The 57,671-nt window shown below is 60.3% G+C and carries 45 protein-coding genes and 1 pseudogene (2 of these 46 running past the window's edge); 12 read left to right on the top strand and 34 right to left on the bottom strand.

What is annotated here, in order from left to right; genetic code table 11:
* Positions 1-537 carry the 3' portion of an anti-sigma factor gene (locus GSQ77_RS18230; RefSeq protein WP_158904182.1) on the top strand. The gene continues 261 nt to the left of window position 1, outside the view, so 537 of the gene's 798 nt are visible here — the last part of the coding sequence; the start codon falls outside the window, past its left edge; the stop codon is at positions 535-537.
* A gap of 74 nt (positions 538-611) precedes the next feature.
* Here GSQ77_RS18230 and GSQ77_RS18225 read toward each other — a convergent pair whose 3' ends face one another.
* The gene (locus GSQ77_RS18225) at positions 612-1,904 is read right to left on the bottom strand and encodes a cytochrome P450 (protein WP_158904181.1); all 1,293 of its coding nucleotides are present in this window, start codon (positions 1,902-1,904) and stop codon (positions 612-614) included.
* Positions 1,905-2,121: 217 nt separating this feature from the next.
* Between GSQ77_RS18225 and GSQ77_RS18220 the strand changes: the two genes are divergently transcribed.
* The 3 genes from GSQ77_RS18220 (at position 2,122) to serB (ending at position 4,847) form a co-directional block, all read left to right on the top strand.
* A complete protein-coding gene (locus tag GSQ77_RS18220; protein WP_158904180.1) occupies positions 2,122-2,691 on the top strand; it encodes an isochorismatase family protein in 570 nt (189 codons plus the stop codon).
* Positions 2,692-2,708: 17 nt separating this feature from the next.
* Positions 2,709-3,791, top strand: a complete 1,083-nt coding sequence (locus GSQ77_RS18215) for a GlxA family transcriptional regulator (protein ID WP_158904179.1) — start codon at positions 2,709-2,711, stop codon at positions 3,789-3,791.
* A gap of 216 nt (positions 3,792-4,007) precedes the next feature.
* Entirely contained in the window at positions 4,008-4,847 is an 840-nt protein-coding gene (gene serB, locus GSQ77_RS18210) for a phosphoserine phosphatase SerB (protein WP_158904178.1), read from the top strand.
* A 62-nt stretch (positions 4,848-4,909) separates the two neighbouring features.
* Here serB and GSQ77_RS18205 read toward each other — a convergent pair whose 3' ends face one another.
* The 3 genes from GSQ77_RS18205 to bktB are packed head-to-tail and all read right to left on the bottom strand — an operon-like array spanning position 4,910 to position 7,782.
* Positions 4,910-6,121: a cystathionine beta-lyase gene (locus GSQ77_RS18205; RefSeq protein ID WP_158904177.1), complete on the bottom strand. Its 1,212-nt coding sequence runs from the start codon at positions 6,119-6,121 to the stop codon at positions 4,910-4,912.
* An 18-nt stretch (positions 6,122-6,139) separates the two neighbouring features.
* Positions 6,140-6,598: a hypothetical protein gene (locus GSQ77_RS18200; protein ID WP_158904176.1), complete on the bottom strand. Its 459-nt coding sequence runs from the start codon at positions 6,596-6,598 to the stop codon at positions 6,140-6,142.
* A 2-nt stretch (positions 6,599-6,600) separates the two neighbouring features.
* Entirely contained in the window at positions 6,601-7,782 is a 1,182-nt protein-coding gene (gene bktB / locus GSQ77_RS18195; protein ID WP_158904175.1) for a beta-ketothiolase BktB, read from the bottom strand.
* A 102-nt stretch (positions 7,783-7,884) separates the two neighbouring features.
* Here bktB and GSQ77_RS18190 point away from each other — a divergent pair, with 102 nt between their 5' ends.
* Positions 7,885-8,424, top strand: coding sequence for a hypothetical protein (locus GSQ77_RS18190; RefSeq protein WP_158904174.1), 540 nt, complete (start codon positions 7,885-7,887; stop codon positions 8,422-8,424).
* A gap of 21 nt (positions 8,425-8,445) precedes the next feature.
* Here GSQ77_RS18190 and rimO read toward each other — a convergent pair whose 3' ends face one another.
* The 7 genes from rimO to GSQ77_RS18155 form a co-directional block, all read right to left on the bottom strand.
* Positions 8,446-9,831, bottom strand: coding sequence for a 30S ribosomal protein S12 methylthiotransferase RimO (rimO, locus tag GSQ77_RS18185; protein WP_158904173.1), 1,386 nt, complete (start codon positions 9,829-9,831; stop codon positions 8,446-8,448).
* A gap of 108 nt (positions 9,832-9,939) precedes the next feature.
* Positions 9,940-10,509 carry a polyhydroxyalkanoate synthesis repressor PhaR gene (phaR, locus tag GSQ77_RS18180; protein WP_158904172.1) on the bottom strand — a complete coding sequence of 190 codons (570 nt, stop codon included), beginning with the start codon at positions 10,507-10,509 and terminating at the stop codon, positions 9,940-9,942.
* 168 nt (positions 10,510-10,677) lie between these two features.
* Complete coding sequence (locus GSQ77_RS18175; protein WP_158904171.1) at positions 10,678-11,418, bottom strand: 3-ketoacyl-ACP reductase; 741 nt, start codon at positions 11,416-11,418, stop codon at positions 10,678-10,680.
* 110 nt (positions 11,419-11,528) lie between these two features.
* Complete coding sequence (locus GSQ77_RS18170; protein WP_158904170.1) at positions 11,529-12,710, bottom strand: acetyl-CoA C-acetyltransferase; 1,182 nt, start codon at positions 12,708-12,710, stop codon at positions 11,529-11,531.
* A 42-nt stretch (positions 12,711-12,752) separates the two neighbouring features.
* On the bottom strand, positions 12,753-14,603 hold the full coding sequence (phaC, locus tag GSQ77_RS18165; protein WP_254067688.1) for a class I poly(R)-hydroxyalkanoic acid synthase: 1,851 nt from the start codon (positions 14,601-14,603) through the stop codon (positions 12,753-12,755).
* 439 nt (positions 14,604-15,042) lie between these two features.
* Positions 15,043-15,882, bottom strand: coding sequence for a peptidoglycan editing factor PgeF (pgeF, locus tag GSQ77_RS18160; protein ID WP_158904242.1), 840 nt, complete (start codon positions 15,880-15,882; stop codon positions 15,043-15,045).
* 130 nt (positions 15,883-16,012) lie between these two features.
* A complete protein-coding gene (locus tag GSQ77_RS18155; protein WP_254067694.1) occupies positions 16,013-17,065 on the bottom strand; it encodes an RluA family pseudouridine synthase in 1,053 nt (350 codons plus the stop codon).
* A gap of 368 nt (positions 17,066-17,433) precedes the next feature.
* Between GSQ77_RS18155 and GSQ77_RS18150 the strand changes: the two genes are divergently transcribed.
* Entirely contained in the window at positions 17,434-18,261 is an 828-nt protein-coding gene (locus GSQ77_RS18150) for an outer membrane protein assembly factor BamD (protein WP_158904168.1), read from the top strand.
* A gap of 197 nt (positions 18,262-18,458) precedes the next feature.
* On the opposite strand, the gene GSQ77_RS18145 is transcribed toward GSQ77_RS18150, so the two are convergent.
* From GSQ77_RS18145 to GSQ77_RS18135, 3 genes are all read right to left on the bottom strand, one after another.
* Entirely contained in the window at positions 18,459-20,804 is a 2,346-nt protein-coding gene (locus GSQ77_RS18145) for an ATP-dependent DNA helicase (protein WP_254067687.1), read from the bottom strand.
* A gap of 106 nt (positions 20,805-20,910) precedes the next feature.
* Positions 20,911-21,096 carry a DUF465 domain-containing protein gene (locus GSQ77_RS18140; RefSeq protein WP_254067693.1) on the bottom strand — a complete coding sequence of 62 codons (186 nt, stop codon included), beginning with the start codon at positions 21,094-21,096 and terminating at the stop codon, positions 20,911-20,913.
* A gap of 205 nt (positions 21,097-21,301) precedes the next feature.
* The gene (locus GSQ77_RS18135; RefSeq protein ID WP_254067686.1) at positions 21,302-22,207 is read right to left on the bottom strand and encodes a hypothetical protein; all 906 of its coding nucleotides are present in this window, start codon (positions 22,205-22,207) and stop codon (positions 21,302-21,304) included.
* Between the two features lie 120 nt (positions 22,208-22,327).
* Here GSQ77_RS18135 and GSQ77_RS18130 point away from each other — a divergent pair, with 120 nt between their 5' ends.
* Positions 22,328-24,694: a Tex family protein gene (locus GSQ77_RS18130; RefSeq protein WP_158904167.1), complete on the top strand. Its 2,367-nt coding sequence runs from the start codon at positions 22,328-22,330 to the stop codon at positions 24,692-24,694.
* Between the two features lie 142 nt (positions 24,695-24,836).
* Here GSQ77_RS18130 and GSQ77_RS18125 read toward each other — a convergent pair whose 3' ends face one another.
* The 17 genes from GSQ77_RS18125 to ndk all read right to left on the bottom strand — a co-directional run bounded on the left by GSQ77_RS18125 (position 24,837) and on the right by ndk (position 43,853).
* Positions 24,837-26,744 carry a potassium transporter Kup gene (locus tag GSQ77_RS18125; RefSeq protein ID WP_158904166.1) on the bottom strand — a complete coding sequence of 636 codons (1,908 nt, stop codon included), beginning with the start codon at positions 26,742-26,744 and terminating at the stop codon, positions 24,837-24,839.
* A 106-nt stretch (positions 26,745-26,850) separates the two neighbouring features.
* On the bottom strand, positions 26,851-27,396 hold the full coding sequence (locus tag GSQ77_RS18120; protein ID WP_158904165.1) for a phosphoribosyltransferase: 546 nt from the start codon (positions 27,394-27,396) through the stop codon (positions 26,851-26,853).
* Positions 27,397-27,411: 15 nt separating this feature from the next.
* Complete coding sequence (locus tag GSQ77_RS18115) at positions 27,412-28,776, bottom strand: adenylosuccinate synthase (RefSeq protein ID WP_158904164.1); 1,365 nt, start codon at positions 28,774-28,776, stop codon at positions 27,412-27,414.
* A gap of 112 nt (positions 28,777-28,888) precedes the next feature.
* Positions 28,889-30,043, bottom strand: coding sequence for an ATP phosphoribosyltransferase regulatory subunit (locus GSQ77_RS18110; protein WP_158904163.1), 1,155 nt, complete (start codon positions 30,041-30,043; stop codon positions 28,889-28,891).
* 18 nt (positions 30,044-30,061) lie between these two features.
* Positions 30,062-30,259: a DUF2065 domain-containing protein gene (locus tag GSQ77_RS18105; protein ID WP_158904238.1), complete on the bottom strand. Its 198-nt coding sequence runs from the start codon at positions 30,257-30,259 to the stop codon at positions 30,062-30,064.
* 27 nt (positions 30,260-30,286) lie between these two features.
* Positions 30,287-31,201 (bottom strand): protease modulator HflC, encoded by a 915-nt coding sequence (hflC, locus tag GSQ77_RS18100; protein WP_158904162.1) that lies wholly within the window; start codon positions 31,199-31,201, stop codon positions 30,287-30,289.
* A gap of 12 nt (positions 31,202-31,213) precedes the next feature.
* Positions 31,214-32,572 (bottom strand): FtsH protease activity modulator HflK, encoded by a 1,359-nt coding sequence (gene hflK, locus GSQ77_RS18095; RefSeq protein ID WP_254067692.1) that lies wholly within the window; start codon positions 32,570-32,572, stop codon positions 31,214-31,216.
* Positions 32,573-32,781: 209 nt separating this feature from the next.
* Positions 32,782-33,948 carry a GTPase HflX gene (hflX, locus tag GSQ77_RS18090; RefSeq protein WP_158904160.1) on the bottom strand — a complete coding sequence of 389 codons (1,167 nt, stop codon included), beginning with the start codon at positions 33,946-33,948 and terminating at the stop codon, positions 32,782-32,784.
* 112 nt (positions 33,949-34,060) lie between these two features.
* Positions 34,061-34,309 (bottom strand): RNA chaperone Hfq, encoded by a 249-nt coding sequence (gene hfq / locus GSQ77_RS18085; RefSeq protein ID WP_158904159.1) that lies wholly within the window; start codon positions 34,307-34,309, stop codon positions 34,061-34,063.
* A 128-nt stretch (positions 34,310-34,437) separates the two neighbouring features.
* Positions 34,438-35,775 carry a ribosome biogenesis GTPase Der gene (gene der / locus GSQ77_RS18080; RefSeq protein ID WP_158904158.1) on the bottom strand — a complete coding sequence of 446 codons (1,338 nt, stop codon included), beginning with the start codon at positions 35,773-35,775 and terminating at the stop codon, positions 34,438-34,440.
* Between the two features lie 74 nt (positions 35,776-35,849).
* Entirely contained in the window at positions 35,850-36,992 is a 1,143-nt protein-coding gene (gene bamB / locus GSQ77_RS18075; RefSeq protein ID WP_158904157.1) for an outer membrane protein assembly factor BamB, read from the bottom strand.
* Positions 36,993-37,208: 216 nt separating this feature from the next.
* Positions 37,209-37,838 carry a tetratricopeptide repeat protein gene (locus tag GSQ77_RS18070; protein ID WP_158904156.1) on the bottom strand — a complete coding sequence of 210 codons (630 nt, stop codon included), beginning with the start codon at positions 37,836-37,838 and terminating at the stop codon, positions 37,209-37,211.
* Positions 37,839-38,072: 234 nt separating this feature from the next.
* Positions 38,073-39,437 (bottom strand): histidine--tRNA ligase, encoded by a 1,365-nt coding sequence (hisS, locus tag GSQ77_RS18065; protein WP_158904155.1) that lies wholly within the window; start codon positions 39,435-39,437, stop codon positions 38,073-38,075.
* 30 nt (positions 39,438-39,467) lie between these two features.
* A complete protein-coding gene (gene ispG / locus GSQ77_RS18060; protein ID WP_158904154.1) occupies positions 39,468-40,730 on the bottom strand; it encodes a flavodoxin-dependent (E)-4-hydroxy-3-methylbut-2-enyl-diphosphate synthase in 1,263 nt (420 codons plus the stop codon).
* A gap of 80 nt (positions 40,731-40,810) precedes the next feature.
* Entirely contained in the window at positions 40,811-41,944 is a 1,134-nt protein-coding gene (locus GSQ77_RS18055) for a helix-turn-helix domain-containing protein (protein WP_158904153.1), read from the bottom strand.
* A 121-nt stretch (positions 41,945-42,065) separates the two neighbouring features.
* On the bottom strand, positions 42,066-43,187 hold the full coding sequence (rlmN, locus tag GSQ77_RS18050; protein ID WP_158904152.1) for a 23S rRNA (adenine(2503)-C(2))-methyltransferase RlmN: 1,122 nt from the start codon (positions 43,185-43,187) through the stop codon (positions 42,066-42,068).
* Positions 43,188-43,427: 240 nt separating this feature from the next.
* Positions 43,428-43,853, bottom strand: a complete 426-nt coding sequence (gene ndk / locus GSQ77_RS18045) for a nucleoside-diphosphate kinase (protein ID WP_158904151.1) — start codon at positions 43,851-43,853, stop codon at positions 43,428-43,430.
* A 257-nt stretch (positions 43,854-44,110) separates the two neighbouring features.
* Here ndk and GSQ77_RS18040 point away from each other — a divergent pair, with 257 nt between their 5' ends.
* On the top strand, positions 44,111-44,812 hold the full coding sequence (locus GSQ77_RS18040; RefSeq protein WP_158904150.1) for a Bax inhibitor-1/YccA family protein: 702 nt from the start codon (positions 44,111-44,113) through the stop codon (positions 44,810-44,812).
* Between the two features lie 161 nt (positions 44,813-44,973).
* On the opposite strand, the gene lpdA is transcribed toward GSQ77_RS18040, so the two are convergent.
* From lpdA to aceE, 3 genes are all read right to left on the bottom strand, one after another.
* Positions 44,974-46,788, bottom strand: coding sequence for a dihydrolipoyl dehydrogenase (gene lpdA, locus GSQ77_RS18035; protein WP_158904149.1), 1,815 nt, complete (start codon positions 46,786-46,788; stop codon positions 44,974-44,976).
* 107 nt (positions 46,789-46,895) lie between these two features.
* Positions 46,896-48,587: a dihydrolipoyllysine-residue acetyltransferase gene (aceF, locus tag GSQ77_RS18030; RefSeq protein ID WP_158904148.1), complete on the bottom strand. Its 1,692-nt coding sequence runs from the start codon at positions 48,585-48,587 to the stop codon at positions 46,896-46,898.
* Between the two features lie 71 nt (positions 48,588-48,658).
* Positions 48,659-51,349 (bottom strand): pyruvate dehydrogenase (acetyl-transferring), homodimeric type, encoded by a 2,691-nt coding sequence (gene aceE, locus GSQ77_RS18025; RefSeq protein ID WP_158904147.1) that lies wholly within the window; start codon positions 51,347-51,349, stop codon positions 48,659-48,661.
* 273 nt (positions 51,350-51,622) lie between these two features.
* Here aceE and GSQ77_RS18020 point away from each other — a divergent pair.
* The 4 genes and pseudogenes from GSQ77_RS18020 to GSQ77_RS18005 form a co-directional block, all read left to right on the top strand.
* Positions 51,623-54,076, top strand: a pseudogene (locus GSQ77_RS18020) (PAS domain S-box protein); the annotation flags it as partial.
* 146 nt (positions 54,077-54,222) lie between these two features.
* Complete coding sequence (fixJ, locus tag GSQ77_RS18015) at positions 54,223-54,855, top strand: oxygen response regulator transcription factor FixJ (RefSeq protein ID WP_158904145.1); 633 nt, start codon at positions 54,223-54,225, stop codon at positions 54,853-54,855.
* Positions 54,856-55,242: 387 nt separating this feature from the next.
* Entirely contained in the window at positions 55,243-56,103 is an 861-nt protein-coding gene (gene folD / locus GSQ77_RS18010; protein ID WP_158904144.1) for a bifunctional methylenetetrahydrofolate dehydrogenase/methenyltetrahydrofolate cyclohydrolase FolD, read from the top strand.
* Between the two features lie 237 nt (positions 56,104-56,340).
* Positions 56,341-57,671: the 5' portion of a M3 family metallopeptidase gene (locus tag GSQ77_RS18005; protein ID WP_158904143.1), read on the top strand. The gene runs 790 nt beyond the window's last position; the window shows 1,331 of its 2,121 coding nt (coding positions 1-1,331); the start codon lies at positions 56,341-56,343; its stop codon lies beyond the right edge, outside the window.

Below are 57,671 nucleotides of genomic sequence, written 5' to 3'. Positions count from 1 at the left end.
ACGGAACGTCCGCCAGCGCGCCGCGCGCAGCCGGTTTCACGGTGGTTCGATAACCTGTCGTTTTGGCGTGGCTGGTCGATCGCGGCAACGGCGATCGCGGTGCTGGCGCTCGCGGTCGCAATCGGGCATTTCGCGCCGTTTGCTTCCGCACCGCAGCAGCAGGTTGCCCAGCAGGGGGCGCAGCAACAGCCGCAGGTCGACTCGCAGGTCGACTATGTAGCAACGCTCGCCGACAAGGATGCGCACGCCTTGGTGCTGGTCACTTGGAACAAGCAGACCTCGGAGATGACCGTGCGCCGCTTGAGCGGCGCATCCGACCCGTCTGATAAATCCGTGCAACTGTGGGGCTTGCCCAAGCAGGGGCATCCGGTTTCGCTCGGTGTGCTGCCGCGCGGTGCGACGGCGCGCATGAAGGTGGCATCGGTGAATGACTTCCCCGTATTGGCGGCCTCGATTGAACCGATAGGTGGCTCGCCCAACCCGAACGCGCCGAGTGGCCCGGTCATCTATACCGGCAAGGTGATTCCGACGGCTTGACCCCACGAGGAACTTACATCTGATGCAGTTGGGCTCCTCGCATCGCGCGAGCCCCTCGATGTCCGATCAAGCGGTCAAGCAATCACCCCCGCTTTGCAAGGCACGCTGACGAAGCCGCGAAAGCGCGCTCGCTGCGAACGCGCCGGTTCGCCCTCCAGCACATAGTTAGGAAAGCGCTGCAAAAATCGGCTGATCGCAATGCGCCCTTCGAGGCGTGCCAGCGTCATACCCGCACATTGATGAATACCGAAGCCGAAAGCGAGGTGGCGCCCGCCCTGCCCGCTGTGCTCGCGCGTGATATCGAGCCGGTCCGGATCGGCAAATTGCTCGGGATCGCGGTTGGCCGCGCCGATGCATAACGTTAGCCCTGTGCCGGCCGCGATCGGCACGCCCCCGACCACCGTATCGACGGCAGCCATGCGATTGCCCAACTGGTTAGAGCTCTCGTAACGTAAAAATTCTTCAATGGCCGAATGAGCCAGCTCCGGCTGCGCTATCAACAAGTCACGCTGCGCGGGCCATTGTGCCAAGCACACCAGCGCGTTGCCGATCAGGTTGGTCGTGGTTTCGTGGCCAGCATTCAAAATGAAAATGCAGTTGTGCAGCAGCTCGGTTTCGGACAACCGCTCGAGCCCCGCGTCGGGTCCGGCCGCGCCGACTTGCCCCGGCTCCGCCTCGATCAAGCGCGTCAGGATATCGGTCTGCGGATCGCCGGGGCGCAGCCGGCGATCCGCGATCAGCACCTTGAGATAGGCCAGGAACTCGCTGACGGCGGTGTTGCCGGCCTCGAACTGCTGCGGTGTCAGCGAAGGCTCAAGCGCGCCCAGAATAGCGAGCGACCAGCCCCTGAGCGGTTCGCGTTCATGGTGCGGCACATCCAGCAGGTTGCCGATGATCTCGACGGGGATCGCGCTGGCGAAGTCTTCGATCAGATCGACCGTCTCGCTGCGCTGGGCTCGTGCTTCAATGCGCGCGAGCAGGCTATCGACCAATCGGATCAGCCCTGGCTCCATCGCCGCGATCGCGCGCACGGTCAGCGCCCCAGATAGGATCTTGCGCACCCGCGTATGGCGCGGAGGATCGTTGAAGACCAGGCTGGTGGTGTGGTGTTCGTACAGCGGTGTGTCGCCGTACTTGGGCGCGAATTCGGCTGTCTTGTCGGAACGAAAGGTCGCGGCGTCCCGGTACACCGCCTGGATGTCTCGATAGCGCGTCAGGAAATACGAGCCGTCCGGCATGCGTTTAACCGGTTCGTGTTCGCGCAGCGCGTGGTAGTACGGGAACGGATCGGCATAGAAGGCGGCATCGAGCTTGCGCAAATCGAAATCACGGACCAGCTCGGCGGCGCGTTCGGGGGGGAATTTCATCGTGTCTCCAGCTATTTTTTTCGTCCCTTATTGTAGAGCGAGCGTGCGGCATTCGCTTCGATAGATGGCGGGCACCGTGTCGCAGAGTCGTTCCACGCTCATTTTAACGATGTCCGAATATGACCTATTTACGTCTTTCTCATGTCTCGTTTCATGGAGATAAGCCGAATAATATGGTGGTGTGGTACTTTTCCTTAACTTGATGCCGAGACACAAAATGACCGATACCGCCCTGCTCGTAATCGATGTACAAGAATCTTTTCCTAACCGGCATTACTGGTCGACCGCCGACGTGCCGCTCTATCTGGAAAAACAGCAGCAATTGATCGATGGCTGTGCGGCGCGCGGCGTACCGGTGGTGCAGATTTTCCACGTCGAGCCGCAAGGGCCGTTTTCGCTGGCGTCCGGTTTTGTCAAAACGCTGAACGGCATCAAGATTCAACCTTCGGTCACGATACAGAAAACCGTCCACAGCGCGATGAACGGCACCGCCCTGCCTCAATGGCTGATCACCCATGGCATACGCCGCCTGATCGTCAGCGGTATCCGCACTGAGCAATGTTGCGAAACGACGACCCGCCAAGCATCCGACGACGGCTATCAAGTCGACTACATCACCGAGGCCACGCTGACATTCCCGATGACCCATGCGGGCTCGGGCGTGACCTATAGCGCGCAGGAAATCAAGGCGCGTACCGAACTGGTGCTGGCTGACCGCTTCGCGCGCATCATGACCGTCGATGCGGTACTGGCAAGCTTGCCGGCTGCCGCTTCCAAGGCGGCATAAACCACCGAGTACCCCGTATGCGTACGCTTGCGATTTATTTTGTAGTGCTGCCGGATACCTTGTTGCTCGATCTGACTGGACCGGCCGAGGTATTCGCCATGGCGAATCGCTGCCAGCCGAGCACGCGCGACGGGGTGCCGCTGCGCTTTGAATTGAAGTACGTCGGCCCCTGCCCCCAGGTGTCGACATCGATAGGTCTCGCGCTCAGTGGTTTGGCCCCGCTGCCCGAGGCGATCGAACCCGATGCGTTGATCTTCGTTACCGGCACGGTCGATTCCACCCAGCCGCTTCGGGCCTCGGCGGCGCCGTGGCCCACGCCGGTTCCGGCACCAGCCCCAGCGTCATCGCGCACTCCGGCGGCCTCGCCAGCCCCCTCGCACGAGGCACTGGCTAGCGCCGTGGCATGGCTCAAACACCAAGCCTCGCCGACAAGACGCATCGCGTGCATCTGCACCGGCGCGTTGATTGCCGCTCGCGCGGGTCTGCTCGATAACCGCGACTGCACCACGCATCACACCGATTGCGCCGCGCTAAGAGCGTTGGCGCCGCGCGCACGGGTGCTCGACAATCGCCTGTTCGTGTCCGACGGTCCGATCAGCACCAGTGCCGGCGTAACCGCAGGCATCGATCTGAGTCTGCAGATGGTGGCGGATCTCGTCGGCGCGCCGGTTGCGGCCACCGTGGCGCGCAATCTGGTGGTCTATTCCCGGCGCAGCGGTCATGATCCCCAGCTCTCGCCCTGGTTGAACGGACGCAATCACATGAATCCTGCCTTGCACCGGGTGCAGGATGCGATTTCGGCAGAGCCGGCGCGACATTGGACACTCGCCGAGTTGGCCGCGATCGCATGCAGCAGCGAACGCCATCTGGCGCGCTTGTTTCGCGATCACGCCGGCACGCAAGCGGTCGATTATTTGCACAGCCTACGCATCGCTCTCGCGCGCGAATTGTTGACTCAATCCGACCTGGATCTGGAACGCGTCGCACAACGTGCGGGTTTTGGCTCGGCGCGCCAGATGCGGCGCGTTTGGCAGAAATTCGAACCACTGCCGCCGACTCATTGGCGTGCACAGCATCGAGAACCCGCGGCGCACGCATGAAGCGTCGGGGAGTTTGAAGTTGGATGGTTGAAGGTGGATGGTTGAAGGTGGACGTCCGACGTTGCACATTGGAAGCAGAACATTGCCGGCAGTTGCTTATTTTCCGACAAGGAACCCGCAGTCGTTACAATAGGGCCTTGTGCCCGCAATCCACGTGCATAGCGTTATCGCTGCATGGGGTGCGTGCGGCTTGTCCGAACTGCCGACCCTGAAACTATGAATCTGGTAATCCAGAGCGCCAGCGCGCTCGACCCTGCGCACGCCCGCCCCTTGACCGCACTCGCGCGCGGCACCCGAGCCGAAACCATCGCCGCCGAGGCGTTCCGCATCATTGACGCGGATCCCCAGCAACGCGTCGACATCGACATTTACTGCGACACGCATCGGCTCGATGCCGCGTGGATAGAACCGCAAGCGCTGAGCGACTATGGCCTGCTCGCGATGGATATGGACTCGACGCTGATCACGATCGAATGCATAGACGAAATTGCCGATTATTGTGGCGTCAAACCGCAAGTGGCGGCGATCACCGAGGCTGCGATGCGCGGTGAGATCACCGACTTCGACGAAAGCTTGCGACGCCGCGTCGCCTTGCTCGCCGGGCTGGATGCTAGCGTGCTCGAGCGCGTGTACGAAGAGCGCCTGAAACTTTCTCCTGGCGCCGAAAGCATGTTGGCGCAGGCTCGTGCCGCAGGACTCAAAACCCTGCTCGTGTCGGGCGGCTTTACCTTCTTTACGCAGCGCTTGCAAGAACGGTTAGGCCTCGATTACACCCGTGCGAACGAGCTTGAGATTGTCGACGGAAAACTGACCGGTGCGGTGCTGGGAGAGATCGTCGATGCGCAAGTGAAAGCCGATACGCTGATTTCGATCTGCGCAAACCTGGGGATCGCGCCGCAACGCTCGATCGCGATGGGCGATGGATCGAACGATCTGAAAATGATGGCCGTCGCAGGTTTGTCGGTCGCATTTCGCGCCAAGCCTGTGGTGCGCAAGGCGGCCGACGTGGCATTCAACCATGTCGGCCTGGACGCGTTACCGCGGCTTTTTATGTAAGCGTTGGCGCTGACGTTGGCCTTGGCGCTGGCGTTTGGCGCTAAGTCAGCGTTTCCGTACCGCTATTTCGTTAGCTGCATCGCCAGGCTTTGCTCGATATCGGCACGCAAATCCTGCACCCCTTCAAGACCCACGAAGAAACGCACCAGCGTGCCTTTGTGCGGCCAGCGGGAGGCCGTGCGCATACTGGCGACGTCGTAAGGCATCGCCAGACTATGCGCGCCGCCCCAACTCCAGCCCAGCTTGAAAAGCGCCAGCCCTTCGACAAACGCGTCGACCTGCGCGGGGCTATATTGAGCGTCGAAGACGACCGAGAACAAACCACCCGCGCCGGTGAAATCCCGCTTGTAATTCTCGTGCCCCGGGCAGTCGGGCAGCGCCGGATGCAATACGGCTGCGATCTCCGGACGGGTTTTGAGCCACTGCGCCAGTGCCAGCGCCGACCGGTCGTGCGCATCGAAGCGCAACTGCATGGTGGCCAAACCGCGCAGCACCAGCGAGCAGTCATCGGACGACACGCCGATGCCCATGCGCATGCGCGCTCGCTTGAGCCGCGCGTGGATGTCGGCATCGACAGTAATGGTCGCGCCCATCAGGATATCGCTCGCCCCCGATTGATACTTGGTGAGCGCCTGCACTGAAATATCGACGCCATGGTCGAACGGTTTGAAGGCCAGACCGGCCGAATAGGTATTGTCGATCGCCGTGACGACGCCGCGCGCGCGCGCAACGGCGGTGATCGCGTCGATATCGGGCACCTCCATCGTCACCGAACCGGGCGATTCGAGCCAGATCAAGCGCGTTTGCGGCCGGATCAGGTCCGCGATGCCGGCGCCTATCATCGGATCGTAATAGTCGACCTGCACGCCGAAATCGTTGCTGAGCCAATCGCCAAGCTCGCGGTTGGGCCCGTACGCATTGTCAGGAATCAGCACGGCTTCACCGTGTTTGACGATGCCGAAATAGACGTTGACGATCGACGACAGTCCCGACGGCTGCAACAAGGCGTGCGATCCACCTTCCAGTAGCGCGAGACGATTAGTGAGCATGGTCGAGGTCGGCGTCGCGTGCAGGCCGTAACGCCACTGGCTATCGTCGCGCCATTGCAGCGCGCGCACCGCGGCCAGATTCGGGAAAACTACCGTCGACGCACGCGTGACCGGCGGAACAAATGACGTCCACCCCGGAGTCAGGTGATCGTCGTGATGCAAGAGTGCCGTTTGCAATTCGGCTTGCAAGCCACGTTTTGCGGGATCGTGCGATTCGTTTGACATGCCGAGTCCTAAAGTCAGTTAATTCGTAGCCGAGCGCGGTTCCAGATGCAAGGTCAGCGGCTGCGGGTCCGATCCATCGGTGGGTGTCCGATCGCCCGTCAAACCGCCGATGCTGCTGAATTGCGCAACCCATTGGCCGGTGATACGGGTACCGTCGTCCGACTCTTCGAGCTCCAGCGTGTTGCCGTCGCGATCGCCGGCCACCAGGATGACCTCGCCCGTGTCGAGCAGATGGTATTCGCCATGCACGCCCTCGGGTTCATCGGTTTTCGGGCCGAGCAGCAGTTCGACTTTGCGCGAGCCGATCAAGCCGGTGTAACGCGGGAATTGCGCGAACTCGGGATCGGGCGCGAGCGTTCCCGGTTTGACTTCCTGCGCTACGGCCGCCCCGGAAAACCCGCCCAGCAGGCACAGAGCACATAACGCGCCACACACGACAGCGCGGCGCTTCCTCCACATCGTCAACGATACTGCCATGGTCACACGCGCTCGAAAATTGCAGCGATACCTTGGCCACCGCCGATGCACATCGTCACGAGTGCGTACCGGCCAGCCGTGCGTTGCAGTTCATAGAGCGCCTTGACGGTAATCAACGCACCGGTGGCGCCGATCGGGTGCCCCAGCGAGATACCGGAGCCATTCGGGTTGACCCGTTTCGGATCGAGACCGAGGTCTTGTGTGACCGCGCACGCTTGCGCGGCAAATGCCTCATTGGCTTCGATCACGTCGAGATCGCCGACGCTGAGCTTGGCGCGCTCCAGCGCAGCGCGCGTAGCCGGTATCGGCCCCAGGCCCATGAATTTCGGATCGACGCCCGCATGGCCATAGGAAACCAGCCGCGCCAGCGGCTTCAAACCGCGTGCTTCGGCAACTTGCCGCTCCATCAACACCAGTGCCGCTGCTGCGTCGTTCAAGCCCGACGCATTGCCGGCCGTCACGCTGCCGTCTTTCTTGAACGCCGGCCTAAGCTTGCTTAGATCGGCAATCGTAGTCGCACCGCGCACATGCTCGTCGGTATCGAACAGCGTTTCGCCTTTTTTGGATTTGAGCGTGATCGGCAGGATCTGTTCTTTGAAATAACCGCTCTCGATCGCATGCGCCGCGCGCCGATGCGATTCGAGCGCGAGCGCATCCTGAACATCGCGCGAAATGCTGTAACGCTCGGCGATATTCTCGGCGGTCACCCCCATATGGATGGCATCGAACGGGTCATGCAGCGCACCCAACATCATGTCGATCATGCGGGACTCGCCCATACGCGCGCCAAAGCGTGCGTCGGGCATGATGTAAGGGGCGCGGCTCATGCTTTCGGCACCACCCGCAATCGCGATATCGGCATCGCCGAGTAAAATCGCCTGCGCCGCGCTGATGACAGCCTGCAGGCCGGAGCCGCACAGTCGGTTGAGCGTGAGCGCCGGAACATGCTGACCGACGCCGCCATTCAGCGCCGCTACGCGTGCCAGGTACATGTCCTTCGGTTCGGTGTTGATGACGTGGCCGAATACGACGTGTCCGACGTCATCGCCAGACACTTGGGCTCGGGCCAAGGCTTCGCGCACCACGCGCGCGCCCAGATCCGTCGGCGATAAATCTTTGAGGCTGCCGCCAAAGTCTCCGACCGCGGTGCGTACGCCGCTGACTACCACCACTTCGCGCTGCATAGTGTTCTCCTTGAGGGCCTGTGCTGTTAGGCCGAGTATACCGGCCCGTATGCTCTAGTGCAGCATTACGAACGCCGCAGCGTATGCCCGAGCCGACGCGGTATGATGACGGCTCGCGCAGCCGTGCCCAAGGCGCATTTGCTGCCGCATTTGCTGCTTAAACCGTTCTCTGTTTGGAAGGTGCCGAATTTGTTTGATTTTATCGATGCAGAAAAATCGTTTGCGCCGCGCGCGCGACATATGGCGGTCGTTGCCGCGGGTTCGATGCTGATGGCGCTAAGCGGATGCAGCTGGTTGCATATGCCCAGCATGAGCATGCCCCATATCCCCTACGTCAATCCGGCCCCGCCCGATATGACACCGGCGCGCGATTCGGCCGACAACCTGGTACGTATCGACGCCGCACTGCGCAGCGGTTGCGAGTCGGTGCTCAACATCGAGAAACCGCCCGCGACGCCGGGCGCGGCCGCCAGCACGGCGCCGCAGCGCTGGGTCGCACACACCTGCCGCGGCGATCTGTCGTATGACATCGTCACGGAAAAATCGCCGCAGGGCCCTGTGGTCAAGGTGTTACCAGTGAATTCGCCGATCAACAAACCGATGAACCCGAACACGATCCCCGCCATGCCCCTCGATGAGTGACATGGGCCGGTAGATGAGGGCTTAAAGCTCGCCCCACAGATCGTGGCCGTCGGCGCCGGTGATTTTGACGTTGACGAATTCGCCGACCTTATAACGCTTCGAGGCCTTGCGCGACGGCTCGATATACACCACGCCGTCGATTTCCGGCGCGTCCGCGTATGAACGCGCGACGCCGCCTTCGGCGGTCACTTCGTCGACCAGCACCTTGAGCGTCGAGCCGATCTTGCGCTGCATGCGCTTGGCCGAGACCGCTTCCGCCACTTCCATGAAACGGGCGCGGCGTTCGTCGCGCAAGGCATCAGGCAATGCGCCCGGCAACTCGTTAGCTGCCGCACCGTCGACCGGCGAATAAGCGAAGCAGCCGACCCGGTCGAGCTCCGCATGACGGATGAATTCGAGCAGCGTTTCGAATTCCGCTTCAGTCTCTCCCGGAAATCCGGCAATGAACGTGCTGCGGATCGCGAGATCCGGACATATTTCGCGCCATTGCTGAACGCGCTCTAGCGTCTTTTCCGCGTTGGCCGGACGCTTCATCCGCTTCAGGACGTCGGGGTGGGCATGCTGGAATGGCACGTCCAGATAGGGCAGGATCAGGCCCTGCGCCATCAACGGGATGATTTCGTCGACGTGCGGATACGGATACACATAATGCAATCGTATCCAGGCGCCATATTGCGCCGCGAGTTCGCCCAACGCGGTGACCAGTTCCGTCATGCGCGTGCGTACCGGACGCCCGTTCCAGAAGCCCATGCGGAATTTGACGTCGACGCCGTAGGCACTGGTGTCCTGCGAAATCACCAGCAATTCCTTCACGCCCGCTTTGAACAGATTTTCCGCTTCGAGCATGATGTCCGCGACCGGCCGCGAGACGAGGTCGCCACGCATCGACGGGATGATGCAAAACGTGCAGCGATGATTGCAGCCTTCGGAAATTTTCAGATAGGCGTAGTGACGCGGCGTGAGCTTGATGCCGGCGGCCGGCACCAGATCGATAAACGGGTCATGCGGCTTGGGCAGATGCTGGTGGACCGCCTGCATCACCTCACCGAGCGCGTGCGGACCGGTGACTGCCAAGACCTTGGGATGCACTTCCGAGATCAGGTTGTTGCCGCTCGTGCCCGTCTTGGCGCCCAGGCAACCCGTAACGATCACGCGGCCGTTTTCGTGCAGCGCCTCGCCTATCGCGTCGAGACTTTCCTGCACAGCCTCGTCGATAAATCCGCAGGTGTTGACGACGACGATGTCTGCCCCGTCATAAGAGCCGGAAATCTGGTAACCCTCGGCACGCAGCTGGGTGATGATCTGTTCGGAATCGACCAGTGCTTTCGGGCAGCCGAGCGAGACAAAGCCGACCTTGGGTGCGGCGTTCGCGGCAGCCGGCGGCGTGGCGGTGGGGGTTTGCGACATGATAGCGACAGCCTGAAGAAATGCGGAGAAGCCGCATTGTATCGCGCCTTCAACCCCTCATGCCCGGCAAGCTGTCGCCGGCCGCGCTTTCCGGCCGCACGCCGACGCTTATTTAGGCGTCTTGTCGTCCGTTCCGGGCGGAACCGGGAACGGGAACGTCGTAAACATGTTTTTCGCCTGGCTCTGCATTTTTTCCTGCATCTCCACGAACATGTTCTTCGACTGCTCGATATAGCTGGTCATCACGCCCTGCATCATCGGCGCCTGCATGTTCATGAATTGCGCCCACATGTCCGAATTCAGGGGGCCGCCGTCGTACAGCCCTTGCGATTGCTCACCCAATTTGCTCTGGATGTCGATAAAGGCCTGGATATTCTTCTCGAGGTACGTGCCCATCATGCCTTGCATGGCGTGACCGTAAAACCGGATGATCTGCGAGAGCATCGGGCTGGAAAACATCGGCAAGCCGCCGCTTTCTTCCTCGAGAATAATCTGTAACAAAATGCTGCGGGTCAGATCCTCGTTGGTCTTCGCATCGAGTACTTTGAATTCCTCGGTTTCGAGCACAAGCTGTTTCACATCGCTCAGGGTGATGTAGGTGCTGGTTTGTGTGTCGTACAGTCGGCGATTCGGATATTTTTTAATTAGACGTTCGGCTGTTTTTTTTGTCGTGCTCATGGTTCCCTTTCAGCATAGCAATCAGCGCCTGGAGTCGACTCCTCGGCGCTGTCCGGCATCCCCCCAACAAGCGCTGTCCCCTCATGTGCAACCAGTGAACAGGATGGACAGCCGCGCGAGCGGCCATCGTCCCGCACACAAGCCCGCATAAAGCTGCAGGCGCGACCCTCAACCCATGTGCAAACCGCCGTTCAGCGAGAAATCCGCCCCCGTCGCAAAACCCGATTCATCCGACGCCAACCACGCGCAGATCGAACCGATTTCTTCCGGTTGTCCCAGGCGTCGCACCGGAATCGTGGCAATGATTTTTTCGAGTACATCGGGACGAATCGAACGCACCATGTCCGTACCGATATAGCCCGGCGACACCGTATTCACCGTTACGCCCTTGGTCGCCACTTCCTGCGCCAGCGACATGGTGAAACCATGGATGCCGGCCTTGGCGGTCGCGTAATTGGTCTGGCCAAACTGGCCTTTCTGACCGTTGACGGACGAGATGTTGATAATGCGTCCCCAACCACGCTCGACCATCCCCTCGATCACCTGCTTGGTGACGTTGAAGAGGCTGGTCAGGTTGGTGTCGATTACCGCAGTCCAGTCTTCGCGGCTCATCTTGCGAAACACGATATCGCGGGTGATGCCGGCGTTGTTGATCAACACATCGATCTCTCCGACTTCAGCCTTGACCTTATCGAAGGCCTGCTTGGTCGAATCCCAATCGCCCACATTGCCTTCCGAGGCGACGAAATCGTAACCCAGCGCTTTTTGCTCGCCTATCCACTTTGTGCAACGCGGCGAGTTGGGTCCGCAGCCGGCGACAACGCGAAACCCCTGCTTGTGCAAACGCTGGCAAATGCTGGTACCGATCCCACCCATGCCGCCCGTGACGTACGCTACTCGTTGTGACATAAAGAACTCCGTGGTCTATCTTTCAAACCCCTAGGGGCCATTCTCGGCGCCGCACCCATGTTGCTGTCAAGCGGCGTACTCGCTTTGCTCCTCTTGGATTCAAATTCCTGTCAAACTCGCTCGACGGCGAGTGCCACACCCATGCCACCGCCGATACACAGCGAGGCGAGGCCGCGTTTGGCATCGCGCTTGGCCATTTCATGCAGCAGCGTCACCAGGATCCGGCAGCCGGATGCCCCGATCGGGTGGCCAATCGCAATCGCACCGCCATTGACGTTGACCTTCGATGTATCCCAGCCCATCTGCTTGTGCACGGCCAGCGCTTGAGCCGCGAACGCTTCATTGATTTCCATCAAGTCGAGGTCGCCGGTACTCCAACCGGCGCGCTCGAGGCAACGGCGCGAAGCCGGTACCGGGCCCATGCCCATGACTTTGGGGTCCACGCCGGCATTGGCATAAGCCTTGATGCGAGCCAGCGGCTTGAGGCCCAGCGCCTCGGCTTTTTTGGCCGACATCACGATCACACCCGCGGCGCCATCGTTCAAGCCCGACGCATTGGCCGCCGTAACCGACCCGGCCTTGTCGAACGCCGGTTTGAGGCCGGCCAACGATTCGGCGGTCACGCCGTGGCGCACGAACTCGTCGGTCGCGAAACGCACCGGCTCGCCTTTGCGCTGCGGAATTTCCACCGGCACGATCTCGTCATCGAAACGCCCGCTCTTTTGCGCCGCTTCTGCTTTGTTTTGCGAAGCCGCCGCGAATGCGTCCTGTGCCTCGCGCGTGATGCCGTATTCCTTCGCGACGTTTTCTGCCGTGGTGCCCATGTGATAATGGTTGAAGGCATCCCACAGCCCGTCGACGATCATGGAGTCGATCAGCTTGGCGTCGCCCATGCGGAAACCGTCGCGCGAACCCGGCAGCACGTGGGGTGCCGCACTCATGTTTTCCTGACCGCCCGCCAATACGATTTCGGCGTCGCCGGCGATGATGGCGTTAGCCGCCAGCATCACGGCCTTGAGGCCCGAACCGCACACTTTATTGATGGTCATGCCCGGCACCGAATTCGGCAGGCCTGCACGGATGAGCGCCTGGCGCGCCGGATTCTGGCCGGAGCCTGCGGCAAGCACCTGGCCCAGAATGACCTCGCTGATCTGCTCAGGCTTCAGGCCCGAGCGCTCGAGCAAAGCGCGTATGACGGTGGCGCCCAAGTCCTGGGCCGGGATCTTGGCTAGCGAGCCACCAAATTTACCCACTGCGGTGCGGGCTGCTGCAACAATCACGACATCAGTCATTTTGGCTTCCTCTAGATGGAAATGAACTAAGAGCCAAGCGGATCAGGCCGCTTGCATTACGTAACTTCCCGGCGCGGCTTCTAGCACCGGATATTTAGCAGACCCTAGCTTGGCGCGCGGCTTGATGCGTTTGCCGCCTTGCAGGGCCAGCCAGTCGGACCATACCGTCCACCAGCTGCCCGGATTCTCGGTGGCGGCTTCGAACCACGCATCGGCAGACTCGTGCACCTGCTCGCTGCTCCAGTAACTGCGCTTGTTCTTGGCCGGCGGGTTGATGACGCCCGCAATATGTCCCGAGGCACCGAGCACGAACTGCAAAGGACCTTTCAACAATTTGGTCGATTCGTAGGCGGTTTTCCACGGCACGATGTGATCTTCGCGCGAGCCGTAAATGAACGTAGGCATGTCGATCAAACTCAGATCGACGGGTGTGCCGCACACGCTCAGCGCGTTCGCTTTGCGCAAGGTGTTTTCAAGATAAGTATGCCGCAGATACCAGACCATCATCGGCCCAGGCAGGTTGGTGCTGTCGCTGTTCCAGAACAGCAAGTCGAAGGCGGCTGGCGTGCGGCCTTTCAAGTAATTGTCGACAACGTAATTCCAGACCAGATCGTTGGGCCGCAAGAACGCGAACGTGCTGGCGAATTCGCTGCCCCGCATCAGCGCCGGGGGCTTGCCGCCCATGCCGCCGATAGCCTGCTCGCGTTTCTGCACTTGGTCTTCGTCGATAAATACGTCCAGCACCCCGGTGTCGCCAAAATCGAGCATCGACGTGAGCAATGTCAGCGAAGCCGCGCTCGATTCGTCACGCGCCGCGAGCACCGCCAGCGCGGTAGCCAGCAATGTGCCACCGACACAGAACCCCAAGGTGTTGATTTTGCTGCGGCCGCAAATGGTTTTGACCACCTCGATTGACTGCAGCACGCCGTCCTCGATGTAATCGTCCCAGGTTTTGTCGGCCAGCGACGCATCGGGGTTGCGCCATGAAATCACGAATACCTGATGCCCTTGCTCGACCGCGTAGCGCACCAGAGAATTTTCCGGATTCAAATCGAGAATGTAGTACTTGTTGATGCACGGCGGCACGATCAGCAGCGGCGTTTCAAATACGGTGCTGGTCTGCGGTTTGTATTGAATCAGTTGGATCAGCTCGTTTTGATACACCACCGAGCCTTCGGTGTTGGCAATATTCTGACCCACTGCAAAACCCGTTTCGTCTGTTTGCGTGATGCGGCCACGGCTCATGTCGTTGAGCAGGTTCTGAATGCCTAGTCGCATGCTTTCACCCTGCGACTCGATTAACGTTTTCTGCGCTTCGGGGTTCAGTGCCAGGAAATTGCTCGGCGCGGCAGCCGCCGTCCATTGTTCGAGCGCAAAGCGGATCCGCTCGCGGGTCTTGCCATCGACATCGACAGCTTCGGCCAGTTGCTTCATGAACCGGCTATTGAGCAAATACCAGGCAGCGGCAAATGCGCTGACCGGCGTCGAGCGCCAAGCCTCAGAAGAAAAACGCCGATCCGACAAGTCGAGCCCGGAAACGTCGGGTGAACTTAATTTTTGGAGAAGCGCCGTGCATTCGCGGGCATAGTCGCTTTGCAATTGCTGAATTTTCTCGGGTGCAATCTTTAACTCAGGCATGCTCGTGGGCGCCGTGAATTTTCCCATGAACCCGAAGCTGGACATATCGGGCATCGCAGCACCGGCAAACCCGGGCATTGCAAATGCGGCAAACGGCGACGGCATGTGGGATCCCGCCGCGCCGCCCTGCTCGGTTGATGCACTCATCGCATTATTCGGTGCAGTCGTCACGTTGGACCCAGCCGCCGCGCTCAATTGCGCCCAGAGCGCCGGATTCATGGCGCGGTTCAAGTTCTCCAGCCACGCGTTAAGCATGCCTTGGAATTGCTCCGTAGAGGCCGTTGGACTACTTGCCGTGGATTGTTTAGAGTCAGCCATACCCTAGATTGTCACCGGTGCGTGTTGCAGGGAGTGGAAATGACGACATAGCGAAACAGTCTGCTAGTGCCAAGGGTTACGGCATTCTTGCTCGCCGTTGATTACGGTGTCAATCGTTCAGCTAGATTTTGACGCGCTGCGAGATTTTTTTCATTATCGTTTTCCCGCGGTTTGCCGTTTGTCTAGCTATAGACACAGGTTGGACCCCGTTCAGGCGTTCCGGTTCATCGCTTTGCAGCGCCGCATAGTCGCTCGAATATCGGGACAAACAAGGGCTTTCCCGAACGAGCTAAGGTCACTGCCGAGGTAACTGCCGGGGTAACTGCCGGGGTTACTACCAGGGGCACTGTCGGGGTCACTGTATCTCGGACCGGCATCACGCCTCGGACGCAATCCAGATCATTGCCGCGAAACGCCCTGTGACGCGATCACGCCGAAACGAATAGAAATGCTCGGGTTCGGAAAAAGTGCAATGCTCGCCGCCCGTTACCGATTTGATGCCGAGTCGAGCCAGCCGCAGGCGGGCCAACGCGTATAAATTACCAAAGTACTTTCCCTCTGTGCTCGGATGTCGCACGAACGCGGCTTCGGTTGCCGCTCGCTCATCGGCCTGCGCGGCATCGAGAAACGCCGCACGCACTTCTGCGCCGACCTCGAACGCCTGCGGCCCGATTGCTGGGCCGAGGAAGGCATGCAAATCGGCGCTGCCACCGCAGCGTCGTGTCACTTCTTGCGCCGTATGTTCGATTACCCCACCGACCAGCCCTCGCCAGCCTGCATGGGCCGCGCCCACGGCACGTCCAGCCGCGTCGGCAAGCAGCACCGGCATGCAATCGGCGACCATGACGATACAGCCAACTCCCGCAGCATCGGTGACACTTGCGTCCGCCTTAAGCGGCGATTGTCCGCGCTCGAGAGCGAGCAGTGCCTGCTGCGCGTCCACCACGCTACTGCCGTGGATCTGTTCGAGCCAGGCAGGCTGCGCACCGCACATCGCGATCAAACGGTTGCGATTCTGTATGACAGCATCGGCTTCGTCGCCCGTATGCAAACCGAGATTCAAGCCGCCGGACTGGGCGTCCAACACGCCCGAGCCATACGGCTCAACGCTGACACCGCCTGCGCGCGAAGTGACGAGCGCACGCACTCGTGAGGCGACCGGCCACTCAGGCAACAGGCAGTCGGAGAACGTCAGCGGTTGTGATGTCATGGTCATCGGTTTCATGGCTATCGTCGGGTCCAAACGCAATCGACACGCAATCAACTTTCGCGCAGTCGATGCTCGCGCAGTCAACTCTCACGCAGCGCATGCTTGTGCGGTTTTGTGCGTCTAATTGCGCGCGCAGTTAATCCTCGGTGCCGGAGTCGTCATCCGCGTCGTCGTACTCTGCATCTTCATCGTCCATTCGGTACGCTTTGTACGTGCCGGCATCAGCGCCGTCGGCACCGATATTTGCGCCCAGATGCGCCAGTGCGCCCGCCACGCCGAGTTCGTCGGCCAGCATCGCCAGATCCTCGGGCACCGGTACGTGCCAAGCCAGAAACTCGCCGGAATCCGGATGCACGAGGCCGAGCCGCCAGGCATGCAATGCTTGACGCGCGAAACCGCCCGGCAGCACCAGGCCGGAGCGCGCACTGCGCGCCCGCCCATACACCGGGTCTCCCAGCAACGGGTTGCCCAGGTGCGCGAGATGCACACGAATCTGATGGGTGCGGCCGGTTTCGAGATCACATTGAACCACCGAAACCGGCTGCTCGCCGAGCAGACCGGTCGCGACCGTCTCGAAGTGCGTGCGCGCCGGCTTGCCGGTCGCGCCGTGAACGATAGCCATGCGTAGGCGGTCGCGCGGGTCGCGGCCGATCGGTGCATCGATGAGACCCGCGGCCGGCGGCGTTCCCCACACCAGCGCGATATAGCGGCGCTTGACGGTGCGAGCCTGCAACTGGCGCACCAGATCGGTCTGCGACGTGAGGCTGCGAGCCACTACCATCAAGCCTGAGGTGTCCTTGTCCAGCCGGTGTACGATCCCGGCCCTGGGCAGGCCCGCGGCATCGCGGTAACGGTGCAGCAGCCCGTTGAGCAGCGTGCCACTCCAGTTGCCCGCGGCCGGGTGCACCACCATGCCGGCCGGCTTATTGACGACGACCAAGGTCGCGTCTTCGTAAATGATGTCGAGTTCGATCGGCTCCGGCGTGAATGCGAGCTGCTCCGGCAGCAGATCCGGCGTCACGACGACCACCGCGTCGCGCGGCACCTTGGCGCGAACGCGCGCCGGTTCGCCATCCACAGTGACGCGCCCCGTTTCGATCCAGCTTTGCAAACGGCTACGGGAAAATTCTGGAAATAGTTGAGCGATCGCTTTGTCCAGCCGCTCGCCTGCGAGCGACTGCGGAATCACGGCCGTGAGCGGCGCAGGCGCAGCCGCAGCCGCGACCTCATACTCGTCGGCTTCGGTCTCGATTTCGGGGTCGGCTTGGAGGTCGGCTTGAGAATCGCCTTGCTGAGGACCGGCTTGAGACTCGGCTTGAGACCCGGCCAGCGCCCCGGGTTGGAGCGCGCTTTGGACCTCGGGTTCGAGCTTGCTTTGGCCCCCGGATTTCAGCGTGGATGTGAGCTCAGGCGGTACGCCAGTGAGTGAAGTATCAGTGTTGGGCAATGCATTACCTAAAGTTTCAGCGCCAATCGCGTCGGCACCGGCTGCGCTTCAGCTATAATCGCCGGTGAATCTCGGTCATCAGACTTGACGCTAGGATATAAAGCCAGGACATGCGAGCCTTAACTACCAGCACCCGTACATGCAAATTCGCGGTATTCGCCGCCGTAGCCGTGATTATCGCAGGCTGCAGCGCTTTGCCCGAAAAAACTGACGAAACGGCAACATGGTCTAATCAGAAATTATACTCGGAGGCGCAAGACGCGCTCACCGGCAAGGACTATGGAAAGTGCTCAAAGTACTTCGAAATCCTCGAAGGGCGTGATCCGTTCGGGCTTTTCGCGCAGCAGGGCCAGCTCAACATTCCCTACTGCTACTGGAAAGAAAACGAGCAGGCTTCAGCGCTCACGGCCGTCAATCGTTTCATCCAGCTGCACCCGGATCATCCGAACATCGATTACGCGTATTACCTGAAGGGCCTGATCAGTTTCAACGACGATCTCGGGCTGTTCGGTCGCTACGCGGGTCAGGACATGAGCGAGCGCGATCCGCTTGCGCTGCGTGACTCCTACGACGCCTTCAAGGTGGTTGTCGACAAGTATCCGGAAAGCAAATATGCACCCGATGCAGCGCAGCGCATGCGTTACATCGTCAATGCGTTGGCCTCGCATGAGGTGCATACGGCGCAGTACTATTACAACCGCGGTGCTTATATTGCAGCGGTCAATCGCGCGCAGCTGGCAGTGAAAAACTACCAGAACACGCCGGCGGTTGAAGATGCGCTGCACATCATGGTGCTGTCCTACGAAAAACTGGGCGAAACGAAACTGGCTACCGATACGCAAAGCGTGCTTGCCGCTACGTTCCCCGATAGCCCTTATATTCCGGGCAACAAGTTCCGGCGTAAGACGGTAGAAAAGCCGTGGTATCAGATCTGGTAGTGGGTGAGCGCGGTGCGACTTGCCTATGTGGCAAGTAGAGAAGCCGCACACAGCCGCATCCGGTTACTGACGAAGTGGTCCGAACAGCCTTCCGATTTTGGAAGGCTTTTTTATTGGAGACGGGCTCGCTTTTTGAATTGGCTGTGCGCGGTCTTGCGTTCAACCAATTCAAGCACGCGATGCCTTCAGCGTCAGAATCAATCGCCTTCAGGCGGCTGCGGCTGCGTCGGCGCAAAGAAATCACGTACAACCTCAAGCTCACGGGTTCGCTTGAAAGCCGGCAAACTTTGCCAGATCCGTTTGCCATAAGGTTTTTCGACCAGCCGTGGGTCGCAGATCATCAGCACGCCGCGATCGGTCTCTGCACGTATCAAGCGCCCGGCGCCCTGCTTGAGCGTGATCACCGCTTGCGGCAACTGATGTACCGCAAAGGGACTCAACCCTTTTTTCGTCAGCGCATCGAGCCGCGCTGCAAGCACGGGATCGTCGGGCGGCGCAAACGGCAATTTGTCGATGACGACCAACGACAACGCTTCGCCGCGCACATCGACGCCTTCCCAAAAGCTCTGGCTACCGACCAGTATGGCATTGCCCAGACTGCGAAAGCGATCGAGCAATTCGGTTCGACTCGCGTCGCCCTGCACCAGCAACGGAAACGTCCAGCCGCGCGTGTCCATCACATCGCGCAGGCGATTGGCGATGCGCTCGACCGCGCGCAAGGTGGTGCACAGCAGGAATGCTCGTCCACCAGCAGCTTCGATCACGGGCAGCGCAGCATCGAGCACCGCATCCGTAAAACCGGGCGACGAAGGCTGTGGCAATTCGCGCGGGACATACAACAACGCCTGGGTGCCGTAATCGAACGGGCTCGCGAGCGTCATCGAGCGCTTGGCGTCCAGCCCCATTTGCGCGGCATAGTGGGTAAAGTCGCCTTTGACCGACAAGGTGGCCGAAGTGAAGATCCAGGCACGAGGCGCGCCGGAGCGCTGCTTGGCAAAGATCGGCGCGACCGATAGCGGAGTTTGATGCAATTGTACTGTGTGTGAAAACACTTCCACCCAACGCACGGATTCATTGACCGACTCCGCCCGAGCGCCCTTATCCCCGCCCTTCTCGACATGAGTCACTCGATTCGACGTGGCAATTTTCGCCGTGCTCTCGGGCGCAGCGGGCGCGCTCCAACTGGCCAGCGTCTGTTGCAACTCGCGAGCGCGACGCAAGCACACACCCAGCGCGTCGGATCGTTCGGCCTGCGACGCCAGTACTTCGGCAAGCTCATCGAGCGCGACATCGACCGCTTCCAGCGATTCGTAGAGCGGATGCGCTTCCCCAAGCTGCGAAACCGACAAGCGCACAGTGTCCTGGCCAAACGCCAGTCGGATGTCTCGCGCGGCCCTCTCGAGTTTCGCGCCCAACTGCGGCCAGTCACAGGCATCGCGCGCGTGAACCAGCCCTTCGGCCACGCAATCGCGCGCCAATTCGAGCATTTGCGCGGTCGACAACGTCGTGCCGAAAAAGAGCGTGGCCGTATCGGGAAGTTGGTGCGCTTCGTCGAAGATCACGGTATTTGCGCTGGGCAATAATTCAGCCATGCCCGTATCACGCAACATGATGTCTGCGAAGAAGAGATGGTGGTTGACCACCACGATATCGGCTTGCTGCGCCTCTCGGCGCGCCTGCATCACGAAGCAGTCCTTGTAATTCGGACACTCCTGCCCTAGACAGTTTTCTCTGGTCGAAGTGACCATCGGCCAGATCGGCGCCGTTTCCGGCACGCTGGCTAGTTCAGCCTTGTCGCCGGTGCGCGTGATCTTGGCGAAGCGCACGACTTCCTGCAAGTGCGCTGCATCCTGCCGGGACGGCAAACGTCCGCTGTCTGCGGTACGTTGCAAATAGTAATGGCACAGGTAGTTGGCACGGCCCTTGAGCATGGCGACCGACACCGGTACCGCCAGTGCGTCGCGCACAGTCGGAATGTCGCGCTGAAATAGCTGGTCCTGCAAGTGCTTGGTGCCGGTCGACACAATGACCTTGCCGCCCCATAACATCGACGGGACCAAATACGCGTAGGTTTTGCCCGTGCCCGTGCCAGCTTCCACGATCAACGTGTTGCTACCATCATCGGCATGGGGATCTTGCGCTGCGGTACCGTTGGATCCGTCGGATCGGTTGGCGTCGGCCGCACGAGCGCTCGCCGCGCGCGTACCGGCTGGCGCCAACAGTTGCGGCTCAGGCAAGCGGCCGGTCGCTTCAATCGCCGCGGCTACCGCGCGCGCCATGGCGCGTTGCGAATCGCGCGCATGGTAGCCCTCGATATGGCTGGCCAACGCACCTTGGGGCGAAAACAGATCTTCGAGTTCATGCGCACGCCGCGTGCTCAGCGCAAGCGCGGCTCGTGCGGCCGGAGATGCCGCGGCGGCTGATGTAGCAGACCTGGCCGAGGCAGCCGAAGCAGCAGATGCCGCCTCAGGCGCCGCATTGTCGGCGGTGTCATCCGAAGTCGGCGTAATCGGTAGTGCGGAAGGGGCGGAGGATGAGGTCAAGACTAAGCTTCAACGGTACGTCATGGAAGCGGCGCGCGAGCGCCGCCGGTGGGCCGGATGCTGCTGCCGACACGAACTAAACGGCCGGCAATCGGCAGGCGCCCCGCTAGGCTCGCGCATCGGGCTCGAGTTGCAACTGCAGCAGCATAATCGTGTCCTTGACCTTGAGCTTGCGCTTCTTGAGCCGCCGCAATTCGAAATCATTCGCGCCACGCAGTGCTATCAGTTTCGCGATCAAGGTATCCAACGCGGCATGTTCGCATTGAAGCTCGGTCACACGACGCACGATCAAGGCACTCTCACTGTCGGCGGCAGCGGCTTCGTTCGACGCTGCGCGCTCCACCGGTATGGGGTGGTCGGCCTCCCCGACGTCGCCGTCAGCCAATGACATGCCGGCCGCGGGTGCCGCAGCCAAACCCGTCGCCGAGCTGCCATTGTGCAGCGGTTCGGAGCTGCCTGTTTCCAGTTGATCGTCGCGCATAGCTGACTCCCCGGAGTTACTTCTGACCAGCGCCGCTGGCGGCGGCGCTTTTTGCGGCAGCGGCACTTGCAGCGGCCGCGCTGGCGGCAGCGGCAGTCGCCGCCTTGGCCTGGCGCTGTTTGACACTTTCCTGATGCTCGCTGGCCTTGACTTGCTTGGCATTGAACCGGTCAACGTTTTCGACCCGCTGCTGTTCATCTTTCTGCGCATTGGCATGCGCCTGGTCGAGCTTCGTCTGGAAGTCGGCCTGCTTCTGGTTGTACTGGGCCTGAGCGGCGGCCTCGGTTTTGGGCTGCGAGGCAATGCGCGACGCTTCGTCAAGTTGATGCTGACGCTGTTTATCGTCGAAGCTCGCCTGATTGACCTTCTCGTTGTTCGCACGCTTCGGCGCGTCGGCCTGATCCTGTGCATCGCGCAGCGCATTTCTCTCGTCGCGCTGCTGCGCGCGCAAAGCGCGTTCTTCTGCGTTTAGCTTGAGCTGTTCGGTGCGGATGTCGTCTTTCGCGGCATACATCGCTTTGCGGGCCACGCCCAGGCAGTGATTCACGAAGAAATGCGAATAACACTCGTGCTCCGCCACCTGATAATTGTACGTATATTCTTCGGTGCGGCGGTTCAACACCGTCTGGCGAGCGTTGAACGCGTCTTGTTGCGCGGCCTCGGCATCGCTCTGGGCAGAGCTGGCAGATGGGCTGGCGAACGAGCTAACCGTGGGGTTAGCCGATACACCAACAGACGAGCCAGCCGCCGTGCTGACAGCCGAGTTGACTGGTGAGCTGGACGTGGCGCCGACAGTCGGGCTCGCCCCCGCGTGAACACCGGACGCGACAGTTTGCGCGCTAGCCAGAGCGGGCGCTGCGCACACGCATGCCATCAAGGCGGTGCGGCATAGGACGGTCGAAAACACGTTGGCAGGAGTCATACAAGAGCGTCTTAACATTTTACGATTCTATCATTGCGGGTTCGGACAGCCCGGGCATTTGTGGCAAAATCACTGGTTCAATGTACTTTGGCCTTCGGCCTCGAACCCCAGATACCACAGATGACGGAAAACGTAGCAAGCATCATTGCCCAGCGTATTGCCACCGAGCTCGGTGTGCAAGTACGCCAAGTGGCCGCAGCGATACAACTTCTTGACGAAGGCTCGACGGTGCCGTTTATTTCCCGATACCGCAAGGAAATCACCGGCAACCTGGACGACACGCAGTTGCGCAATCTCGAAGAACGCCTCGGTTATCTGCGCGAACTCGAGGATCGCCGCGCCACGATTTTGCAAAGCATCGGCGAACAAGGCAAATTGACCGAACCGCTGGAACAGGCGATCCTTGCCGCCGACAGCAAGCAGGTGCTGGAAGACCTCTACCTGCCCTACAAGCCGAAGCGCCGCACGCGCGCACAAATTGCCCGAGAGGCAGGCTTGGAACCGCTGGCGCATGCACTCCTGGCCGATCCGACGCTGAACCCGCAGGAACAGGCCGCGCGCTATGTCGACGCGGAAAAAGGCGTGGCCGATGTGAAAGCCGCGCTCGATGGCGCGCGCGATATTCTGACGGAGCAATTTGGCGAAACCGCCGACCTGCTCGGCTCAGTGCGTGAATACCTGTGGCAGCAAGGCATCGTGGCCTCCACCGTCATCGCCGGTAAAGAGCACGAAGAAGAAGAAAAATTCCGCGACTATTACGCGTATGACGAAGCGATCAAGACGGTACCCTCGCATCGGGCCCTCGCCTTGTTCCGGGCACGCAATGCCGGCATCCTGATGGTCAAGCTGGGTCTGGGCGAAGCGCTCGACACCCAAGTGCCACACCCTGGCGAAGTCCTCATCGCAAACCGCTTTCAGTTGCGCAACCTCGGGCGCGCGGCCGACCAATGGCTGGCCGACGTTTGCCGTTGGTGCTGGCGCGTCAAAGTACAGCCGCATATCGAAAACGAATTGCTGACCCAATTGCGCGAACAATCCGAGCAGGAGGCCATTCGGGTTTTTGCACGCAACCTGAAAGACCTGTTGCTGGCAGCGCCCGCGGGCCCGAAAGCGGTGATCGGGCTGGATCCCGGGCTGCGTACAGGGGTCAAGGTGGCGGTGGTGGATCGCACCGGCAAATTGCTGACCACCGATACCATCTATCCGCATGAACCTCGTCGCGACTGGGAAGGCTCGCTCGCCCGGCTAGAGAAAATCGCACGCGCAACCCGTGCCGATTTGATCAGCATCGGCAACGGCACCGCTTCGCGCGAAACCGACCGGCTCGCGGCCGAATTGATACGCCGCTGTCCAGAACTGCAAATGCAGAAAATCGTCGTATCGGAAGCTGGCGCGTCCATCTACTCCGCTTCGGAATTTGCTGCGAAAGAATTTCCCGAGCTCGATGTGACGTTGCGCGGTGCGGTTTCGATTGCACGTCGTCTGCAAGATCCGCTGGCCGAATTGGTCAAGATCGAACCGAAGGCAATCGGCGTGGGTCAGTATCAGCATGACGTCAACCAACGCGAGTTGGCACGCTCGCTCGACGCGGTCGTCGAAGATTGCGTCAATGCGGTCGGCGTCGATCTGAATACGGCATCGGTGCCGCTACTCACCCGCGTTTCCGGTTTGAACGCAACCTTGGCGCGCAATATCGTCGAGTTCCGAGATAGCTATGGCCCGTTCGCGACCCGCGAGCATTTGAAGAAAGTGCCGCGTCTGGGCGATAAGACCTTCGAACAGGCTGCGGGTTTTCTACGGATCAACGCCGGAGACAATCCCTTGGACGGCTCGTCGGTGCACCCGGAAGCCTATCCACTGGTCGAGAAAATTCTCGCCAGCATCAATAAGAAAGCCTCCGACATCATGGGCAATCGCGAGGCGTTGCGCGGCCTGTCGCCAACGCAATTCGTCGACGAGCGCTTTGGCCTGCCGACCATACGCGACATTTTCACGGAGCTGGAAAAGCCGGGGCGCGACCCGCGGCCCGAGTTCAAGACCGCGACCTTTCGCGATGGCATCGAGAAAATCTCCGACCTCACACCTGGCTTGCTGCTTGAGGGTGTCGTGACCAACGTCGCAGCATTCGGTGCGTTCATCGATATCGGCGTGCATCAAGATGGATTGGTGCACGTCTCGGCAATGGCCACGCGGTTTATCAAGGATCCGCATGAAGTCGTGAAGGCCGGCGATGTCGTTCAGGTCAAGGTGCTGGAGGTGGACGTCAAGCGGCAACGGATTGCGCTGACCATGCGGCTCTCCGACGATGTGGCGGTCACGGCGGCGTCGCCCGACTCAGGCAACCGTTCGGCCGACCGGTCTGCCAATCGACCCGGCAATCCGTCCGCGGGTCGCAATGGGGGTAATCAAGGCGCACGCCGTCCGGCCAATGAGCCGGCTGCGGGCGGCGCGATGGCCGCAGCGTTTGCGAAGCTCAAAAAGCCGTGATGGAGCCACTTAATTGAGTCGCTCGGGCAGCAGCGATAAGCTACTGCCCGAACAAGACACCCGAAGAGAACGCGAAAGCACTCAAAAAAAACCCACGCCTAGAGCGTGGGTTTTTTATTGTCATCGTCCTACTCAGCCGAATTCAAATTTCGATCTTGGTGCCCAATTCCACGACCCGATTGGCTGGAATACTGAAGAAGTCTGTCGGTTTGGCCGCGTTCTGATGCATCCACGCGAAAATCCGCTCGCGCCAGATCGACATACCCGGCAATTGCGTCGGCACCACCGTTTCGCGCGCCAGGAAGAACGAGGTATCCATCAACTCGAAGGCCATGCCGTGCTGCCGCTCGATCAGCTTGAGCACATCGGTGACATCAGGCGTTTCATTGAAGCCATAGGTAGCCCGCACCAGCGACAACCCACCGCCGATATCCTCGACCTCGATCCGGCTGCTGTCTTCGATGTAGGGAACGTCCTGCGTCACGAAGGTCAGAAAAATCGTGCGCTCATGCAGCACTTTGTTGTGCTTCAGGTTGTGCAGCAGGCTTACCGGAACGAGAACATCGCTGCCGGTCAGATAAATCGCCGTGCCTGATACGCGATGCGGCGGATGTGCCAACAAGCCCTGCAGGAACGGCATCAACGGGATACCGTCCGCGGCAGTACGCTCTTTGACGATCTGCCGCCCCTTGTACCAAGTCATCAGCAGGAAAAACAGCAGCGCGCCTATGCTCAACGGCAACCAGCCGCCAGCCGCAACCTTGAGCAAATTGGCGCCGAAGAAGGCCACATCGACCACCAGGAAGCCGGTGATGATGAACGTCACATAGCGTTTGCGCCAATTCCACACTTTGAGCATCACGACCGAAGCCAATATCGTCGTGATCACCATCGTGGTTGTGACCGCGATCCCGTATGCGGCGGCAAGATTATCCGAACTCTTGAAGCCCAGCACGATGAAGATAATGATCAGCAGCAACATCCAGTTCACGACCGGAATGTAGATCTGGCCAATCGCGCGCGCCGAGGTATGGGAGATTTTCATGCGCGGCACATAGCCGAGCTGAATCGCCTGGCTGGTCAATGAAAACGCGCCGGAGATCACCGCCTGCGACGCAATCACGGTCGCGACCGTGGACAAGACCACTAGCGGCAGCAACGCCCACTGCGGTGCCAGCAGGAAAAATGGACTCGTAATCGCATCTTTATGCTGCAACAGCAATGCGCCTTGGCCGAAATAGTTGATCACCAATGCCGGCATCACCAGGCCATACCACGCATATCGGATCGGCTTTGCGCCAAAGTGCCCCATATCGGCATACAGCGCTTCCGCGCCTGTCAGCACCAAGAATACCGAACCCAGCACTGCATAGGCCTGCAGAACGTGCAGCGCCATGAAATGGTAAGCGTAGTAAGGGTTCAAGGCCTCTATGATTCTCGGCGCCGCGATAATCTGCAGGATGCCCATCACAGCCAGCACGAAAAACCAGACCAGCATGATGGGGCCAAACAATCGGCCCACCACTTCCGTGCCACGACGTTGTATCCAAAATAATGCGATCAGGATAATCAAGGTGATGGGAATCACATACGGCGTCAGATGCGGGGCGGCGATCTCCAGCCCTTCGACGGCCGAGATCACCGAGATGGCCGGGGTAATCACAGCGTCGCCGTAGAACATGCAAGCGCCGAAAATACCCAGCATCATCAGGATGCCCGCGGCACGACTGCCGCGCCCGCAACTGCGTAAGCTCAATGCCATCAGTGCGAGAACGCCGCCTTCGCCATTATTGTCGGCCCGCATCACGAACCAGACATATTTGAGCGAGACGACGATCATGATTGCCCAGAACAGCAGCGATATCACGCCGAGTATCGCTTCCGGCGTCGTCTCGATGCCGTGGGCGGGACTGAATGCTTCTTTAAGAGCGTAAAGCGGGCTTGTGCCGATATCGCCGAATACCACACCGATAGCCGCAACTGCCAAGGCTGACATGGATTGCTTGTGGGCGCTCACAGGAGAGGCGACCGCCGGAGTTGCTGTAGTCATGGGTGCGGAGTTTCCAGCAATGGGCTGTTTCGTAGTCGAGCGCTATTCTAACGTCGGCCGGATAGGCTACCCGGCCATGTGGTGCAGATGCCACGCCACCGCGAATTCAGTCCCGCGAGCCTCGGGCGATGTCAGTTGGCCGCATCGTATCCCATATTTCAAACGGTTGATGAATCCATGGACTATTTTCCAGAAACCGCACCGCGTAGTCCGGCGTCTCGCACGACACGGCTTTATGCCAAAGCACCGCCGAGCGCACCGACTTGACGTCAGGGTAATGTTTGTTCAAATGGATTTTTACCTGACGCAATGTCACGCCGGAATCGACCAGATCGTCGACCAGCAAGACACGGCCGGCCACGGCGCCGTGGGTCAACGTGATGGCGGGAGCGATGTCGAGGGTGCCACGCTCCATGCCCTCCCCGCCACGGTATGAACGGGTAGCGAGAATGGCGAGCGGCACATCGAAGAGACGCGAGAGTTGATCGCCTACGCGCAATCCACCGCGCGCCAGGCACAAAATCAGATCGAATTGCCAACCGGATCGATCCACCATTAAGGCCAGTTCGTCGATCAAATCATGATACTCGGACCAGCTCACCCATAAGTGAGCATCGTCACTGGCGGGCGTTGGGCTAGTGGCCTCGCTCATCGGTTGGCGTATCGCTTAGAGCTTGAACGGGTGGCGCAGCAAGATGGTTTCGTCGCGATCCGGCCCGGTCGATACCATGTCGATGGGTACGCCCGCCACGGCTTCAACGCGGCGCAGGTAGTCGCGCGCATTTTGGGGGAGCTGATCCCATTCGCGGATGCCGACGGTGCTTTCGTGCCATCCCGGGAATGTTTCGTAGACGGGTTCGCATTTACCGGCTTCGGCGGCGCCAGGCGGCAGGATATCGACGGCTTTGCCGTCAAGCACATAGCCCACGCACAGATCCACCGCGTCGAGACCATCGAGCACGTCCAGCTTGGTGATACACAAGCCGGACACCCCATTGATCTGAATCGAACGCTTCAGCGCGGCAGCATCGAGCCAGCCGGTGCGGCGCGGACGGCCGGTAACCGAGCCAAACTCCTTACCGACGTTAGCCAATGTCACGCCGACCGCGCCTTGACGCTCAGGATTGTCGGCGTCGTATAACTCGCTCGGGAACGGTCCCGAACCCACACGCGTGCAATAAGCTTTGGTGATGCCCAGGATGTAGTGCAACTGGTCTGGGCCGACGCCCGCGCCCGCGGACGCAGCACCCGCGACGCAATTGCTGCTCGTCACATACGGATAGGTACCATGATCGACGTCGAGTAGCGTGCCTTGTGCACCTTCGAACAGCAGATTGCGCCCTGCTCGGTTTTCTGCGAACAGTCGGCTCGACACGTCGGTGACCATCGGCGCCATGCGTTCCGCATAGCCCAGCAGCGCATCCAGCGTTTGCTGGAAATCGACGGAGGCCGCGCCCAGATACTGGGTCAGCACGAAATTGTGATAGTCGAGCGTGTCACGCAAGCGCTCGGTCAACGAGGGTACGTTGTACAAGTCCTGCACGCGCAAGCCGCGGCGAGCGGCCTTATCTTCGTATGCCGGTCCGATGCCGCGCCCGGTCGTGCCAATCTTGCTCGCGCCGCGGCGTGCTTCGCGTGCCTGGTCGATCGCAACGTGGGACGGCAACAGCAGCGTCGCCGCTTCGGAAATGAACAACCGGCTGCACACATCCACGCCTGCCGCTTCGAGCTCGCCGATTTCCTTGAAGAGCGCTTCGCCGGATAGGACAACGCCATTGCCGATATAGCAGGCAACGCCCGCGCGCATGATGCCCGAGGGAATCAGCCGCAGGATGGTCTTGCGGCCACCGATGATCAGCGTATGGCCCGCATTATGGCCACCCTGGAAACGCACCACGCCGTGCGCGTGATCGGTCAACCAATCGACAATCTTGCCTTTGCCCTCGTCGCCCCATTGGGTACCGACGACGACGACGTTGCGGCCACGGATCTGCTCCGCGCGACGTTCCTGATTCACTGCATTGCCGGACATGTTGAATATGTGTGCTGGTTAAAAACGTATTTTACCCGTGTTCTAGGGCAGATCCGCTTTTTTAGATAAAACGCCGTGCCCGTCAGGGCCGGAAAGGGATTGCGCGCCCGCATCAACGCGTAACGGGTTCCACCACCCATTTCCCCGCGCGCTCCACCAGTGCACGGTCGCAGGCGAATTCGTCACCGTCGTGTTCGTGCCCCGGCAATGCCTGAATCACAATCTCGCCCGCGTCACGCAACGCGGCAACCTGTGCGCGCAAGCTTGCATCATGACTCCAAGGGGCCAGAATCGCAGAGCTGCGAGCTTCGATCGGCGAAATGCGCACCACCTCGCGCAAATCCAGTGAAAAACCGGTGGCTGCGCGCGCCCGGCCATATACCTCGCCGATCTTGTCATAGCGTCCGCCGCGCGCCACCGCGTTAGGCACGCCATCGACATAGGCCGAAAACATAACGCCGCTGTGATATTCGTAACCGCGCAAATCGGCGAGATCGATCATGACTTCGGCGCCTTGCACCTGGCCTGCCAAAAACGCCAATTCGTCCAGCGCCCGCCCTATTGCAGGCAATTTCGGTAAAACTTCGCGAGCGCGATCGAGCACGCTGGCGTCACCGTAAAGCATGGGCAGCGCCAGCACCGCCGCACGCAATGACGTCGGCAAACCCACGCTCAACTCTGCAAGCGTCGGCACATCCTTGCTGGCCAGCGCCGAGAACAACGGGTTAGCGAGCGCCTGCGCCTGCGGCGCTTCGTCCAGTAGCGCACGCATCACGCCGGCATGGCACAGGTCCAGACGCACGCGCGTGAGCTGCGCCAACGCCAGTGTGTCCAGCAACAGTTGCTGGATTTCCAGATCGGCTTCGAGCCCGGCATGGCCATAGATTTCGGCGCCGATCTGAAATGGCTCGCGCGTGGCGTGCAAACCGCGCGGCCGCGTCTGCAGCACGCTGCCCGCATAGCACAGGCGCGTCACGCCAGCGCGGTTGAGCAGATGAGCATCGATACGCGAGACTTGCGGCGTGATGTCGGCGCGCAAGCCCATCGTGCGCCCCGACAACTGATCGACCAGTTTGAAGGTACGCAGGTTTAAATCTTCACCTGCATTGGCCAGCAGCGAATCGATGTATTCGAGCATCGGCGGCATGACGAGTTCGTACCCGTACAGCCGAAACCGGTCCAGCAAGAGGCGCCGTAATACCTCCAGCTTGCGCGCTTCGGAAGGCAGTACATCGGCGATATTTTCGGGAAGCAACCAGATCGACATCGGATAAATCCTCACACTTCAATTATGAGCGTGCCGCACCAGCAGCAGCAATACCACGCCGATCAGCATCGACGCCAGCCCACCCAAACGGATGTGCCGCGCGGGCAGCTCGGCCAGGGTGCGAAATGTGGTCCGCCAGCCTTCCGGAGAAATAAACGGAAACAGCCCTTCCAACACCAACATCAGCGCCAGCGCGAGCAACCCCACTTCGACCATAAAACTCATTGCCGGGCCACCGCGTATTTAACGCTTGCGAGCACTGGCAGCCGGCGCCGGCGTGTCGCTACCCGCCCCGGTTGGGCTATGCAAAAAGCGGAAGAAATCGCTATTCGGATCGGCGATGATCAGATCGCGGCTGCTGCGGAACGTGCTGCGATACGCGTCCAGGCTCTTGTAGAAAGCGTAGAACTGCGGGTCGCGGCCGAACGCATCGGCGTAGATGCTCGACGCTTTGGCATCGCCGTCACCCTTGAGGATCTGAGTCTGCTTATAGGCATCGGCCAGGATCACTTCGCTCTGCCGATCCGCATCGGCGCGTATCTGTTCGGCTTCCGCGGCGCCGGTCGAACGCAACTGGTTGGCAACCTGCTTGCGCTCGGCTTGCATCCGACGATAAACCGAATCGCTGATCTCGGCGAGCAAATCGACCCGTTTCAGGCGCACATCGACGATCTCGACTCCGATCGCGGTGGCATCGGGCGTCACTTTCTCGCGTACCGCCTGCATGACCTTGTCGCGCTCATCCGAAACCACTTCGGTCACCGTGCGCTTGGAGAATTCCTCCTGCAAGGCCGACCGAATGATCTGCGTCAAACGATCCTGAGCCAGTGCCTGGTCGCCATGGAAGCTGATGTAATACTTACGCGCATCGGCGATCCGCCATTTGACGAACAGGTCGACCAGCACGTTCTTTTTCTCGGACGTGATGTAACGGTCGGCTTCCGGCGTATCGATCGTCTGTATCCGCTTGTCGAGCACGATCACGTTCTCGAACGGCGGAGGGAGCTTGAAATACAACCCCGGCTCCGTAATCACTCGCTTGACTTCGCCAAAAGAAAAAACGATGGCGTCGTCACGCTGATCGACGACAAACAAGGTCGAACTGACGATAAAGGCCAGCACGATGACGGCAACAACCGTCGCAATAATTCGATTCATATTCTGCGCCCCTTAATTCGATGAGCTATCGCGGTTGCGCATGAAATCACGCGAGCGAGTGGGGTCGTCCATGGCCGGAGCGCGACTGGTATCGGTCGCGGCCGGGGCTGACTGCGCCGAAGTGTCGGTCGCGCTATCGTCATCGCTACGCGCCGCAGCGCCGCTACCCGCAGCGCCCGTGCCGGCACCCTTGGGCTTGACGCGTTCCATCAACTTATCCAGCGGCAGGTACATCAGGCTGCTCGACGCGCGGCCATCGGCCAGGACCTTCGTCGAATTCTGGTAAATGCTCTGCATGGTGTCCAGGTACATCCGTTCGCGGGTCACGGCGGGCGCTTTCGCGTACTGGCCGAGCACCTGCGTGAAACGGTCCGCATCGCCCTCGGCTTGTGCGACCACACGGGCCTGATAACCGCGCGCTTCTTCGATCATGCGCGCGGCGGTACCGCGGGCTCGCGGAATCACGTCGTTGGCATAGGCCTGCGCTTCGTTTTTCGCGCGCTCGCGGTCTTGACCGGCTTTGACCGCATCGTCGAACGAGGCCTGCACCTGTTCGGGCGGCTGCACGCTTTGCAGCGTCACGCTGGTCACCAGAATGCCGGTTTTATACGAGTCGAGAATACGCTGAATGGACTTTTGCAGATCGATGGCGACTTGCTCACGTCCCTCATAGAGAACGTAGTCCATTTTGCTTTTGCCGACGATTTCACGCACCGCGGTTTCTGCCGCCTGCTTCACGTTGGCTTCGACGTCCGCGTTGTTGAAAATGAAGTCGGCCGGGTCACTGACGCGATATTGCACGGCAAATCGCACGTCGATGATATTTTCATCGGCGGTAAGCATCGATGAGTCTTTCAGGTTGGTGGCCTGGATCACCGTGTTGCGACCGATTTCGATCGAACGCACCTGAGCCATGTTGACGATCTCGTTCGACTGGAACGGATACGGCAGGCGCCATTGAATGCCCGAGCCCGCGGCGTACTTGTACTTGCCGAATTGCAGCACGATGCCCGCTTGGCCCTCTTGCACGATGAAGACGCCGCTGCCCAGCCAGATCAGGATCACAACGGCAAGCGCAATCCCGGCGCCGTAACGCGTGCCGTTACCGCTGCCGAATCCACCACCCGCGCCACCCCCGCCTCCACCGCTTCCACTACTGCCGCTGGGCGGTGTTGCCCCCTCTTTGCGGCCGAACATGCGGTTCAGACGTTTGTTGAAATCGCGCCACATTTGATCGAGGTCGGGCGGCCCCTCCTGATTGTCCTGCGCGAGCTTAGGTTCCGCGGCGCGGTCTGAGCGCCGGGCGCCGATCAAAGAAATCAGAGCCGCGCGCAGGCGCTGCCCGGTATTACGTTCGTCGTAGGTTTTCAACATGGACCCAGCCGGTAGGTACTGATTGTGCCAATTATGCTGCTAATGCCGATCTCGCTTGCGGGGCGGGCGTGTCGCACGACGTCGCGCTGTCTCGTACGCGTCGTACCTGCCGTACATACGGCCGCAAATATCGTCGGGTGCTGCGCGCACGGCGTGCGCACAGCACCCCGCCTATGCGTGCTTCATGCCTAGGTGTACTTCATACGTCAGGCTTCGCGCGCTTGGAACGGCTCCGGTTCGATGTCGCTGAAGCGAACATCGCCGGCGTCAGGCTGCGTCGTGCCGAGGGCTGGATGGGTCGCGGCTTCGGCGATTGCCGCGCGCAAAGCATCCAATCCCAGCCCTTCGCGCGCACTTAGAAAAACGCGCGAAATATTACCATACTCGTCCCGCTCCACAGTGCCGGCACGGTCCCGCAACTCAGGTACCGCGTCGATCTTGTTGAATACGAGGATCTGCCGCACGTCGCTGGCGCCGATATCGTCCAGCACACCATTGACCTGCTGGATCTGGTCGTCGCGCACGGCGCTCGAAGCATCCACCACGTGGAGCAATAAATCCGCGTGTATGGTTTCTTCCAGCGTGGCGCGAAACGCCGCCACGAGTTGGTGGGGCAGGTCGCGTATGAAACCGACCGTGTCCGACAAGACGATATTGCCGGCCTCGCCCAGATAGACGCGTCGCGACGTGGTATCCAGCGTGGCGAACAATTGGTCCGCTGCATACGCCTGCGCCTTGGTCAGCGCGTTAAACAGCGTCGACTTGCCTGCGTTGGTGTACCCCACCAGCGATACGGAATAGGTTTTGCTACGCTCACGCTGACGACGTTGCGTGCCATGTTGGCGGCGCAACTTTTCCAGCCGTGACTTGAGCATCTTCACGCGCTCGCCAATCAGGCGACGGTCGGTTTCAAGCTGAGTTTCACCTGGGCCACGCAGCCCGATGCCGCCTTTTTGACGTTCCAGGTGAGTCCATGCGCGTACCAGGCGGGTCGCCAGATATTGCAATTGCGCCAGTTCGACCTGGAGCTTGCCTTCGTGACTTTTTGCGCGCTGGGCGAAAATATCGAGGATCAGGCTGTTGCGATCGACCACTCGCGTCTCCAGCGTCTGCTCCAGGTTGCGTTGTTGGCCTGGGCTCAAAACGTGATTGAAAATCACGATTTCGACCTGGTTGGCGATCACGGCTTGTTTGAGTTCTTCGGCTTTACCGCTGCCAACGAACATTTTTGCGTCCGGACTGCTACGGCGCCCCGTCAAGGTGACAACCGGGAGCGCACCGGCGCTTTTTGCGAGGAGGCCGAGTTCTTCGAGGCTGGCTTCAAAATCGATCTTGCCAAAATCGATGCTGACTAATGCTGCGTTAGTGGTCAAATTGGATGGTCAAAAAAGGGAAAAACCAGCGGGCCTGATATATCTACATGTGTCATGACACAGAAGCGGACACAAAAGCGCGCAGAACAGAATCCCGCTGGGTCAATTCGTATCAGGAAACTTCCGCATCTGGGTGGAAATTTACCGGACGCGCCGGAACCACGGTCGAAATGGCGTGTTTGTACACCATCTGCGTCACCGTATTACGGAGCAGAACCACGTATTGATCAAACGATTCGATATTACCTTGCAGTTTGATACCGTTGACGAGGTAAATCGACACGGGTACGTGCTCTTTACGTAGTGCGTTCAAAAATGGGTCTTGTAACAGTTGCCCTTTATTACTCATAGCGAACTCCATATAGTTTTTTTGCAGGTTGATTCCAGGGGAAGGTCAAAAAGTTGCCCGCCCCTCTGACACAATATAGCCGATTTTTAATCGGTGCCTAGCCACTGTGCGTCAGACCAGACCAACGGTAGCCAAACGGGCTAGCCTTTGTCTGTAAAAGGATTATGACTAGAGCGAAACTCTATGCGCAATGGAGTACCGATTAGCCCGAAAGTTTCCCGGAATCGGCCCTCCAGATAGCGTTTGTAGGAATCGGTAATAGCGTCCAGCGCATTGCCGTGAATAATCACAATAGGCGGGTTCTGGCCGCCCTGGTGGGCATAGCGCAGCTTCGGGCGAACCGGCCCTTTGCGGCGCGGCTGCTGGAACTCCACCGCTTCAATCAGCGCGCGGGTCAGACGCGGCGTCGCGAGCTTGGACATCGCCGCGGCATAGGCTTGGTCCACCGAGCGCATCAGCGGACTGATTCCCGATCCTTCAGTGGCTGAAATAAAGTGAAATTTTGCGAAATCGAGAAATTTCAGCTTACGCGCCATATCGGCCTTGATGGTGTCGCGGGCATGCAGATCCAGGCCATCCCATTTATTGACGCCCACCACCAGTGCACGGCCCTGCTCCACCACGAAGCCCGCGATATGGGCATCTTGCTCGCTGATGTCCTGACGCGCGTCCAGCAGCAGCACCACGACGTTGGCGTCCGAGATCGATTGCAGCGTCTTGACCACCGAAAACTTCTCGACCGCCTCGAAAACCTTGCCGCGCCGACGCAGTCCGGCGGTGTCGATCAGCGTATACGGCTTGCCGCCTCTCTCGAAGTCGATGTAAATCGAGTCGCGCGTGGTGCCCGGCATGTCGAATGCGATGACGCGCTCTTCGCCAAGCAAGGCGTTCACCAGCGTCGATTTCCCAACGTTGGGACGGCCCACGATGGCGATCTTGACACCGTGAGCGTCCACCGCCTCTTCGGTCTCGTCCGGCTGACCCGCGTAGGCGACTTCGAGCGCCTCGTTGATCATATCGGTGACGCCATCGCCATGCGCCGATGAAATGGCACGCGGGTCGCCCAGCCCAAGCTCGTAGAACTCGGCGGCGACCGTGCCGTATTTCATGCCTTCCGCTTTATTGACGACCAAGAACAGCGGCCGACCGGTTTTGCGCAAATAGTCGGCGATGTGCGCGTCTTGCGGTGCCAGCCCCTGCCGGCCATCGACCAGGAACACCACGACGTCGGCTTCTTCCACCGCCTGGCGCGTCTGACGCGCCATTTCATGCATGATGCCGTCTTTCGCAACCGGCTCGAAGCCGCCTGTATCGACCACCAGATAGGGACGATTACCCGCGCGCCCCTCGCCATAATGGCGGTCGCGGGTCAGCCCGGGGAGATCTGCGACCAGCGCATCCCGAGAGCGGGTAAGACGGTTGAAGAGCGTCGACTTGCCGACGTTGGGGCGCCCAACGAGCGCGATGACGGGTTTCATGATTAAGCCATTCAAAAAACGCACACGGCCGGCGAAGGTGCCGGCCGCCATGCGCTACAACATCATTTTAGATCTTATTGCGGTCGATACGCGTATAGATCGCCATTACTCGTCTGTACGATCAACAGTTTGCCTGCGACCAATGGCCGCGCAGTAATACCGCTGTTATTGGCATGAACCCGGCCGATGAACAGACCGGTGTCTCGCGACAGAAAGTGCACATAGCCCTTGTAATCGCCCACGGCAACAGCGTCGCCGATAATGGTGGGCGCTGTCAGTGCACGGCTTTTCAGTTTGTCGTTGCTCCACAGTTTGGTGCCGCGGCCTGCGTCGTAGGCCGACACGACCGACCAATCGTCGGTCGATGCGACGGTGCGTTCGTCCTGAGCCAGACCGCCGTAGCTCGAGTACGGATGCGTCCACAGCGGCTGGCCATTTTCAGCATTGAAACACCCTATGCGGCCCTGGAAGGTCACGGCACACGTCTGCGCTCCGACGAGGGTAGGCGCGCCTGCGACGTCGTTGATCCGCTCGACTTCCGTCACGCCGGATGGGTAGGACACCGCCGTCTGCCAGAAGATATCGCCGGTGTCGAGGCTAAGCGCCGCCATCGTACCGCCCGAAAAGCCCGTCAGGATTGCATTCTGACCGATGAAAATCATGTCCAGCGTGGTGCGCAGGTTCAGCGGCACGGCACGCGAACGATAAACCCATTTCTGCTCGCCGGTGTCGGCGTTGAAGCCCACCACCCGACCATCGATGGTGCGCACGATGACGTAACCCTTGCCAACCAACGGCGGGGTAATGATTTCACCATCCGCCGAGGCTCTCCACAACAGCTTGCCGTCCGGTCCGAGTACATACACCTCGCCTTTGGGCCCACCCACCGCCGTCAGGTTGCCGTCGCCGCCGACGCCCGCCGACAAATCGCCGTCAACCTTGATGTGCCAAAGGGTCTGGCCGTTGGTGGCGTCGATCTTTGCCACGCTGCCGTTTGCACCCGCCGCGTACACCGCGTTACCGACCACCAGCGGTTCGAACAGGTAGGGCCCGGCTTTGCCGACGCTGTTGCTCCACGCCTGCTTGACGTCGAGCACCGACTTGATATCCGTCAAAGGCGTCGGAATGCGGCGCACATCCTTTGAGGAACACGCGGCAAGTGCCGTTGCAATCAGCAGATAAGCAATCGGACGGGCGTAGCGGTTAAGCAGATTCATAGGGTCACGCATGGTGAGAGAAATTCCGTAAAGAATGTCGGCTGGCTATGGGTTAATTGCGACATGAAGCGTATTCGAGCTGCGTCCTGCAGACCCCGCTGTAGACCACGCAGTACTTCCACTTCTGTCGACCGTGCGGTACTTCTACTCGGGTTCTGCGGGCCACGCGGTACATCGCGGCATACCGCGCAGTTACGGCAAAAACGGGCGCGGACCTTATCCTCCGAGCGCGTCGAGCTTGAATTGAATCAACTGGCGCTGTGACGGCTCGCTGCTTGCGAGCGCGTCCAGCGCATTCTGATAGGCCTTGCGCGCATCGTCGCGCTTGCCTTGCGCCGCCAGCAGATCACCACGTCGGTCCGCAAACAGCCCTTTAAAGCCATCCGACGCCGGATCGCTCACAAGTTGCAGGCCGGCATCGTAAGCCTTTTCGTCAAGCAGCAGGCCCGCAAGACGCAATTGGGCGATTTGCTTGAATTCCGCATCCTTGGCGTGCTTGATCACCCAATCGAGTTGCGCTTTCGCGCCCACCGTATCGTTGGCGGCATACAGCCCTTTGGCCGCCAGCAAGCCCGTCATTTGCGCGTACGGCGTGCTGCCAAATTTGTCTTCCAGATCGGACGCCGATCGCGCGATCATCGCCTTGTCGCCCGTGCTGACCGCCTGTTGGACCTGTTCGTATAAGGCCACGGCTTCGCCAGTCTGACGACGCTGCCAGTAATTCCAGCCGTTCCAGCCGGCAGCCACCAGCGCAATCGCCAGCACCACCCAGGTCAGCGCGTTGCCCCATTGAGCCCACCAGGCCTTGAGGTTTTCCAGTGTTTCCTGCTCGTCGTGATAACTCATCGCACCACTTTTCCCTTACTTGACAACCGCATTGACATAGCCAGCCCGGACATCCTGCCCCGGCAGCTCATGCATTCTTAAGCTCTCGCGTCCCGAATCGTTTGCTCGCGCATTTGCAAGCGCGTTTGCAGGCGATCTGCCCGACCGGAGCATGCGCTGCTGGCGGGGCTTGCGCCGCGGGCGTCATGCCGCGGGCGCAGTGCCTCAGGCTGCCTCGGGCCCAGTGCCTCGCGCTTAGTGCCTAGTCTCTGACGCAGGCGGCACGGCGTCATCGTCATCGTCCTCATCGAGTTCAGCGGACGACACCATTGCATCAATCAGGCATTCGGTCAAGCGGTCGACCTCGACCGATTCCTGCGGCAGACCACTGCGCAGCGACTTGAAGGTAGCGGTGCCCGCCGCCACTTCATCGGCGCCCATGATAACCGCATACGCTGCGCCGCTTGCATCCGCGCGCTTCATTTGCGCCTTGAAACTGGACGAAGCGCCATCGGCACTGCAATGCAGCGTCACATCGAGACCCGCGTCGCGCAGGCGCTCCGCAATCACAAACGACTGCGCGCGCGCTTCATCGCCCTGGTGCACCATATAGACGTCGCAGCTCTCGACCTCGGGCTTGACCCCTTCTTCTTTCATCAGCTCGATGATTCGTTCGATGCCCATCGCCCAGCCGCAGGCGGGCGTCGGCTTGCCGCCCAGTTGTTCGATCAGCGGATCATATCGGCCACCACCGGCTACGGTGCCCTGCGAGCCCAGCTTGTCGGTCACCCATTCGAACACGGTCAGATTGTAGTAATCGAGACCGCGCACCAGCCGCGGGTTGATCTTGAAGGGAATATTGTTGGCCTTGAGCAGCGTCTGCAGGCCTTCGAAATGCGCGAGCGACTCAGCGCCAAGGAAATTGATCAGCTTGGGCGCATTGCCGACGATTTCCTGCAGCGCCGGGTTTTTCGTATCGAGCACGCGCAACGGATTGGTATGCAAACGGCGTTTGGCATCTTCGTCCAGCATGTCCAGATGCTGTTCGAGATACGTGATCAGTTCGGTGCGGTGTGCGGCACGCTCGGCGGGTTGCCCCAGCGAATTGATTTCAAGCCGGATGCCGGACAAGCCTAGGTCATCCCAAAGGCGCTGACACATCATTATGATTTCGGCATCCGCATCTGGGCCCGCGAAGCCCAGCGCTTCGATGCCCACTTGATGAAACTGCCGGTAACGGCCACGTTGCGGCCGCTCGTGACGAAACATCGGGCCCACGTACCAGAGCCGCTTGGGGCCGTCATACAACAAATTGTGTTCCAGCGCGGCGCGAACCACCGCAGCCGTGTTTTCGGGGCGCAGCGTCAACCGTTCGCCATTGAGGGCATCGGTGAAACTGTACATTTCCTTTTCGACGATGTCGGTGACTTCGCCGATCCCGCGCGTAAACAGGCTCGTCGACTCGACGATAGGAGTCCGGATATTCTGGTAGCCATAGGCCCGCGCCAGCGACTTGACGGTGCTCTCGAGGTACTCCCACAACGCGGCGTCCTGCGGCAGGATGTCGTTCATCCCTTTTACGCCTGCGAGTTTCTCGACTTTTCTTTTTGGTTCGGTCATCGGTTCTTTTATCAAACCCGCACGCGGGTGTCAGACGGTTGCGTTACTGTAAGTACGGACCACATAGTCGTTGACGATCTTCTGAAATTCTTCGGCAATATGCTCGCCGCGCAGCGTCATCGCTTTCTCGCCATCGATGAATACCGGCGCGGCAGGATTTTCACCCGAGCCCGGCAAACTGATGCCGATATTGGCCTGCTTGGACTCTCCGGGGCCATTGACGATGCACCCCATCACGGCCACATGCATATCCTCGACGCCGGGATATCGTTCGCGCCAGACCGGCATCTGCGCACGCAGGTAGTCCTGGATTTGCGACGCCAGTTCCTGGAAAACCGTGCTCGTCGTGCGCCCGCACCCGGGGCATGCGATCACCATCGGCGTAAACGAGCGCAAGCCCATCGTCTGCAAAATTTCCTGGCCAACGATCACTTCACCGGTGCGTGGGCCGCCCGGTTCCGGCGTGAGCGAGATACGGATGGTGTCGCCGATACCTTCCTGCAGCAGCACGGAAAGCGCCGCCGTCGACGCGACGATCCCCTTGGAACCCATGCCGGCTTCGGTCAACCCCAGATGCAGCGCAAAATCGCAGCGGCGGGCCAATTCTCGATACACCGCGATCAGATCCTGCACGCCACTGACCTTGCACGACAGTATGATTTTATTGCGCGGCAAGCCGATCTCTACGGCACGTTCGGCCGAACTGACGGCCGACTGGATCAGCGCTTCATACATCACGCTGCTGGCTTCCCACGGCTGCGCTCGCTGGCTGTTTTCATCCATCATGCGCGCCAGCATGTCCTGGTCCAGACTGCCCCAGTTCACACCAATGCGCACCGGCTTGTCGTAGCGTGCTGCCGCCTCGATCATCTGTGCGAATTGCGTGTCGCGTTTGGCGCCATGGCCCACATTGCCCGGGTTGATCCGGTATTTCGACAACGCCTGCGCGCAGTCAGGATAATCGCGTAACAACAGGTGGCCGTTGTAATGAAAATCGCCGATCAGCGGCACGGGCACACCCATGCGGTCGAGCTGTTCGCGAATTGCCGGTACCGCGGCGGCAGCTTCCGGTGTATTCACCGTAATACGGACCAATTCGGAACCGGCCTGGGCAAGCTCCTTGACCTGGATCGCCGTACCGATGGCGTCGGCCGTATCGGTGTTGGTCATCGACTGAACGCGTATGGGCGCGTCGCCACCGATCGTAACGAGGTTGCCCGCCCATCGAACGTTGACGCCGTTAGATGCACGACGCGGCTTGGAGCCGCCAAAAACCGGATTAATTTGCTGCATCGAGGTCACCCGTATGAACTTGGTGCGATGGACGTCGTAGCGGCGTCCATCGCAGTTAAAGACGTTGCTTCAAGTTGACGTCAAGGCAGCGTGAAACGCGCCACGTTGCCTTTGACGTTTAAATACTGTTTCGCGTCGACCGCCTGGCCATCGACCTGCATGCTTGCGACGCCGCGCTCATTGCCGACGATGACCTTGAGCGGTCGAACGCCTTGAATCGATGGACTGTCGCCCGCGTGCGCAAGACCGGAAAACACTTCACGGCCATCCTTCTGCCGCACGCTGATCCAGCTGTCTTGCATCAGCGTGAACGTCAGCGTGGCGTTGGCACCGTCTGCGCCGGCCGGTGCCGAGGCCGGTGCCGAGGCCGGTGCCAATGCGGCTGCGCTCGGTGCCAGCGCTGCTGTCGGAACAGGAGCAGGAGCCGCAGCCGTTGCAGGAGCCGCTGCTGGAGCCGTCACAACCGCACTCGGCGCCACGCTCGGCGGAGCACTCACCTCGGGCACCGGGGTTTGTGCCTGGACTTCCGCATTGGCTTCCGAACTAGGAAACGCGTCGGCGGCCGAGCCTGGCTGATTGCCGCTATCCGCGGCTTGCGTGGCATTACCCGGCGTCTGAGCCTGCGCGACATGATCGGTCGAATCGGCTGCTGCAGCGCTTGCGCCCGCTGCGCCGCCTGTCTCGTGCGGCAAGAAGCGCGCGAGCCAGGTCGACGGTTCGCGCCCGTCGCGCCAGACCAACAGCGCGACCGCTGCCAGCACGACCACCACCAATCCCCAAACCCAGCCCAAACGACGCGGCGCGGGAGCTCGCCAATTCACGGCCATCTTGCCGCGCGGCAAATTCGCGCCGGACGACGCCGGCATCGACAAATCGGGCGCTTTGCTGCCGTAAGCGAGCCGCAGCGCCGGGATCATCGTGGCCGGGTCCGCACCGAGCATCTTGGCGTAGCTGCGCGCAATGCCCAGGCAAAAGGTTGCGTCCGGCAGCAAGCTCAGATCGCCGGCCTCCAGCGCCTTGAGCTTGGTTGGCGAGACTTTCAGGCGTGCCGATACGTCGCCGACACTCATGCCTCGCTCGATACGCAATTGCGATAGACGGGCGCCCACGCCCACAACCGTATCCAGACCGGCGGGTCGCGTCGCATCTGCACTCGCCGGCCCTGCGGACTCCCGCTCAGGTGTCGGGGGCGTCAGCGGCAAATCGTCGTTCATCCAAACATCCTTGATTGAGGTTTGATAGGGCTTGCGGCCGGCCCAAAATCACGCTCCTTGCAGATGCAAGGCGTCAAACAGGTCAGGCGTGAGCCGGGACCTGCGACGTATGAATACACCGTCATGCCGGATGCACCTCGATAACGCCTTTGCGTGCGCGTTGCGCCAGGCGGGTACGGTCTTGCACTGCACCGGCCAGCTGTCCGCACGCGGCGTCGATATCGTCGCCGCGGGTTTTGCGCACCGTAGTAATCAAGCCTGCATCCATCAGGATTTGCGCAAACTGTTTGATACGTTCATTCTTGGAGCGCAGCAAACCTGATTCGGGAAACGGGTTAAACGGAATCAGATTGAATTTGCACGGAACGTCGCGTGTCAATGCGACCAGCTCGCGTGCATGTTCGTCCGTGTCGTTAACGCCGTCAAGCATGCAGTATTCAAATGTAATAAAGTCGCGCGGCGCCACCTTCAAATAACGCTGGCACGCGGCCATCAACTCGCGTAATGGATATTTTTTATTCAACGGCACGAGATCGTCGCGCAGCCCGTCGTTAGGGGCGTGCAGCGATACGGCCAGCGCCACCGGCAGATCGGCACCAAGCCGGTCCATCATCGGCACCACGCCGGAAGTCGACACCGTGACGCGGCGACGCGACAAACCATAAGCGTTGTCATCGAGCATCAGTCGTAACGCCGGCAACAACGCATCGTAATTCAGCAGGGGCTCGCCCATGCCCATCATCACGACATTGGTAATGACCCGGTTCGAGGCCGCCTCGCCTGTACGGGTTTTACGCAAAGCGAATTCGGCCATCCACAGTTGGCCGATGATTTCCGCGGTGCTCAAATTGCGGTTGAATCCCTGCTTGCCGGTCGAGCAAAACCGGCAGTTAACGGCGCACCCGGCCTGCGACGACACGCATAGCGTCCCGCGCGACTCTTCGGGAATGTACACCGTTTCGACGGCATTGCCGTTGCCGACGTCCACCAGCCATTTGCGGGTGCCGTCGGTTGAAATATTGTCACTGGCCACGAGGGGCGAGCGGATCTGCGCGCGTTGCGCAAGCTTGCTGCGCAACGACTTGGCGAGATCGGTCATTGCATCGAAGTCGGCCGCACCGCCCTGGTGTATCCAGCGCTGCAACTGCTTCGCACGAAATGCTTTTTCGCCGAGGCTCGCACAATAAGCGGCCAGCCCGTCAGCGTCGAAATCGAGCAAATTGACGGTTTCAGCGTTCGTCATATCGAATATCCTGGCTAGAGGGCCCTACCGGACGACTGAGGTCGGCTGGGGTCGACTGGGATGAAGATGCGCAGTCTCATATGCGCTCACTCGCCAGAAACGGCGGACTGAAAAAAGACCTGCGCACCTTGCAAAACACACACTGCGCGCAACCGTGCGCGCAGTGGGAGACGTAGACGGGCTGGCCATCATCAAAGTGACGATGGCCAGCCCGCGATACACCCCGGAGCGTCTGTTATTTTAACGCGAATAAACGTTGATTTCCGGGAAGAAAAAGCTGATTTCAACGCGGGCAGTTTCCGCTGCGTCCGAACCATGAACCGCGTTGGCATCGATGCTGTCGGCGAAATCGGCGCGGATGGTGCCCTTCTCCGCTTTCTTCGGATCGGTCGCGCCCATCAGGTCGCGGTTTTTCAGGATCGCGCCTTCGCCTTCCAGCGCCTGGATCATCACCGGGCCGGAGATCATGAAATCGACCAGATCCTTGAAGAAGGGCCGTGCTGCGTGAACAGCGTAGAATTTTTCAGCATCAGCGCGCGACAAATGTGCCATCCGAGCTGCGATAATCTTCAAACCAGCGCCTTCGAAACGTGCGTAAATCTGACCGATGACGTTCTTTGCCACTGCGTCAGGTTTGATAATCGAAAGGGTGCGCTCAATCGCCATAAAAACTCCGAAAAATTAGGGTGTTACGGTGGTAAATGAATCTGGCATTGTAACATGAACGAAGGTATCATCGGAATGGAACCTTACGTCCCCGTAAGGCTCGAAGTCAATGTAAATGCTAGACCATGACGCTATGATGAAGGTCGCCGCCAACACTGGCGAGCGGCGGCTCCGAGCAGGGCAACGCTCCATCGAAATGTCGCGTAGTATTAATTTCGCCGAGACAGTTTTTCAGCTTTATTTTGCAAGGAGCAAACATGAGCGATTTCCGCAGTTATGACGTCAGCCGCGCCGGCGGCGTCACGACAGTGCAGGCCCGTAACAAGGTGCTGCGCAATACGTACCTTCTGCTGGCGCTCTCGATGATTCCGACGGTGCTGGGCGCATGGATCGGCGTCGCCGCGGGGCTCACTACCCTGATGGCGGCTAGCCCGGGTAGCAGTTTCCTCGTCTTCATGGTGGTTGCATTCGGCTTTATGTTCGCGATCCAGCGCTTCCGTAACAGCGCTGTAGGTGTCGTGCTGCTGCTCGCGTTCACGTTTTTCATGGGCTTGATGCTTTCACGCATGATCGGCTACACGCTGGGCTTCTCGAACGGCGCATCGCTCATCATGATGGCGTTCGGCGGCACCGCGGTGATCTTCGGCGCCATGGCCACCATCGCAACGGTCAGCAAGCGTAATTTCGCAGGCTTGTCGAGCTGGCTGTTCATGGGCGTCATCATCCTGTTGCTGGCTTCGGTGGCCAATATCTTCCTGCACCTGCCGGCCCTGATGCTAACCGTGTCCATACTCGCGATCGTGATTTTCTCGGTGTACATCCTGTTCGATGTGCAGCGCGTGGTCAACGGCGGCGAAACGAACTACGTGACGGCGACCTTGGCGATTTACCTCGATCTGTATAACGTGTTCGTCAACCTGCTGGCCATTCTGGGCATCTTTGGCGGCAACCGTAACTAAGTAGAAGAATAGCCCGGAGGGATTACCCGCCAGGCGTTGCTTGCAGCTGCCCACACGCTGCAAGCAACAAAAAGGGCCGCGAATAAATCGCGGCCCTTTTTTTAAACACCGGCAGAGTAAAACCCGGGTTCACCTAACCCCGGGGTACCCTGCTGGCGCCCTTACTTCTTGCGTGGCGGCGGCAAATCGGTACACACGCCGAGGAACAACTCGGCGGCCATGCCGATCGATTCGCCCAGCGTGGGATGCGGATGTATCGTCTTGCCGATATCCTCGGCATCCGAACCCATCTCGATCGCGAGGCAAACCTCGCTGATGATATCCCCGGCATTCAGCCCGACGATGCCACCACCGATCACGCGATGCGTCTCGTGATCGAACAGCAGCTTGGTGAACCCCTCGTCGCGACCGTTGGCGACCGCGCGACCCGACGCTGCCCACGGGAACACGGCCTTGCCATATTGGATACCCTCAGCTTTGCATTGATCCTCGGTTTTACCTGCCCAGGCCACCTCGGGATCCGTGTAAGCCACCGACGGAATCTGCAGCGCATCGAAATACGCCTTTTCACCCGCCGCGACCTCTGCGGCCACATGGCCTTCATGCACCGCTTTATGCGCAAGCATCGGCTGGCCGACGATATCGCCGATAGCCAGGATATGCGAAACATTGGTGCGTTGCTGCGCATCGACCTCGATAAACCCGCGATCAGTCACCTTGACGCCGGCCTTCTGCGCACCGATCTTGCCACCATTGGGCGAACGGCCCACGGCCACGAGCACCAAGTCATAACGCTGCGGACCATCGGGTGCTTTCTCGCCTTCGAAACTGACCCAGATACCGTCGTCCTTGGCTTCGGCCGACGTGGTGCGCGTTTTCAGCATGACCTTCTCAAAGCGCTTGGCGTTGTACTTCTCCCAAACTTTGACGAGATCGCGATCGGCGCCGGCCATCAGGCCATCGAGCATTTCCACTACGTCGATGCTCGCGCCCAGCGTCGAATACACCGTGGCCATTTCCAATCCGATGATGCCGCCGCCTATCACCAGCATACGCTGGGGAATTTGCCGTAGCTCAAGCGCGCCGGTCGAATCGATGACGCGCGGATCTTCCGGCATGAACGGCAGTTTCACCGCCTGCGAGCCCGCGGCAATAATCGCGTTCTTGAATTTGACGACCTTGCGGCCTTCCGCCGTTTCGACCTCGATGTGGTACGGATCAACGAACGCACCGACGCCGGTCACGACCTCGACTTTGCGCCCCTTGGCCATGCCGCTGAGGCCGCCGGACATTTTGCCGACCACGCTCGTTTTGAACGCGCGCAGCTTGTCGAGATCGATCTGCGGCTTGCCGAACGTGATGCCGTGTGCAGCCAACGCGGCCGCTTCGTCGGTCACCAGCGCCGTATGCAGCAGTGCCTTGGAAGGAATACAACCGACATTCAAGCAGACGCCGCCCAACGCTGCGTAGCGTTCGATAAGCACTGTCTTGAGGCCCAGGTCGGCGCCCCGGAAGGCGGCGGAGTAGCCGCCCGGGCCGGAGCCCAGCACGACCAGATCGCACTCGATGTCGGCGCTGCCGGTAAAGCTCGCGCCCGTCGGAGCAGCGGTATCGCGAGATTCGGCGGCCGCTGCAGCGGGTTGAGCGGCAGCGGGTTTCGCCGCAGGCGCTGCAGCAGATTCGGGCTTCGTTTCAGCCTTGGGCGCAGCGTCCTTGGGCTTATCCGCGGCCGCGCCACCTTCGGCTTCCAGCATCAAGATCACCGAACCTTGCGAGACCTTGTCGCCCACCTTGATTTTCAATTCCTTGACCACGCCTGCCGCGTCGCTCGGCACTTCGATCGACGCCTTGTCCGATTCCAGCGTCAGCAGGCCCTGCTCCTTGCTGATCGTATCGCCGGCTTTAACGAGTACTTCAATTACATCCACATCTTTAAAGTCGCCGATGTCCGGCACCTTGACTTCGATGAGACTCATGGCAGGCTCCACTTAATTGTTCGATGACGCTCGATGCGCTCGCATTCCGCGCGCAAAAACGCTGCGCCCGCGCTGAAGATCGCACGGTCACGCAGCGCGCCAGTTAGTTACAGCATGACGCGGCGGAAATCCGCCAGGACTTGCGCAAGATGAGCGTTGAAGCGTGCCGCTTCGGCGCCGTCGACGACACGGTGGTCATACGACAGCGACAACGGCAGGATCAGCCGGGGGACGAATTGCTTGCCATCCCATACCGGTTGAGTACTGCTGCGGCCCACGCCGAGGATACCGACTTCCGGCGCATTGATAATCGGCGTGAAGTAGGTTCCGCCAATGCCACCGAGCGACGAAATCGAGAAGCAGCCGCCTTGCATCTGATCTGGCTTGAGCTTGCCATCACGTGCAGCCTTGGCCAGTTCCGACGTTTCCTTGGCGATCTCGAATACGCCTTTTTTATCGGCGTCGCGCAAGACGGGAACCATCAGTCCGTTGGGCGTATCAGCCGCAAAACCAACGTGGAAGTACTGCTTGTAGACCAGGTTGTCGCCGTCCAGGCTGGCATTGAAGCTCGGATGCTTTTTGAGCGCCGACACGCAAGCCTTGATCAGGAACGCCAGCATCGTCACCTTGACGCCCGACTTTTCGTTTTCCTTGTTCAATTGAACCCGGAACGCTTCAAGGTCGGTGATGTCCGCATCTTCGTTATTGGTAACGTGCGGAATCATCACCCAGTTGCGGTGCAGGTTCGCGCCCGAAATCTTCTTGATGCGCGACAGCGGCTTCGGATCGATCGGACCGAACTTGGCGAAATCGACCTTGGGCCACGGCAGCAAGTTGAGTTCGCCGCCACCGGTGACCGCGCCCGAGGCTGCAGCAGCCGGTTTTTGCGACGCCACGACCACGCCCTTGACGAAGGCACGCACATCGTCCTGGGTGATCCGCCCTTTCGGCCCGGTACCCGCCACACGGCCGATCTCGACACCGAGCTCGCGGGCAAACTTGCGCACCGACGGACTGGCATGACTGATCGAGCCTCGCGCCTCGACCGCTGGCGCATCCGCCGTGCCCGTCGAGGCCGGCGCCGGGGCGCTTGCAGTGCTGGCAGACGGTGCTGCAGCGGCTGCAACTGGTGCAGCAGCCTGTGCCGGCGCCGCGCTCGCAGCAGCGGGCTTAGCCGCCGCCGCTTTGCCTGCGGCCTCGAGGATCACGATCAGCGTACCTTCGGCCACCGCATCGCCAACCTTGACCTTGATTTCCTTGACCGTACCCGCTTCCGGGCTCGGTACGTCCATCGTGGCCTTATCCGACTCGAGCGTGATCAACGATTGCTCTTTCTCGACCACATCGCCGACCTTGATCGAGATTTCGATCACGGGCACGTCTTTGTAGTCGCCGATGTCCGGGACTTTCACTTCTATCGTGCCGCCGCCTGCTGCGGCAGGCGCTTCTTCGACCTTCGCTGCAGGTTTTTCGGCTGAATCAGCTGGGGGCTTATTGGCTGAATTATCGGCCGGCTTTTCAGCGGATTTTGCCGCGGGCTTCTCGGCAGCCTGCGCCGCTGCGCCCTCGAGAATCACGATCAACGTACCCTGCGACACCGGGTCGCCGGCCTTGACTTTGATTTCCTTGACGGTCCCGGCTTCCGGGCTGGGCACATCCATCGTTGCCTTGTCGGATTCGAGCGTAATCAACGACTGCTCTTTTTCGACGACGTCGCCCACCTTGACCAGTACCTCGATCACCGGAATACCGGTGTAGTCACCGATGTCCGGTACCTTGATTTCAATCGTTTGACTCATTTCAGCGTGTCTCCTGTGCAAAAGGAGCGTGCGCGACCGCTCGGACTGCGCACGCTCCCTTCGAATTGGCTTTAGACCGTCATCGGGTTGGGTTTGGACGGATCGAGCTCATACTTGGCAATCGCTTCCGCCACGCGGCTCTTCGGCAACACGCCGTCATCGGCCAACGCATTGAGTGCCGCCACCGCGACCCAGCGCCGATCCACTTCAAAGAAGTGACGCAGGTTTTCACGCGTATCCGAACGACCGAAACCGTCGGTGCCCAGCACCACATAACGATTGGGCACAAAGGCACGGATCTGCTCGGCAAAACCGCGCACATAATCGGTTGCGGCAATCACGGGACCCCTGGCGCCCTTGAGCAGCTTGCCGACATGCGATTCTTCGGCCGGCTGTTCCGGATGCAGCATGTTGCGTCGTGCCACGGCCTGGCCATCGCGCGCCAGCTCGGTAAAGCTCGGGCAGCCCCACAGGTCGGCTTCGACGCCCCAGTCATCCTTGAGCAGCGTGGCCGCAGCGATCACTTCATTGAAGATCGTGCCCGAACCCAGCAACTGCACGCGCGGCGCCTTGTTGTCGGCTGCGCCCTGGCGGAACGCGTACATGCCCTTGATGATGTCCTGTTCGCGGCCCTCAGGAATGGCCGGATGCTCGTAGTTCTCGTTCATCACCGTCAGGTAGTAATAAACGTCTTCCTGCTCTTGCACCATGCGGCGCAAGCCGTCCTGCACCACGACGGCGAGCTCGTAGCCGAAGGTCGGGTCATAGCTGATGCAATTCGGGATCGCGCCCGACCACAGATGCGAATGTCCGTCTTCATGCTGCAAGCCTTCGCCATTGAGCGTCGTGCGCCCAGCGGTGCCGCCGAGCAGGAAACCGCGCGAACGCATGTCGCCAGCCGCCCAGGCCAGGTCGCCGATACGCTGGAAACCGAACATCGAATAGAAAATGTAGAACGGAATCATCTGCTCGCCATGCGTCGAATACGACGTGGCTGCGGCGATCCAGTCGCACATGGCGCCCGCTTCGTTGATACCTTCCTGCAAGACCTGCCCGGTTTCGGACTCCTTGTAGAACATCAACTGGTCGCTGTCTTCCGGAATGTATTTCTGACCATCCTGGTTCCAGATGCCGATCTGACGGAACAAGCCTTCCATGCCGAACGTACGCGACTCATCGGGCACGATCGGAACGATGCGTTTGCCCAGGGCCTTGTCCTTGAGCAAGATATTCAAGATCCGCACGAACGCCATCGTGGTGGAAATTTCTCGGCCCGCACCCGTGCCTTTGAGCACTGGTTCGAACACGGCCAGATCCGGCGCCGGCAGCGATGCCGCTTTCTGGCGGCGCGTGGGCAGATAGCCGCCCAGCTCCATGCGTCGATCGCGCATGTAGGCCAGTTCCTTGGAGCCGTCTTCGAACTTGAGGAACGGCACCTCTTCGATCGCTTCGTCGGAGATCGGCAGGCGGAACTGGTCGCGGAATTTCTTCAGTTGCTCGACTGGCAATTTCTTCTGCTGGTGCGTGATGTTCATCGCCTGGCCCGACTCGCCCATGCCGTAACCCTTGATGGTCTTGGCGAGAATCACCGTCGGCTGGTTCTTGGACTGCGAAGCTTCGTGATACGCAGCGTAGATCTTGTGCGGATCATGGCCACCGCGATTCAGGTTCCACACGTCATCGTCGGACCAGTCGGCGACCAGAGCCTTGAGCTCAGGCGTGTTGAAGAAATGTTCGCGCACGTACGCGCCGCTTTCGGATTTGTACGTCTGGTATTCGCCGTCCACCACTTCCATCATCCGGCGCATCAGCGCACCGGTCTTGTCGCGCGTAAAGAGCGCGTCCCAGCGGCTACCCCACACCACCTTGATGACGTTCCAGCCCGCACCGCGGAACTCGGATTCCAGCTCCTGGATGATCTTGCCGTTACCGCGCACCGGACCATCGAGGCGCTGCAGGTTACAGTTGATGACGAACACCAGGTTGTCGAGCCGCTCGCGACCGGCCATGCCGATTGCACCGAGCGATTCCGGTTCGTCGGTTTCGCCGTCGCCCAGGAAAGCCCACACCTTGCGGTTTTGCCTTTGAATCACGCCGCGATGTTCCAGGTACTTCATGAAGCGCGCCTGGTAAATCGCCATGATCGGGCCCAAGCCCATCGACACCGTCGGGAATTGCCAGAAATCGGGCATCAGCCACGGATGCGGATACGACGAAAGACCTTCGCCGCCCACTTCCTGACGGAAATTGACCAACTGGTTTTCGCTCAGCCGGCCCAACAAAAAGGCGCGTGCATACACGCCCGGCGAGGAATGGCCCTGCACAAACACCAGGTCGCCGCCGTGCTTGTCCGACGGGGCGTGCCAAAAGTGGTTGAAGCCGACGTCGTAAAGCGTCGCGGCCGAGGCAAACGAGGCGATATGGCCACCGACGTTCGTGTCCTTGCCGGCACGCAGCACCATCGCGAGCGCATTCCAGCGCGTATAGGAACGAATCTTGTATTCGATATCCTGGTCGCCGGGGATTTTGGCCTGCAGGCTGACCGGTATCGTATTGATATAGGGGGTGTTGGCGGAAAACGGCAAATGCTCGCCGTGCACGCGAGCAAATTCGATTTGCTTCTCAATCAGGTAATGGGCGCGATCGGGGCCGGCCGCACTTAACACACCTTCGAGTGCTTCTAGCCACTCTGCAGTTTCCTGGGTGTCGTCGTCATGCGCGACGCCAACGTACTTCAGTACTTCCTCGGGTACGGCGGACATGCTGGTCTCCTGATTGAGGGAACGCTTTATAGGTGAACGTCGCCCGCGTCACTTTCTTTGTATGAAAACAATACGGTTGGCGCCAATCTTGAGCGGATTGTAAATACCTGTCCAACCCTCTGGCAAGGGAAATTTTCAAATCACGAGATGCCATCTCACAATGTGATAAATTGCTGCGGCGCAACGTATTTTGCGACACATTAAACCCGTTGGATTCAAGCTGGACACCGCTTTCCAAGGTTCTTCCTGCAAGTGCTGCGCTACAATACGGGCATGCTGAATCGCCGCCTTTTCTCCCGTCGACGCAGGCCCTTTCCGGCCTCGTCCGCCTTTACTTCAACGCACAATCGCGCAAATCGCGGGCAACCGGGGTCGTGGCGCGCCAACTCCTACCTGCTGACGCCACTTATCTCGATTATCGTGTTTCTGGTGGTGATGAGTCTGATTTTGTGGAGCTTGAATCGCCACGAAGAGCAGCAGCAACAAGACACACTTTATCGGAATGTGGCCTGGGCGCAGCAACAAATCCGGCTTTCCATGACCAATGCCCAGGAGCAGCTCGCGGCACTTGCGCGCGACATCGCGGCCGGGCGTCAGGATCAGAGCAGCTTCACCACGTCGGCCAACAATTTGCGCCAGACCCACCCCGAGATCATCGGCCTGAACTGGATCGACGATAGCGGCAAGTCGCACTGGCCCACGATGCCGGCGCCGGTCATTGGCGGCAAGCTCACGCTACCCGACGCCAGCCTGATTGCCAGCTCGCTACTCAACGGTTTCGACCAGGCGCGCAATTCACGGCGCCAGATTTATTCGGCCTTGCTTTATGACGATCTGGGTAAAGGGTACGTCACCTTGCAAACGCCCATTTTCCGCGACCGGCAGTTTCTCGGTTCGATCTCTTCGGTGTTTGCCATCGAAGGGATCCTGGCCTACGAGTTGCCGGCCGAGCTCTCGTCCAAATACAAAATCACCATCACCGACGAAAACAGCCGCGAGCTGGCCACTTCGTCGAGCCGGCCGCGCCTGCCGCACGACGCGTTTTACGACTTGCCGCTGGACCCGCCCGGGCATGGCATCTCGGTTCGCGTGTACGCTTACCCGCAGGCCACCAATTTCACCAATAACACGCTGGTATGGCTGATCGCCGGACTCTCTTGCTTCGTGCTGTGGAGCTTGTGGAGCCTGTGGAAACACACGCGGCAGCGCTTCGAAGCGCAGCAGGCGCTGTATGCCGAGGCGTTCTTTCGGCGTGCGATGGAAAATTCCGTGCTGATCGGCATGCGCGTGCTCGATATGACTGGCCGTATCACCCACGTCAACCCGGCCTTTTGCCGGATGACCGGCTGGGACGAGGCCGACCTGGTCGGCAAGACCGCACCCTTCCCCTATTGGCCGCGCGACAACTATCCGGAAATGCAACGCCAGCTCGACATGACGCTGCGCGGCAAGGCGCCATCGAGCGGGTTCGAACTCAAGGTACGCCGCAAGGACGCGTCGTTGTTTCACGCGCGTTTGTACGTATCGCCACTGATCGAAAGCACCGGGCGCCAAACCGGCTGGATGTCGTCGATGACCGATATCACCGAGCCCAAGCGCGCGCGCGAAGAATTGGCCGCCGCGCACGAACGTTTCACCACGGTGCTGGAAAGCCTGGATGCGGCCGTGTCGGTGCTGGCCGCAGACGAAGCCGAATTGCTATTCGCCAACCGCTACTACCGGCACCTGTTCGGCATCCGTCCGGCTGGCCACCTCGAGCTGGCCGGCGCCGGCTTCGACGTGGCGCAGGCGTCGAGCGACTCGATCGATATGGTCGACGCCTATGCGGGCCTGCCGGCCGCGGCGCTGACCGAAACCACCTCGGACACTCACGAGGTCTACGTGCAGAGCAATCAGAAATGGTTCGAAGTGCGGCGCCAATATATTCAATGGGTAGACGGGCATCTGGCCCAGATGCAGATCGCCACTGACATTACGACGCGCAAGCAGGCACAGGAATTGGCGCGCCAGCAGGACGAGAAACTGCAATTCACCAGCCGCCTGATTACGATGGGGGAAATGGCCTCCTCGCTCGCGCATGAATTGAACCAGCCGCTCGCCGCCATCAATAATTACTGTTCGGGAACCGTGGCGCTTGTCAAGGCGGGCCGCACTACGCCGGAAAGCCTGTTGCCGGTGCTGGAAAAAACCTCGCAGCAAGCGGTGCGGGCTGGCATGATCATCAAGCGCATCCGCGAATTCGTCAAACGCAGCGAGCCCAAGCGACAGCCGGCCCAGGTGGCCGATATCGTCGCCGACGCCATTGGCCTAGCCGAAATCGAAACGCGCAAGCATCGCATGCGCATCGTGATCGACCTGCGCGCCCGGCTGCCTATCATTTATGTCGACCCGGTGCTGATCGAGCAGGTGCTGATCAACTTGCTCAAGAATGCTGCCGAAGCCATGCATGCCCATAAGCCCGACGCCGTCGACCCGGTGATACGCGTGGTGGTGCGGGACCACGGCGAGACGGTACGCATCAGTGTGATCGACCAGGGGCCAGGCGTGGACGAATCGATCGCCGAACGCCTCTTCGAGCCGTTTTACAGTACCAAATCAGATGGCATGGGAATGGGTTTGAATATTTGCCGATCTATCATAGAGTCGCATCGGGGCCGCTTGTGGGTCGAGAACAACGTAGAATCCGATGGCACTGTGCTAGGTTGCACCTTTAACGTCAGTTTGCCCACTTCTGCAACAGGCGAAGCCACGCCGCCAGCAGGTAGTCCGAATGCATCATCGCGTGAACCGCATTTGCATCCAATGAACGAAGCCGGTAACAAGCCGGCTTCGGACTCGAACGCACCGACACTTCAAACCGCCACGGGAGATTTATGAGCAGCCAAGTCACCATGCAAGAGACCGTTTTCGTTGTTGACGACGACGAGGCGATCCGCGATTCGCTGCGTTGGCTTCTCGAAGCCAACGGCTATCGGGTGCAATGCTTCTCGGGCGCAGAGCAGTTTCTGGACGCCTACAAATCGGGACAACACGCCAGCCAGATCGGTTGCCTGATTCTGGATGTCCGGATGTCCGGTATGACCGGCCTCGAGTTGCAGGAAAAACTGATCGCCGAAAATTCCACCTTGCCGATCATCTTCGTGACCGGCCACGGCGACGTGCCGATGGCCGTCTCGACGATGAAAAAAGGCGCGATGGATTTCATCGAAAAGCCGTTCGATGAGGCTGAACTGCGCCGCTTGGTCGAACGCATGCTCGACAAGGCGCGCGCCGAAAGCGCCGACGTCCAGCAACAGCGCTCGGCCACCGAACGCCTGAGCAAACTGACGGCGCGCGAGCACCAGGTGCTGGAGCGCATCATCGCCGGGCGCCTGAACAAACAAATCGCCGATGACCTCAGCATCAGCATCAAGACGGTCGAAGCGCATCGTGCCAACATCATGGAAAAACTAAGCGTCAACACGGTTGCGGACCTGTTGCGTCTGGCACTCTCCAGAAAGTCGTAAGCTACCTTCGTACCCGTAAGGCCGCGGCGTGGTGCTGCGGCCTGGGTTGTAAGCGCAGCGGGTCCGCGCGGCTCATTGGGCCGACAGATTTATTTCCGGACGATTCCTGGATCTATTTCCCCCGCCGCGCCCTGAGCCGATTCCGTGCCTCGCTTGGGCGCCTGTCTGCGCGCCCGATTGCCCTGTCTTGACGGGGTTGACGACGGGTTTAACGTGAGCTCGACCGCGGGTTCCACAAGTTTAGCGGGCTTGATTTGTGCGATTCGATCCACATCTAAGCTATACGTGCGATTCCCTTGATTCGCGTTTTTACGCCGGCCCGAGTCAGCGCTTGCTCGAATCCTGCCACCTTCCGCCAGCACTTTTTCTGATGCATCCGCCTCTACCATGACTGCCAAACTCATCGACGGTAACGCCCTCTCCAAACACTTGCGCAGCGAGGTCGCGCAACGTGCCGCAGCGCTCACTGCGCGTGGCACACAGCCCGGCCTTGCAGTGCTGCTGGTGGGCGAAAACCCCGCCAGCCAGGTGTATGTGCGCAACAAGATCAAGGCTTGCGAAGACAACGGCCTGTATTCGGTGCATGAACGCCTGAGCGCGGACCTGAGCGAGGCGGCGCTGCTGGAGCGCATCGCCGAGCTTAACGATGACCCGCGCATCCACGGCATTCTGGTGCAGTTGCCGCTGCCGCCGCACATCGACAGCCACAAGGTCATTGAAGCGATTGCCCCGGAAAAGGACGTCGACGGCTTTCACGTCGCCAACGCGGGGGCTTTGATGACAGGCCAGCCACGTTTTCGACCGTGCACGCCGTATGGCGTGATGAAGATGTTCGAGTCCGAGAAAATCGCATTGAGCGGCGCCAATGCGGTCGTGATCGGGCGCTCGAATATCGTCGGCAAGCCTATGGCCTTGCTGCTGCTGGAGGCAGGTGCCACGGTCACGATCTGCCACTCCAAGACGCGCGATATCGCCGCCCATACTCGCACCGCCGATATCGTGGTGGTGGCCACCGGCCGGCGCAATATGCTCACGGCCGACATGGTCAAGCCGGGAGCGGCTGTCATCGACGTCGGCATGAACCGCGACGAGGCGGGCAAGCTATGCGGCGACGTCGATTTCGCGGGGGTCAAGGAAGTGGCCGGCTTTATTACGCCCGTACCCGGCGGTGTCGGTCCGATGACCATCACGATGCTGCTCGTGAATACGCTTGAAGCCGCGGAACGAGCTGCAGCAGGGAGGGTCTGATAAAGGCGCTGCGGCTGGCTGGCCTAGGCTGTCTCTCTCCGGGCCGAGCCAAGCCCCGGCCACGCCGGGGCAGCTCTTCCAGGCCGCGCCAGGCCAGCTCTATTCCGGCGCCGCACCCGCTCTCGACCTACCCTATTACGCTTTCCCTAATCGCCGTCTTTAGCACAATCAATTGGATTGCCACGCGCGAGAGTCGCACACTAGACATAGTCGGCAACCATCGTCATCAGGATTCCCATGAGCCCAATACCCAATCAAGCCAACGACGCGGTCATCCGTCAAACTAACCCGCTGCTCGATTTCAGCGATTTGCCTCAATTTGCCGCGATCCGTCCGGAGCACGTCACGCCGGCCCTCGATTTACTGTTGGCCGATGCCAGCGCCGCAGTGGCGCGTGCGAGCGATGCGCAGACCCCCGCCACCTGGGATGCCATCGTTGAATCCGTGGAAGGTGCAACCGAGCCGCTGTCGCGCGCCTGGGGCATCGTCGGCCACCTGAACGCGGTGGCCGACACCCCGGAGCTGCGCGCCACGTATGGTGAAAACCTGCAGCGCATGACGGAATTCTGGAGCAATCTCGGTCAAAACCTGGCGCTCTACGAAAAATATAAAGGCGTTGCCGAATCGCCCGAATTCGCGACGCTCTCCCCGGCTCGCAAAAAGATTATCGACAACTCATTGCGCGGTTTTCGGCTGTCCGGCGCCGAACTGCCAGAGGCCGATAAGCCGCGCTTCGCCGCCTTGCAGGAACGCCAGGCTGAATTGGGCAAAGCGTTTTCGGACCACGTGCTCGACGCAACCAATGCCTACGCCTACCTGAGCGAAAACGAAGCCGAGGTCGACGGCTTGCCCGAAGATGCGCGTGAAGCCGCCCGGCTCGCCGCGCAAAAAGACGGTAAGCCCGGCTACAAATTCACGCTGCATTTCCCTTCCTATTTTCCGGTCATGCAATACGCGGGCAACCGAACGCTGCGCGAGACGCTCTATCGCGCCTATGCCACACGCGCCTCCGAACTCGGCGCCCACTACGGACAAGGGCAAGCGGACTGGGACAACACGGCCAACATCAGCGAGCAGCTCGCACTGCGGCGCGAAGAGGCGCAGATGCTCGGCTACGCGAATTTCGCGGAAGTGTCGCTTGCACCCAAGATGGCCGAATCGCCGGCTCAAGTCATCGATTTTCTCGACGACCTCGCCCGTCGGGCGCGCGCGCACGGCGAACAGGACTGGAACGAGTTGCGCGAATTTGCCGCCAGCGAACTGGGCTTGAGCGACTTGCAGCCCTGGGATACGTCGTTCGCCTCGGAGCGCCTGCGCGAAAAGCGCTATGCGTTTTCGGAAAATGAAGTCAAACAATATTTCCCGGAACCGGCGGTGCTGGCCGGGCTGTTCCGTGTCGTCGAAACGCTGTTCGGCGTGACCATCCGCCCGGACCAAGCGCCGGTATGGCACCCCGACGTGCGCTTTTTCCGCGTCGAATCGGCGGCAGGCCAGTTGGTCGCGCAGTTCTATCTCGACCTTTACGCGCGTGAAGGCAAGCGTGGCGGCGCGTGGATGGACGACGCGCG

Source organism: Burkholderia sp. L27(2015), from assembly GCF_009765705.1.
Classification (GTDB): domain Bacteria; phylum Pseudomonadota; class Gammaproteobacteria; order Burkholderiales; family Burkholderiaceae; genus LMUX01.
Note: the sequence above shows the minus strand (reverse complement) of the source record. Positions and strands in the feature narration are given on the sequence as shown.

Coding starts and splice junctions, on each gene's coding strand:
- GSQ77_RS18225 (WP_158904181.1), bottom strand. CDS start 1,904: ATGAAATTCCCCCCCGAACGCGCCGCCGAGCTGGTCCGTGATTTCGAT.
- GSQ77_RS18220 (WP_158904180.1), top strand. CDS start 2,122: ATGACCGATACCGCCCTGCTCGTAATCGATGTACAAGAATCTTTTCCT.
- GSQ77_RS18215 (WP_158904179.1), top strand. CDS start 2,709: ATGCGTACGCTTGCGATTTATTTTGTAGTGCTGCCGGATACCTTGTTG.
- serB (WP_158904178.1), top strand. CDS start 4,008: ATGAATCTGGTAATCCAGAGCGCCAGCGCGCTCGACCCTGCGCACGCC.
- GSQ77_RS18205 (WP_158904177.1), bottom strand. CDS start 6,121: ATGTCAAACGAATCGCACGATCCCGCAAAACGTGGCTTGCAAGCCGAA.
- GSQ77_RS18200 (WP_158904176.1), bottom strand. CDS start 6,598: ATGGCAGTATCGTTGACGATGTGGAGGAAGCGCCGCGCTGTCGTGTGT.
- bktB (WP_158904175.1), bottom strand. CDS start 7,782: ATGCAGCGCGAAGTGGTGGTAGTCAGCGGCGTACGCACCGCGGTCGGA.
- GSQ77_RS18190 (WP_158904174.1), top strand. CDS start 7,885: ATGATGACGGCTCGCGCAGCCGTGCCCAAGGCGCATTTGCTGCCGCAT.
- rimO (WP_158904173.1), bottom strand. CDS start 9,831: ATGTCGCAAACCCCCACCGCCACGCCGCCGGCTGCCGCGAACGCCGCA.
- phaR (WP_158904172.1), bottom strand. CDS start 10,509: ATGAGCACGACAAAAAAAACAGCCGAACGTCTAATTAAAAAATATCCG.
- GSQ77_RS18175 (WP_158904171.1), bottom strand. CDS start 11,418: ATGTCACAACGAGTAGCGTACGTCACGGGCGGCATGGGTGGGATCGGT.
- GSQ77_RS18170 (WP_158904170.1), bottom strand. CDS start 12,710: ATGACTGATGTCGTGATTGTTGCAGCAGCCCGCACCGCAGTGGGTAAA.
- phaC (WP_254067688.1), bottom strand. CDS start 14,603: ATGCTTAACGCGTGGCTGGAGAACTTGAACCGCGCCATGAATCCGGCG.
- pgeF (WP_158904242.1), bottom strand. CDS start 15,882: ATGACCATGACATCACAACCGCTGACGTTCTCCGACTGCCTGTTGCCT.
- GSQ77_RS18150 (WP_158904168.1), top strand. CDS start 17,434: ATGCGAGCCTTAACTACCAGCACCCGTACATGCAAATTCGCGGTATTC.
- GSQ77_RS18135 (WP_254067686.1), bottom strand. CDS start 22,207: ATGACTCCTGCCAACGTGTTTTCGACCGTCCTATGCCGCACCGCCTTG.
- GSQ77_RS18130 (WP_158904167.1), top strand. CDS start 22,328: ATGACGGAAAACGTAGCAAGCATCATTGCCCAGCGTATTGCCACCGAG.
- GSQ77_RS18125 (WP_158904166.1), bottom strand. CDS start 26,744: ATGACTACAGCAACTCCGGCGGTCGCCTCTCCTGTGAGCGCCCACAAG.
- GSQ77_RS18120 (WP_158904165.1), bottom strand. CDS start 27,396: ATGAGCGAGGCCACTAGCCCAACGCCCGCCAGTGACGATGCTCACTTA.
- GSQ77_RS18115 (WP_158904164.1), bottom strand. CDS start 28,776: ATGTCCGGCAATGCAGTGAATCAGGAACGTCGCGCGGAGCAGATCCGT.
- GSQ77_RS18110 (WP_158904163.1), bottom strand. CDS start 30,043: ATGTCGATCTGGTTGCTTCCCGAAAATATCGCCGATGTACTGCCTTCC.
- GSQ77_RS18105 (WP_158904238.1), bottom strand. CDS start 30,259: ATGGTCGAAGTGGGGTTGCTCGCGCTGGCGCTGATGTTGGTGTTGGAA.
- hflC (WP_158904162.1), bottom strand. CDS start 31,201: ATGAATCGAATTATTGCGACGGTTGTTGCCGTCATCGTGCTGGCCTTT.
- hfq (WP_158904159.1), bottom strand. CDS start 34,309: ATGGAGTTCGCTATGAGTAATAAAGGGCAACTGTTACAAGACCCATTT.
- der (WP_158904158.1), bottom strand. CDS start 35,775: ATGAAACCCGTCATCGCGCTCGTTGGGCGCCCCAACGTCGGCAAGTCG.
- bamB (WP_158904157.1), bottom strand. CDS start 36,992: ATGAATCTGCTTAACCGCTACGCCCGTCCGATTGCTTATCTGCTGATT.
- GSQ77_RS18070 (WP_158904156.1), bottom strand. CDS start 37,838: ATGAGTTATCACGACGAGCAGGAAACACTGGAAAACCTCAAGGCCTGG.
- hisS (WP_158904155.1), bottom strand. CDS start 39,437: ATGACCGAACCAAAAAGAAAAGTCGAGAAACTCGCAGGCGTAAAAGGG.
- ispG (WP_158904154.1), bottom strand. CDS start 40,730: ATGCAGCAAATTAATCCGGTTTTTGGCGGCTCCAAGCCGCGTCGTGCA.
- GSQ77_RS18055 (WP_158904153.1), bottom strand. CDS start 41,944: ATGAACGACGATTTGCCGCTGACGCCCCCGACACCTGAGCGGGAGTCC.
- rlmN (WP_158904152.1), bottom strand. CDS start 43,187: ATGACGAACGCTGAAACCGTCAATTTGCTCGATTTCGACGCTGACGGG.
- ndk (WP_158904151.1), bottom strand. CDS start 43,853: ATGGCGATTGAGCGCACCCTTTCGATTATCAAACCTGACGCAGTGGCA.
- GSQ77_RS18040 (WP_158904150.1), top strand. CDS start 44,111: ATGAGCGATTTCCGCAGTTATGACGTCAGCCGCGCCGGCGGCGTCACG.
- lpdA (WP_158904149.1), bottom strand. CDS start 46,788: ATGAGTCTCATCGAAGTCAAGGTGCCGGACATCGGCGACTTTAAAGAT.
- aceF (WP_158904148.1), bottom strand. CDS start 48,587: ATGAGTCAAACGATTGAAATCAAGGTACCGGACATCGGTGACTACACC.
- aceE (WP_158904147.1), bottom strand. CDS start 51,349: ATGTCCGCCGTACCCGAGGAAGTACTGAAGTACGTTGGCGTCGCGCAT.
- fixJ (WP_158904145.1), top strand. CDS start 54,223: ATGAGCAGCCAAGTCACCATGCAAGAGACCGTTTTCGTTGTTGACGAC.
- folD (WP_158904144.1), top strand. CDS start 55,243: ATGACTGCCAAACTCATCGACGGTAACGCCCTCTCCAAACACTTGCGC.